We start from the raw sequence: 53,731 nt of genomic DNA, 5'->3' as shown, positions 1-53,731 counted from the left end.
ATGCCAGCGGTGCCGCTTCGTTGATCGCAAACCAGCGTTTCGTCTTCCGGGGTTGGGTATCTTCCCATTCGCAGAACATTGTCCACGGCACCACGCATCTGTTCTCAGGCCGAAGCCAGCGCCGCCAGTGAGGCGACGTCACATTACGGATGTTTGTGACACCCGTATCCGGCTTCCCCTGCGTGACGAACTGCGGCGAGGGCATCCCCCAAGTCAGGCCGGCGAGTTCCCGGCCATTGTCGCCGTTTCGCACTACTGGAGCCGATCGGTCCGGGTAGATCTCTATGTCAGGCTCGAGGTTAAGCCGCTCCTGCATGGTGCCCACGATGTCGCGGATCGATTCCTGATTGGTCTTCACACGGTATAGATTACACATGCTCACCTCGGCATCTTGGCTATGGTGATTTTGACGTCACCCTTGGTGTTGCACCTTTTGCACTTTAGCCGCTTGGCAATATCGTCGACGGTGGTATCGGTTTTAGCCACGCGGTTCAGTTGCCAATGCTGGATATTCGAAACGTGACCGCAGTAGTTGCACTTGGCAACGACAATCTCCCAGTTCCGTATTTCCTTGACCTTAACGGCCGTCGGCGGCGCTTGTTTCAATGTTTCGATGAGGCTGCGTGCGCGGGCGTGGTATCTAAGTCTGCATCGATCTGAAAATCCTTCGAAGGGACGGGGACACTTGATTATGTCTTTCGCTATCTTGTTGAGCAGGGATGGCATTGAGTGGTCGCCATATTCGATCATAAGCTCTCCCGAGCAGATGAACTTCAGAAGCTCGCAATCCTCGCACAACACGCCCACCGGCTCGCCGCCGTATTCGGACAGCACATAAGCTCCCTCAATTGGCATCTCGATCTGCTTCCGGCATCCATCCCCTAGTGAAGCCACGGCCCATCGCAGCCGTCGCCAAAGCCAACTGCATCCTCAGATGCAGAATGTCCTCCATAAGCGTCTCAATAGCTGCGCGGCTGTCGCCATCGTGCCATGCGATGATGTGGTCAATTGGGTCTGCTTTCGGCCTTTGTAATTCTGGGCGCACGTCCTCATTCTCCTTTTTCAGAGCCGCAAAAACTTCCCTTGTCATGAAAAAGGCGCGCGCCCCCGCGCCGGTAAATCAGTCTGGCATCAAGTCCGAAATCTGCCCATGTGAAACCAGCAGACGCGGGTTTGCCATAGCGCCACTTTCCTCGTCTACGGTGACAGCGTAGGCCGCTACGCCGATGTGGTGCGATGCCATTGCTCCTGCCATTTTCTCCGCGGATGCGGCGTTAGAGGCGGGTCGCATTTCGCCAGGCACAATGCCTGCGCGGCCTTTTTTAAACTGCACTACAATGATTTTTTCTTCATCGGCCATCTCGCGTACTCCTCGTTTGTTCTACAAATGTTCTCATTTTAGAGAGGAGTCAAGTAGAGGTTTCCGTGATATGAACGGAGACGAGAATCGGCGGGCCGGAGAGGACCATGGAAGATAAAGTCGCTCTTGAAATTGGGAAGGCTATAACAACTACTCTTGGGACTCCTCTTTCAGAGCTTAGCCAGTTGATCGCAGACAAAGTTCGATACTTGCGGTGGAAGAGCGCGATAAAAACACTCGAAAGAGCGCGGGAAATTGCAGCTAAACGAGGTGGAACGCTCTCGTGCCCACCGCTGAAGTTTTTCCTACCGTTCATGGAGGGGTGTTCTTTAGAACCAGATCACACTGAGGACGGCGGCTCCACCGACCTGACCAATGAGTGGGCCAATTTGCTTTCCTCTGCCGCCGAGGAGCTAAAATCGGACCACTTGATTTTCACAAGAATTTTACGGGAGATTACCGTACGAGAAGCTAAACTTTTGAATCGGATTGTTTTCGATGAATCCGATCAGAAAGCTGATATTTCCTTTGTTTACGAGAGCGTAGGAGTATTCAGGAAAGCCCCTATCGGGGAAGTTGTTTCGGCTTTGCGCGAAGTATTCAAGAATAACGTGACCGTTGGAGAATTCCTCAGGAGAAAGGAAGAGGTAGAAAGAAATGTAAAAGTAAATCTTTCCAATGCGGGCGTATCGACCTATGAGATTTATTTTTACAACGCGTTTGAGACAGACGCGGTCGGAACCAAGCCGATACTTTATTTCTCTGATGGAATATTTTCAGAGCTGGGAGAGTTTGAAGTATTGAGCGCGACGGACGTCCTCGTGTATCACGGCATCTTGGACTCTGGTAGTTTTTCTTTCGAGATATCTGGGATACTCAAAGCAACTCCTCTGACCGTAGCAATTGTCGGAGCTAGCGTCACGCGGCTAGGTGCTGAGTTTGCGGAAACATGTATCCTCCCAAGCTACGATATTGCTGGCCGTTGATGTCCGCTGGTCGTCATCAGGCGACCAGACAAGTTGTATGTACGCGGGCCACTATACTCCGACCGATGTGCGTTCCTTTGAGGGAGTACTATCTAACGGTGGCCTCAGTCACATTTCAGAGCCACCATCTTCCGCATAGCACTCGCTGCCAGCTCCGCTCGCCCTCCGAGATAGTGCATGTCGAGGATAGTCTCGACATCCTTCAAGCTATGACCGGTCACCGCGGCGATCTCCGGTACTGTGCAACCGGCCAGCGCCATCCGCGTGATCGCCGTACCGCGTAGGTCGTGGAAGGTGAGGCTGGTTATTCCGGCCCTTGCGCAACACTTTCTCCAAGAGGTGTTGAACCCATCGCTTGTCCAAGCTGCGCCGCGACTGTTTCGAAGGATGGTGCCACTGTCACTCTGGGAGCGAAGGACCTCGGCGAGGTATCCCATGGGCACCAAAACGCGCGCCTTCGTTTTCGACTGAGTGAAGCGGAGATTGGTGCCGTCGAAATCGCGCCAGGAGAGCCGCAGAAGGTCTCCTTTGCGCTGGCCGGTCCACAACGCCAACTGAATGGCTAAACGCATGTAGACAGGCGCCACGGCCTCGAAAGCCGCTACGTCGGCGTCAGCCCACGTCTGATCGCGTCTCGTCGAGCGGTACAGTCGGCCGCCTCGTTCTGCGATGTTGACCGAGATCATTCCTCGGTCTTTTGCAAATGACAGCACACGAACCAAAATCATCCACGCAAAGTCCGCCGTCCTTGGGGTGCTCGCGAAAGAATCCCGCCATTCCTTAAACGCGCCGCGCGTCGGCGGCTGGTGTAGCTCCTCAAGCGATAGGCCGCCGAACTGCATTCGGATTTTATCGAGATATCGATCGTATTCGTGACGCGTGCTGAGCTTGGTTCGCCGAAAATCAGAAGAGCCGCGATAGAACGTTATAAGCGCCGATAGGTTGGTAGGTGAGGGCGATCTGCGCTGCTCGTGGGCCTGCCTAAATGCACCAGAAAGAAGTGGATCGCCCGGCTGGATGGGCTCGCCCTTGTCGTTCTTGAGCAGCGGGCCGCCGCGCCAAGCGTAGCAATATGTGATGGTCTTGCCGCTGGCGAGCGACTTCTTGACCTTGGAAAGGCCTTTTAGGCTTGTTGACATCTTGCTCAGGTCCGCGCACCCGTGATCGACTGCACTCGCGACGCATGGAGCGGATCACGCCACCACCACAGATTTCTCCACGCTTCGGGCACAGGTAAGGTGTTGATCGCCTCTATCAGCGGACCCTGCGGAACACTCGTGTATCGCCGTGACATGCTATCGACCGCATGGCCCAGGATCTGGTCTTTGATGTGCGGATGAACGCCATTTATGACCAGCTGCGTCGAAACGGTGTGTCTGGCCGTGTACGCACTAACATCGATGATGCCAGTTTTGCGGCGCGCGCTCTTGATCGTCGATGAGAATTGACCGCCACGGTTGCCTCCTGCCCGATAAGGGCGACCCCTGAAACTTCTGAACACCTGCTCCAGACCATCATTCCGATCCAGAAGCGAAGAGAACAGTGGCACAAGGAACTCGTGCATCGGCACGCCCCTAGGCTCACCGGTTTTTGACGATCGAACCACAATCCAGCGACGGTCGAGGAGAACGTCCTTCCTGCACAACGACAGCAATTCAATCGGTCGCATTCCTGTGTAGAATAAGGCCGTAAAAATCATTGCTGGAGATGGAGGGAAGGCGGCAACGAACGCCTCAGCACGTTCGTAACTCACGGCTACGCCGCCGGCACGCTGGATTGTTTCGGCGAGGATGGTGCCTTTACGGGCCGATGGCCGCCTCCATTTCCTCAACTCGGCCCAGTCGCACAAAGCGGCATGATTCCAAACGGCGATGAACGGCGTGTAGACCTGCCTGTTAAGTGTGGCCGCCACCGCGCGCGGATGGAGTTTTCGGGCAGCACTATCGATATCGATCTGCTTGATAGTGCGAATTTCGCGCTTTCCCAGAAGCTCGCGAACAGGCTTTAGAAAGCGTGTCGAGCCGCCAGCGGTGATGTAGGCTACCGCGGCATCTTCAAACGTGACGGTGAGGCGCTTTCCAAAGATTGATTCCTCAAGGAGTTCGCGCTCAAGAATGATCCTGATGGCGTCTGCTGCGTCTCTGTTATCTGTGCGCGATGACTTGTAGACCCGGGTACCGCGAACCGTGCCGCGAAGCCACCACGATGGGCTGTCATTGCGTTTGATGAGTTTGAGGGGCAATGCACCACTCCACAACGATAAACCGATTCCCGCCGGCACCAATGCCGAAAGCTTCGCTGTGTCTCCTCGATGTGGTGATGTGCGGTTGGTGATCGCGAAGGTAGGTTATGCGGGATCGTGTATGCGGGTCAAGTGCGCTCGCGAAGCCTCACGCCCGGTCCGTTGCCGTTAGACGGGATGAAGATAATGCCGAGATCAAGAAGGGCTTGAACAACGGCCGCCACATTGTTGGTCATGCCCGACACCCCGCCTTCGCTCGCCTCCATTCTGCGTAGGGTAGGCGCCGAAATGTTCGCCTTTCCAGCAAGCTCGACTTGACCAATGCCAAGCAACGCACGTGCCGCCGCAATTTGTTTGCCCGAAATTTGATTAAATTCGCTCATTGTGAATATTTCCGCTTGACGCATTAACCTTATTGATTAATAGTTATCTCAATGAGCTAAATTAATCAATAAGGGATCCAGAATATGGTAAACGACGCATTACCGGCGAACGCCGAAGGCATGTCAGAAAGCTTCATATCCCGCATGACCCGCCTTTATATCGAGCTCGACACGATTGGCAGTCGCGTTGGCAACATGCCTGACGACGCCATGGACCATATAACCGAAGCGGCGGGCATAGTGCGGCGGTCGGTTATTGAAGCACCGGTGAAGACCGAGGCTGACATTGCTGGGAAGTTTCGCTTTGCTGCCATGCTCATTGAGGATCCGCACGGGATCATCTGTGATGAGGAAGAAGCGGCAGCGATAGCGGTTCGCGAACTCTTCAAGTTCCGTGATGATGAGTGGGCTGCGATGCGCGCGGAGGCTCGGTCATGACCTATAACTTTGACCCCGGCCCACTCGCTTTAGATGACGCTGCTACTTTGCTCCGCGAAGTCCGCAAGGTTGTTCATCTGATATCAATCGCTGCGCAAGGCGCGGACCCTGCGAGCACTGTGGCACTAGGCGCCATATGCGCTACGGCAGATCTCGCCGGTGAAAGGATTGAGGAGATTGAGGCGCGTCTGGACGTCCTGAGGGAAGTGTGGGCGAAAGAGCGCAAGAAGCACTAAATATTTGCCCCTGTATCGGTCCGGGTCTTCTACCCCGCGAAGCCGTAGAGGATGACGCCCGTTCGAATCGGGCCAGGGGCTCCACTTTCCCAGCTGGCCTTATGACATGCAAGGCCAGCCACCTTGCCGCAGCGCGCCTTCGGGCTGCGCGCGGTCCTTTATTCCAGTTGCCTATACCCCCGGCCTAATGGCCTCACCAGCTGCACCACGCGCTCCACCACTGCGCGGGCCGGGGGTGGTAATCAATCAACCGAGGAGACCTTCATGAACCCGGAAATCGCGAACCTTATTGCTACCCGCCTCGCCGCTCCCAAGAAGTTTGAAGTCGTGACGCTTTTCGCCGACGGCACGAGCCGCAGCCACAAAACTGAAAAACGCGGTCAGGCCGAGAACTATGCTGTTGGAGAGAAGCGAAAGGTCGGTCGCTCGTTGATTAACGGAGAGACTGATGCGACTGTAGAAGTCATCGACGTTTACGTTGCCAGCCTTCTCTGACCGCCTGCCGACGCCTGCCGACGCCTGCCGACGCCTCGTGGCCCGCCAGAATCACCAACTGGCGGGTTTTTATGGAGTTAGTTTGCTGGTGGCGAGCGCTCGGAGGTAGTTGGCCGCTGGCTGCACCCACTCCGCACCGGGGATTTTTGATAAAGCCGGAACTAGGTTCACCGTCATCGTAGTTACAATCAGAATCGCCACGCCAGTGACTATTTGTTTTCTCACGTCCGTGGCCACGTCTTTCGCAAAGCGAAATGCGTACCGAACTACAGCTGCGAAAAAATTCTCAATCGTTCTGGCTAGGGAAAGTACGTCTCGCCTGTCGGGGTTTGGGCCATCTGCCCAATGCGAGACCGTCTTCAAGGCATCACCGACTTCTGGTGCTACCGCTTGGTTATCCCGAATTAACACAACGATTTCGCGGGCGCCATCGATCATGTCGTTGATGGTACCCTGGGTGACTTTTAGAGCAGCAGCATTCTCACAATAGATGCGCCAGTCCTCAAATTGTGAAAGAGCGTCAGTCACCATTTCGATATGGCCAATCAATAGCGCTGCCAAGGTGGACGAGAGCTCATCGATTTCTGAATTCACCATCCGTCCGCAAATTTGCGCTTTCTGGCCAATTTGCACGATGTTTTTGTGCGCCTCTAACGTTGCCTGAAGTGAGGTAAAAGCGGCCCGAAGTCTTGGTGAGACGTTTGTGCCCTCGAGATCGGCGAGTACGTAGGCGCCGTGCTCCACCGCCGATTCAATCGCCGCCTCAGCGAAATCTCGTTCCCGCTCACTAGACCTCAAGGGTTGATCAATTACCACCAAGGCATCGTTCTGATAGTCGAATTGGAACGCGGCAGTTTTTTGGCCTGGCGTCATTTCGAGGAGATTATCAGGCGTGATCTGATTGAGGCCAATTTTCATGCCAGACGTGAGCCGGGAAAGACCTGCGCCGTTGTGGACGATATCTCCGAGAACCCTGTGCAAAGGATGCGATGTCAGTAACGTCGATCTCGTGCGGGCTGCAGCATCTGCCAGTTGATCAATTTGGAGATCAAGCGCCTGAACCTCATCGAAGTTAATGGCATCCGGCTTAGACGATAATCTACGGATGTTTGATTTAAGGTGGGAAAAGCGCGTCAGCATTTCTCGAATGGACTCTGGGTTTGACGACGCCGATCGCATCTCTCCCTCTGAGCGCCGTAGTCGCACGTCCAAATCGCGTAGAATATTCTGGAGTTTGTCCGTTTTCATTCCACCATCGCGCTCACGAGACATGAGCCACTATACGCTAACGGAACAACACAAATCACAACTCGTTTAATTACGCGAGGTTATCCACAAAAGAGTGCACGCCAAAAGCGGGGAGGGAAAGCGGGGAAATTTTCAGCGGTATCAAAATCTTCAAGCAAATCAGATGCTTGAAAGAAAAAATGGCTCCCCGGGCCGGATTCGAACCGGCGACCTGTCGATTAACAGTCGAATGCTCTACCGCTGAGCTACCAGGGAACGTGCGCTGCTTGGCGCGGTGTGAGCGGGGTAATACAAATGCTTTTCCGATTTGCCAAGCGCTTTTTTCAAAAAAAACGCATTCATCTTGTTTTATCTCGCCGGAGTCCCGATTTTCCGGGCTTATCGACGGTGAAAAAATTATCCACAGGCCAGATCTTAAAGGGCAGTATGGAATGAAATTTGGAATGGACCACAGAACGGGTCGTCTCAATCTCGGAAAATGGAGCGTTGCCATGCCGCGTTCGCGCGTCGGCAGGATCGCCACCGGCTCGGCGCTGGTGGTGGGCGGAACGCTCGGGTTTTTGCCCATCCTCGGTTTCTGGATGGTCCCGCTTGGTCTTATCGTGCTTTCCCACGATTTGCCGGCGGTTCGCCGCAGGCGGCGGCGGCTGGCAGTCTGGTGGGCATCGCGACGCAATGGCCGCAACACCCGCAATAGAGGTGGACAATAAGGCTCAGCCGCCCATCGAGCTGCTGAGGCCCTGTCCGGCCCAGAAGGCGGCATAGGCGAGTGCTGCAAAATAAATTGCCGTCAGGACGAGAAACAGATACCCGCCGAGAACGGTCACGCCGTCCCTCTGGATCATACCCGCCGAAAAAAGCAGGATGGCGACGCCAGGCAGGGTGTTGGAGAAGGGAATGAAGCCGAGCGGCATCATCAGCAACACGCCAGCGGTCATCAGCGCAAGTCCGTTCACTCTATTGGCGACGATGCCCGCCGTCAGCGCCGGAAGGCGCGGGCGGATGAAGCGATCGAGCCTGGAGACTATGGCGACGCCTTTCTGCAGTGCCGGCACCAGCTTTGCCGTTTCCATCTGCCGGTCGAGAATCCTGGCCGGTAGCCATGGCAGACGGTTGAGGGTGATGGCCAGACTGACGAGAATGATAGCTGCGCCAAACACGGTGCTGACGCCGGGAATAGAGACCGGAATGAGGAAGGGCAGGGAAGCTATGGCACAGATGAGCAACAGGCCCTGTTCGCCGATTGCTTCCATCAGCTCGCGCAATGTGATCGTCTGACCTTGCAGTTTCCCAATCAGCTTTTCGAGCGTGGTGCTGAGCTTTTCAGACGTATCAGTGAATGCGAATTCGTTCGACATCAGGCTTCCCGGAAGTTGCTTTAACTCCGGGTTTGATAACATTCATCCGGCCGAATGCCTACCGCCGATGGAAAATCGGCGTCTTTTCGGACCGGTGCTGCTGCCCGCCTTTGTCAGTGGGAAACCCAGCTGCTGTAGGCGCCTGCGAGAAGAACAATCAGCAGGATGACCAGTATGACCGGATTGATCGACGTAATGAAGCTTACATAGTCCATGATAACTTCCTCCTCTTTCCGCCACACCTTATTCTACCGCGAAAAGGCCGGTTTATCTACCTGAGGATGAAATTTCGCATCGCAGCAACCATCCGCCGCTGCGGTCTGGAATTGTTTGTTTTTCTCGTTTGCCGCAACGCAAAAAATAAATCTTCCAACATTTGCCATTCTCTTGCGTTGTCTCTAATCCTGATTTGGCGGCGGTCGATAGTCAGACCGTCCGCCGCTGACAAACCGCCACTGAGATGCCTTGGCTCCCGCCTTGCCTTCGGTCTAAAACGATCTTCCCCGGGGACATGAAATGCTGAAAAACATCTATGCCTGGACGATGGCGCTTGCCGCGCGCAAAAGCGCCGTGTGGTGGCTGGCGATCGTGGCCTTCGTCGAAAGCTCCGTCTTCGTTGTGCCGGCGGATGTGCTTTTCCTGCCCATGGTGCTGGCAAAGCCAAAAAAGGCGATGTTTTATGCGCTCGTGGCAACGGTCGCTTCCGTTCTCGGTGGCATTGCCGGCTGGTTTCTCGGCCACTATGCTTTCGAGAGTATCGCGCGGCCAATTCTGGAATTTTACGGCAAGCTGGACAGCTTCGAGCAGCTCAAGAATTCGGTAAATTACGAGACCATCATTCTCCTGCTGGTGACATCGGGCTTTGCGCATCTGCCGCCGATCAAGGTTGTCACCATCCTCTCCGGTGCGGCCAATATCAGCCTCGGCCTGTTCATTCTCTCGGCTGTCGTCACGCGCGGCGCGCGCTTTTTCATCCTCGCCGGGTTGCTGCAAAGATACGGTGAACCGGTGCGCCACTTCATCGAAAAACGCCTTGGTGTTATCGCCGCCGCAGTGGCCGCAGCGCTCATCGCCATCTATGCGGTCTACGTTTTCGTGCGCTGACGAAACGCAGTTTTTCTACTCTTACAATACTGTCGCATAACTTTCAGCCTACTGTCAGAATCCAGCTGTATCGGTTGTCTCGTCCAATGAGAGAACCGATTTATTATGCGAAGATTATGGAAGTGCTCCTTGGGGGGCATGGGTATTGCTGTGCTTGCCGCAGGCGGTTATCTCCTTGCTATCCAGCTTCTCGGCAACTTTCACGAGGTGGTGGCGGGGCAGCTTTACCGCTCCAACCAGCCAAGCAGTGAGCAGCTGGTCCGCTATACCAGGGACCATGGCATCAAGACGGTCATCAATCTGCGCGGAGAGAATGAATCCGAGGACTGGTACAAGGATGAGATCAAAACCTCGCGCGAGCTTGGGTTGACCCATATCGATTTTGGCATGTCAGCCCGCCACGAACTCGACATGGCCAAGGTGAACCAGTTGGTCGCGATCATGCGTGATGCGCCGAAACCCATCCTCATCCATTGTAAGTCCGGTGCGGACAGGACAGGCCTTGCGACCGCGCTTTATCTCGGCCGCGTCGCGTATCTCGGTGAAAAGGCGGCTGAGAGCCAGCTTTCCGTCCGCTACGGCCATATCGGCATCCCCTATCTGTCTGAGACCTATGCCATGGACCAGACCTGGGAAAATGTCGAACACATGTCGATCGCCGACGACTTCACAATTGCTTCAAACGAGTTTTGAAAACGGTCGGGCATAACATCCGCAAAATTGCTGATCGATCTCCTGAAGCGGGATTTTGCGTTCTGTTCTGATCGCGCAACGGTCGGGACGGGGCCCAAACGCTTGGTTTCTTAACTGTTGAGTTCTCAACGACGCAGCCTGTCTTTACATCAGGCGACCCGATTTGTCCCTCTCAGGGTTCGTCGGGAATCACATTTTTTGTTTATATATTAGTAACTTATGCGATCCAACAATTAAGTTGACTCCTTTAATCATCTTTTGTAGAGCGACGTTGTTTCAACTTCTGGATCGCATCATGACACCAAAATCATTTATGAGCGGCCTTGCCGCATCGCTCTTGTCTATTCTCTTTACCGCCCCTTATGTAATGGCTGAACAAAAGACCATCACAGATGTCATCGGACGCGAAGTGAAGGTTGACCTTCCAGCAAAGCGCGTTGTTCTCGGTTTCTACTTCGAGGACTACATGGCGGTCGGCGGCGAGAAAGCCTATGATTCCGTCGTCGGCATTTCTCGCGAAGCCTGGGAAGGCTGGGTACCCGCCAACTGGAAGATGCATCTCGCGCATCGCGCCTCGCTTGCCGACATTGTCGATGTCGGTGAAGTGGAAGCGCAGACTTTCTCGGTCGAAAAAGTGTTGAGCCTCAATCCCGATCTGGTGATTCTGGCAGACTGGCAATACAAAGCGCTTGGTCTCGATGCCGATCGTCTGGAAGAGGAGGGCATTCCCGTCGTCGTCGTCGACTACAACGCCCAGACGGTCGAGCGGCACGTCGCCTCGACCCGGCTTTTTGGCGACCTGACCGGCCAGGAGAAGCGTGGCAAGGAAATTGCCGACTTCTATGCCGGTTCGCTGAAAGAGGTCGCTGACCGGGTCGCCAAGTCCGGAAAGCCGAAACCGAAGGTCTATGTCGAGTTCGGCAACAAGGGCCCGGCCGAATATTCTTTCACCTACGGCAAGAACATGTGGGGCGCCATGTCCACGGCGGCTGGCGGCGACAACATTGCCGCTCCCTTCGTCGAATGGTGGGGACCGATCAATCCAGAACAGGTTCTGGCGTCCAAGCCTGACGCCATCTTCATTTCCGGTCGCGAAAACAACAAAAACCCGGCAGCGCTGCCCATGGGACAGGCGGTGAAGGCGGCAGACGCAGGCGAGAAACTCAAGGCATTTGAGGCCCGTCAGGGCTGGAGCGAATTGCCCGCCATCAAGAACGGCCAGCTGTTCGGTGTTTACCAGGGTGCGTCGCGCACGCTCTCCGATTTCGCCATGGTTCAGTACATCGCAAAGCAGCTATATCCCGAGCAGTTCAAGGATGTCGATCCGATCGCCAACTATCTCGGCTATTACAAGAAGTACCTTCCGGTAACGCCTCAAGGCACTTTCGCCATCGCCGTCAAGGATTGATATCGCGCTTGCCTGTGGCGGCGCAGAAACGTGCTTTCTTCGCCGCCACAGTGGCGAAATCTCGCGCACGCCGCCGTTGCGGCGTCCGCTTTTCCAGACAGTCCTTTCAGGCAGGTTTTCATGACAATTGCTGCCCGCAACGCCGAGGCCATCGGTGCGCACCGGCTGCGCGAGCGCCGTCGCTGGCGTGTCGTCTCTATCTTCTTCGTATTGATGGCAGTGAGCCTCGTTCTCGATATCGCCACTGGTCCTTCGCTGCTGTCGCCCGCCGAAGTGGTGAAGTCGCTGACCGGCCTTGGCGAACGGGCCGCCATGACCGATTCCATCGTGCGCGGCCTTCGCCTACCCATGGCGTTGATGGCGCTTGCCGTCGGTGCGGCACTCGGGGCAGGCGGCGCGCAAATGCAGACCCTGCTCAATAATCCCATGGCGAGCCCCTATACGCTCGGTATGGCCGCAGCGGCCGGTTTCGGTGCGGCGCTGGTACTGGCGCTTGGCGGTCTTGGGCTGGATGCCATGATTGCCGTTCCGCTGGGCGCGTTCGTCTTTTCCATGCTCGCAGCACTTTTTCTCTTCACGCTGGCCTCCATGCGGCAGATGACGACCGAAACCATCATTCTCGGCGGCATCGCGCTTCTTTTCCTGTTTCAGTCGCTGCTGTCGCTCATCCAGTTCCTGTCCTCACCGGAGCTGTCCCAGCAGATCCTTTTCTGGCTGTTCGGCAGCCTGACCAAGGCGACCTGGCCGACGCTTGGCCTGACCGCTGCCGTGACCGCCCTCTGCTGCGCCCTGCTGATGGCGGATTGCTGGAAGCTGACCGCGCTCAGAATGGGGGAGATGCGGGCGGCAAGCCTCGGCATCAATGTCCGCTGGCTGCGCATGAAGGTTCTCGTCATCGTTGCCATCATGACCGCGACGGCCACCAGCTTCGTCGGCGTTATCGGTTTTATCGGGCTGGTCGCGCCGCATATCGCCCGCATGACTGTGGGCGAGGATCAGCGCTTCTTCCTGCCCATGTCGGTGCTGAGCGGCGCGCTGATGCTGTCAGCTGCCTCGATCCTCTCCAAATCGATCGTTCCCGGTGCGCTGTTCCCGGTTGGCATCGTCACGGCCATTGTCGGCGTGCCGTTTCTGATGTGGCTGATTTTCGCTCCGAAGAGGCGCGGCCGATGATGGTTCTCGATTCGATTTCCGCCGAGCGCGGCGGACAGACTGTTGTGAAAGGGCTGTCGGCGCGTCTGGAGGCGGGGCATATTCATGCCATCATCGGCCCAAACGGAACGGGCAAGACGACCCTTCTGAGAGCGATCTTCGGCGATCTGCCACTTGCTGCCGGTTCGATCAGCCTCGGCGACCGCCGTCTTCGGGCCGGGGAGCGGGCGGGGCGGTATATAAGGCAGTGGCGCGATGGCTTTGCCTACATGCCGCAGGACACCACGGCCGATATTGCGCTCAGCGTGCTGGAGGTGGTGGCACTCGGCCGGTTCGGGCGTCTGTCGTTGCATATTGACGACGAGACGCTCAACCTGGCCATGACACGCCTGCATCAGGCGGGCATAGCGCATCTGGCGGGCAGGGAGATCGCCTCCCTCAGCGGCGGGCAGCGGCAGATGGCGCTTTTCGCGCAGGTTCTGATGCGCGAGCCGCAGGCGATGCTGCTGGACGAGCCGGTCAGCGCGCTGGACCTCAAACACCAGGTGGCGCTTCTCGATCTGGTGCGGCAGGAAACCCGCGCCAATGGCTGGGTAACGCTGGTCGTGCTGCATGATCTCAACCTCGCCTGCCAATATGCCGATAACCTGCTGGTGATTTCCGATGGCGCATTGAAGGCGACCGGCGCGCCGGGAGATATCGTCACGCCGAAACTCATTTCCGAGACCTACGGGGTGACGGTGGAAGTTTTGCGGGACAGGCGCGGCAATCCCGTCATCCAGCCGGCTGGCGACCCGCTGCCCGAACATTTCAAAACCCTTGAAGGAATAATTGCATGAAACGATTTTTGATGACGTTTGCCGCGGCTCTGGCCGTAACCTTTTCTGTCGCGCCGTCCTTTGCTGCCGAACACAAGGTGCTGATGCTCAATTACGGCACGGACGGCAGCATGGTGTTTGAGCCTTCCTATGTAAAGGCAGAGCCCGGCGACACCATCACCTTCGTGCCGCAAAATTCCAGCCATTACGTGCAGTCCTATGCCGTTCCGGAAGGCGTAACGCCGTGGAAAGGCAAGCTCGATGAGGCCTTCACCGTTACCGTCGAGAAGGAAGGCGTCTATCTCTATTATTGCCCGCCGCATCTGATGATGGCGATGATCGGTGTGATCCAGGTCGGCAAGCCCGTCAATCTGGAAGCGGTCAGGCAAAAGGCGGAGAAGCTGCGCCCCAAACTGGTCATGAAGGGCGAAAGACTGGACGCGGCTCTGGCACAGCTAACGCCGGCGCAATGACGCCATCTCCGTGCTCGACCGGATGGGACGCTCGGTCCCTCTTATCTCGCTCGCCGGGTGTGTGTGAAGCAGCCCACACGAAAAAATTGGCTGCAATCACCATAACAAGGATAAACCAATGGCAAATAAACTAGTCGAAACGACATTGAACGACCTGCTCAACGGCGAATTGCGCGCCCACCACGCCTATCTTCAGGCAGCCGCCTGGGCGGCTGAGCGCAATCTCGATGGTTGCTACAAGTTTCTGCTTGGCCATGCTGCCGAAGAGCTGGAGCATATGCACCGCATCTTCAGCTTTCTGAACGATCTCGGAGCTCCAGTTATTTTCACCGAGCTGCCTGCCCCACAGGTCACCGCAAACGATATCAAGGGGTTGTTTGCAATTGTCGCGCAACACGAATCGCGTGTCACCGCCGCCATCAACGCGGCGGTTGATCTCGCGCGGTCTGAAAAAGACCATGCGACCACATCCTTCCTGCAATGGTTCGTGAACGAACAGCATGAGGAGGACAGCCTGTGCCGCACGATAATGGGCAAGATCGAGCTGATCGGTGACGGTCCCAATGCGCTTTATCTGATTGACCGCGAAATCGGCGAACTGGCTGAAAAGGCCTGAAGGCTGCGCAGCATTCACTGATATTCCACAAGCTGCATCAAACGCAGCTTGTGGCTGGTTCAGTCACTTCCCAAATCCGGCGTCCATCCACGCGTATAGCCTTTTCCCATGATGGCAACCGCAAGGGAAAGCTGTTCCTGCAAATGTTCAATTTCGCCCAGCAGCGTTTCAACAGCCGCCTTCGCATCGCCATCATGACACTGGATGACATATCCAGCTATGTCGTCAGGCCGTACAGGGGTGATTTTTTCCGCATCGGGCATATCGGTTGACCTCTCGTTTGTTCACTAAATGTTCTAATTTTAGCAGAGAGTCAACAAGGCAAATGCGTGCCGTCTCTGGACGGTCACAGGCTTTGCAATAAGAGTATATTTCTGGAATTATCGTTGAATGCACTCGCGCCCGCCACGGCCTCGCACCGCAGTGTCAAGCGTCAATGAACAGATGGATCTTCGCCGTCCAGGAAGCTGCGAATTCCATCTTTCTCACAGGTGGCCAGGAATTCTTCCCAGGCGTCCTTGTCTGTCGTGAAAGGTTCTTCCCAGGTGGTGACATCATCATGCTCGCTGATAACCTCGAGCGTCCAATCCTGCTGGGTGCCAGCCGGCCGGTAGATATCAACCAGAACCGTGATACCGTCGTCTTCAAATTCGCCTGAGAATTCCGAGTGTTCAATTTTTGTTTTTTTGACCATCACAGCACACCTCGTTCTCAGGCTTGGATAAACGCACACCCACACCGCATCTTGTCAATTCGCGCATGGCGCCGGCGAGAATGTGGCTGAAAAAATTATAGCCAGCTCTGGGGGAACTGGCTATCTATCTGTTTTTAATGGTCGGAGCGGCGGGATTCGAACCCACGACCCCTTGACCCCCAGTCAAGTGCGCTACCGGGCTGCGCTACGCTCCGAACCTGAAAGCCGTTTATATATAAGCCTGTTAGGGCGCAAGCGGAAAATAGCCTTTTCTTGAAAAAAGGAACAAAGGCTGTGGACGGTGGGCAGGGGACTTTCTTCCCGAAGATGTTGCCCGTCAAACGCGTGACACATCATCCTTCCATCATGGCGGGAACCTGCCGTGTTCTTTGGCGTTCCAATCTAAGCGAAACTGAAATTCAGGGAGATGAAACATGTCCGAACTCGTCGTTGTCGGTTTTGACGGAACGGAAGAGGCCGACCGGGTCCTTCTGAAACTTGCTGGAATGAAAAAGGAATATCTGGTCGATCTGGAAGATGCCGTCGTCGTCGTTCGCGATGAAAACGGCAAGGTGCACCTGAAGCAGAGCGTCAATCTGACGGCGATCGGTGCAAGCTCCGGTTTTCTCTCCGGTGGTCTCTGGGGCGGCCTCGTTGGCCTGCTGTTCCTCAATCCGCTCGCGGGATTTGCGATTGGCGGCGCGATCGGTGCGGGAACGGGTGCGCTTGCGGGGTCGCTGACGGATTACGGCATCGACGACGATTTCATCAAATCTCTGGGTGAAACCATCCCGAATGGCTCTTCGGCGTTGTTCGTGCTGATCCGCAAGGTGCAGCCGGAAAAGGTGATGGCGGAACTGGAGGGTCTTCGTGGGCGGGTCATCAAAACCTCGCTTTCGCCAGAGCAGGAAGCACAACTGCAAAAGGCGCTTTCCGGCGGAACGGAACAAGCCGCAGCACCTGCCGTCTGAACGATGCAGAGAGACAATGCTGCGGCATGATTCATGTCGCAGCAGATCTACGAAAGTGCGGCGGCGCTCTTTGCGACCCGCGCCGGAAACGTTGGCTTAAACCGTCAGGGTTCCGGTTTTCGCCTGCGGCCAGGTCAGATAATAATACCGACTGCCGACATTGCCAAAAAATGCATTGTCGCCGGAAATACTGTCGACATAGGCGCCACCGGTGGTCTTGGCATAAGCGGAACCGTCGCGCTTGAGGTGGTCCTTCAGAAAATCGCTCCAGCCGGTCGTGGTGATCTCGGTTGCCGGTTTTGAGGTGGTTGTCTTGTCGGCCTCCACGTCCCAGGCTTTTATCTTTGTGCCTTCGGTAGGATCGGAGACTGTCAGCGTTCCAGCGGCCAGCGCTTCCAGCATTGCCTTGGCTTGCGTAGCTTTGCTGGGGTCCTTGGAGAGTTCTTCCAGCGTCGCCTTCAGGCTTGTCATGAAACTGGCCTGTGTAATGTCGCCGGAGGGCGCCTGCGTGCTGGTGTCGTCGGTCTCCGCGTCAGTGCCGGAGACTTGCGCATATTGCGCCAGAAGCTGGGTCAGCCGCGTATTGGTGGAGGAGGGCGAGGTGTCGATCCCGTAGGAGTCGAGGATCGCAGTTCGTGGCGAGGAGGTCGAAGCGGAATTGTCCTCCTGCTCCTTGATGGCCTTGAGTGCGAGTTTGGTGGAGTTGATGCGTGTGGACAGGTCGACGGAGGAGACCATTGCGCTCACTGTTTCCATGATCAGGCCGATACACGTCATGCATACCGAACCGGCTCGGCGAAGATTCTCGATCCCGCCTTTCGTCTCCTCTCATAAGAAGACCGGGTGTATCCCCAGCCGTCTCAAGCTTGGGATGCACCCGGTCTAATAGCCGAACTTTGCGCGACGCTTGCGGACATATAGTGCGTCTCTAATGAAACGAAGCGTTGGACGCACTCAATGCCTTGGTTTCAGTCATGAAACCGCTACGCATTTTTTACTGGAAGTGCTCAGTTTTCCTGCACGGAAACACCGTTCGGGCCGATATTCATCTCGATCCCCTTCGGTTTGCTTTCTTCGTGCCAGACATAGGCTCCAAGCCCGACAAGAACCACCAGAAGTGCGCCAATGATGAAATAGAGATTGTTCGTCTGCGTCATAGGATGTCTCCCCGTTTGACAATCATGATCGCGGGCTAAACGCATGAAATAATGTAAGGTTCCGTAAGGGTAAGGACTTTATGTGGCACTTCTGCTTTGGCGCAGGCTTTCGCGCTTTTCCAGAGCCATGCATCCCCACAATATGCCGAGCAGCAGGAAGAAATGCCGCCAGTGGTCGGTGTCAATGACGTTGCCGATCATCACATGCCCGACAAAGGTTACCCAGGAAATGATGAGAAACGGCTGCCAGGGCCGCTGGCGCAGCAGCAGTTTGAAGCAGGCGGCAATGGTCCAGCAGATCAGCGTGAGATAGATGACGAAGCCGAACCAGCCATGCGTGGTCAGGCTCTTCAGCCAGATATTATGTTCCGCGGCGGGAAAGATGTCGTCGAACACCATGGGGCCGATGCCGAGCGGATGTTCCATCGCCATCAGGAAACCGAGATAGTGGCGGGCAAAACGTCCGAGATGGCCGCCATCATAGGATTGCACCGCCGAGGCGCGGCTGGAGAACAGGTCTGCTACCTGCTTGAATTGCAGAGCGATGATGACGGCTGCCACCATCAATGCCACGGCGACGAGAAACAGAACGAGGATTTTCAGCCGGAATGCCGCCGTACGCTCTTTCAGCAGCATGACGAAAACCAGAAGCACTGCGGAAAACAGGAAAAGGCCCCATGCGGCGCGTGAAAACGACAGGAACACGGCAAGAGACAGAATGAGCAGGCCAAGGATCCGCCATGGCGCATGCATCGCCTTGCCGGAGAGCAGGCCGTAAATCAGGTACAGCGACGGCGTCACCAGGAAGGGGCCGAAGACGTTCGGGTCCTGAAAGGCGCCCTTGGCGCGATCGTAAAGGGTAAAGACCTCGAAACCGGGAATGGCGTGAAAATAACCGATGATGCCGAGCAGGGAGGTAATCAACGCTGCGGCGAGCCAGGCCCGGAAAATCAGCAGCAGCCGCTGGTGCTTGTCCTCGATGATGGCAGCATAAAAAACCGAGGTCAGCGCCAGAAAGGTCGATACGGCGAGATAAAGCGGCCCCTCGTCAAGATTGGCCATGGTGGTGAGCGAAAGATAACCGCCGACATTGAAGGCAAGCAGCAGGCACAGAAGCAGGACGACGGTGCGCGAAAGGCGCAAGCCCAGCAGGAACCAGATGGCCACTTGCCCTACCATCATCAGCTCATAGGGCGCCGGTTCGGAAATCACGAAGCCGGAAAGAAAGACGCCGAAGGCAATGAAGAACGCGCCGACCAGCCGCATGGCGGCAAGCGGTGCGTCAAAATCCGGTGCGTGCTGGTAACCGGTGTGGGTCAATAGGCATTTTCCGATTTGAGCAGCCGGATCGGCGTCAGGAACAGGATCTTGAGATCGAGAAGCAGCGACCAGTTCTCGATATAATAGAGATCGTATTCGGTGCGGAACTTGATCTTATCGCCGTGGTCGATCTCACCACGCCAGCCATTGATCTGCGCCCAGCCGGTAACACCGGGCTTGACCTTGTGCCGGGCAAAATAATGCTCCACCACCTCGGTATATTTCAGGTCGCCCGTCTGGGCGTGCACGGCGTGCGGACGCGGCCCGACCAAAGAAAGATCGCCGTAAAGAACGTTAAAGAGCTGTGGCAGCTCGTCCATCGAGGATTTTCGCAGGAATCGCCCGACCGGCGTGACGCGCGGATCGTTTTTCGTGACCGCCTTTTTCGCCGTGGGGTCGCTGAGTTCCGTATACATGGAACGGAACTTCCAGACATTGATCGTTTCATTGTTGAAGCCATGACGCTTCTGCTTGAAGAACACCGGGCCTTTGGATGTCGTCTTGACGGCAATCGCCGCGCCCAGCATCACCGGCCACAACAGAACGATACCGATAATGCTGAAAACGATGTCGAACACCCGTTTCCCGACCGAATCCCAGTCGCGTATCGGCTTGTCGAACACGTCGAGCATCGGCACCGCGCCGACATGGGAATAGGCGCGGGGGCGGAAACGCAATTTGTTGGCATGCGCCGCGATGCGGATATCGACGGGTAGCACCCAAAGCTTGCGCAGGAGCTGGAGGATACGCGCCTCGGCACTGAGCGGCAGGGCGATGATCAGCATGTCGAGCTTCGTCAGGCGGGCGAATTCCACCAGTTCCGCGAAGGTGCCGAGCTTGGGGTAGCCGGCAACCACATCGGGCGAACGCTCGCTTTTCCGGTCGTCGAAAATGCCGCAGATGCGGATATCATTGTCCGTTTGCTGTTCGAGCGAGCGGATGAGGTCCTTGGCGGCATCGCCGCCACCGACGATCACGGCGCGACGCTCCATCACGCCGTTGCGGCCCCAGTGGCGAATGGCGAAGCCGAGGATCAGCCGTCCGGTGAAAATGGCGATTGCGCCGGTGGCGTACCAGATGGCAAAAGTCTGCCAGGAATGCAGCGCTTCTGGCAAAAACAGGAGAAGGATGCCGGCGACGGTGACGAAGGACAGGCAGACGGCGCCCTGAATGCGGGCAAACATTTTCAGCGGCGCGCGCAGCGTCGGCAACTGGTAACAGTCGCCGGCCTGCAAAAGAAACACGCAAACCGCCGCGCCCAGCACCCCAATGCCGAAAACCGCAAGAAAGGTTTCAAGCCCCTGCCGGGCAGCGATGCCATTGACGATGGCCGCGGTGATCGCCAGCATCGAAAATTCGAGAAGACGCAATTGGCCGATGACCATGTTTGGCGAATGGTTGCCGGCGCGAAGCTGGTTGGCGATCTGCCGTGCAAGTGGATTGAGAACAACGCTTTCCGATGCGGAAGGCTCACCCGTATCGCGCTCGGAGATTTGCTGGCGCAACGTTGCCAGATCGAATTCAAGTCTTCCCTTGTCAGCCTTGGTCATTGCTTTGGTCCGCACCCTCCAGCCCATCGGCCCGAAAATCGGAATCGATTTTCGAAGGGAACGATGCGCAACTTCAAAGTGGTAGAGCACAGTTTTCGCATCCGTGCGGATACGTGCGCTCTACGAGCAGGAAACTAGCCGAAACATGCTAAGAAACGTTTATGATGAGTTTCTACAGGACGGCGGAATATACAATTAAAAATCGTGTTTTTGAAATGTTTCTAGAGCGAAAGCAGGTGACGATAGAGCTTCATCATGTCGTCGGCCATGACAGGCGTTGAAAATTTCGCCTTGAAGCTGTCGGGGCGGGGCATCACCCGTTTCCCCCAGTCCGGGCTCTCGGCATCCTTGACCATTATCTTTGCCAGCGCATCGGCGTCTCCAGCCGGAACGAGCGCCTCGCTGTCTTCTCCCAGAACCTCAGCTATGCCTCCAACATGCGAGGCGATGACGGTTTTCCCCGCAGCAAGCGCTTCCAGCACGATGTAAGGCATCGCCTCGGCGCGTGAGGGAACGACAACAGTCGTCGCCAGCGCAAATGCCTGTCTGGCGGGCATGGCGGCGTGCATGGAAATGCGCTGCGAAAGTCCGGCCTTGGCGATCATATCAGCATATTTGTCCCTGTCCGGCCCATCGCCCACAATGACGCCGGACATGGGCTGGCCGATGCTGCGTTCCATCTTGGCGAATGCCTTGATGAAGATGTCGGGCCCCTTCAGGTCACGCAACATGCCGATATAGAGAAAGCGCGCTGCCCCTTCGCGGGTGGGCACGGTTTCAAACTCGCTTTCCTGCACGCCGTTATAGATCATCGCCGTGCGGGTGCGTGGTTTGCCGACCTTGGTTTCGTAGGTTTCCTGTTCGAAATTGCAAACGAAACACAGGGCGTCCGTGAAATGCTCCTGAAACCGCTCGATACGCAGGAACAGCTGCCCTTTAAGGCTTTTGCGATCGTAATGCAGGCTGCCGCCGTGCGGCGAATAGAGGCGGGCTACGCGATACTTGTTCACCCGCAACAGTGAGCCGATCAGCCGGGCCAGAGCGCCACCCTTGGCGCTGTGCCCATGCAAAATATCCGGCCGCAAACTTTTGATATGGTTGTAGGACTTAACGAGTGCCCACAGGTCGCCGGGGCTTATCGACCGCTTGATCGGCAGGCGGGTCAACCCTAGCTCCAGCATCGGGGCGATCTGCGCGAAAAGCCGTTCCTCATGCGCGCCGCCGGTCGAGCTGTCACAGACGATGCCGACCTTGTGGCCCTGCTTGACGTGTTCTTCGATCAGGTCGCGGACATGGCGGAACACGCCACCGACGGGAGAGCGGAAACAGTGAATGATGCGCAGGGGAGGACCGTCATCCGCCATGTCAGCCGCTCCGTTTTTCAGAAGAAGCGTTCACGCACATAGACCGTATCGCCCGCAAGAATTGGTGCGGTGATCCCGATCCGGCCGGTCATCACCTCGGTATTGATCTTGCGGGTGATATCGACATCGGCCTGATTGGCGCGTGGCGTGAAGCCGCCGGCGATGGCGATGGCGTTCTGCGCCGTCATGCCCGGCACGTAGGAATATTGGCCAGGACGGCCGACTTCGCCCATGATGAAGACGGGGCGATAACGATCGATCTCGATCGTGACGTCGGGATCGCGCAGATAACCCTGACGCAACTTGGCGGCAATGGCGGCTTCGAGCTGCGGCAGCGTCTTGCCTCGGGCGGGAACCTGGCCGACAAGCGGGAAGGCGACATAGCCAGCCTGATCGACCGTATAGGTATTTGTCAGCCCGGTCTGTTCGAACACGTTGATGCGCAGCCTGTCACCGCTATCGACATGATAGGGCTGCAGGGCGCCCTCGTGAAACGCCTTGGGCGCAGGTTGATATGCCGCGCAACCGGAAAGGGCCGTTAGAACGGCAAGCGTCAGTGCGGTGACATGTCGTGATCCGGCGAGCGGCATCTCATCTGGCTCCGAGTCGAACTATGAGCATTCTTATCGTTCTGTTAGGGTTAATGGGCGGTAAACAGCCAGTCGCAAGGATGGTAATATCGGCTTTATTTCGTGGGCTTCGTCACAATTAACTGTTGTGTTACCGGAAAGACTTACACTTCGCGAAAATTGGCCTCTATATTTGAGCGCCCGAGGTGTATCTCGGTTACGGAGCCCGTATGAACGGCGATCGCATTGATGACAGAGATGTGGATATCGATCTCGCGCGGCTCGTCGCTGCCATATGGCAGCGCAAGGGCAGGATAGCGGCGATCACGCTGCTTGCCGGGGGCGCCGCCTTCGTTGTCGCAAGCATGATGTCGCCCGCTTACAAGGGCGAGGCGCGCGTCCTCATCGAATCGCGCGCGGCCTCCTTCGGTGCGTCGCAGCAGTCGAATGCGCCCGCCGAACCCGTGCTCGATGAATTGACCATCTCCAGCCAGGTGCAGATCCTGCAATCGGTCGACCTTATCAAGCAGGTCGCGAAAGATATGAAGCTTTATGAGCGGCAGGAGCTTGACCCGGCGGCGCGTCCTTCTCTTGTCTCGAAGCTGCTGGTTGCTGTCGGCGTCAAGAAAGATCCGCAGCAGGTGCCGCCAGAGGAACGGATACTGAAAGCGTTCCAGGAGAGGTTGCAGGTCTACCAGGTCGAAAGCTCGCGCGTCATCACGGTCGAGTTCTCGTCCGAGGACCCCATGCTTGCGGCAGCAGTCCCCAACGCGATGATGAAGGCCTATATCGCGCTGCAGAGCGGCGCGAAACTGGACACAAGCACGGAGGCGGCACGCTGGCTGGAGCCGGAAATCGCCAGTCTGCGTGAGAAGGTTCGCGATGCGGACAGGAAGGTCGCGGATTACCGCGCCTCGTCCGATATTCTGTCGGCAGGGCAGGGCGAAACGCTCGCCACCCGGCAACTCAGCGATATCTCGACCGAACTTGGCCGTATCCGCGGCGAGCGGGCGAATGCGGAGGCGCGGGCAGAAGGCGTGCGCAACGCGCTTTCGAGCGGCCGCCCGCTGGATACTTTCCCCGACGTCGTCGCCTCGCCGATGATCCAGAGACTGAAGGAAAGCGAGGCTGCCATGCGCAGCCAGATTTCCGATCTGTCTTCCTCGCTGCTGGAAGGCCATCCGCGTATCAAGGCGCTGCGAAGCCAAATTGACGGCATACAGCGGCAGATTCAGGAAGAGACCCGCAAGGTGCTCGCAAGTCTCGAAAACGAGGCCAATGTGTCCCGCCTGCGGGAGCGGCAACTGGTTCAGCAGTTGAATGTGCTGAAAACGGAAAGCGTACGCGCCGGTGAGCAGCAGGTTGGCCTCAACGACCTGGAGCGCGAGGCTTCGGCTCAGCGCCAGCTTCTTGAAACCTATCTCGCCCGTTACCGCGAGGCGACGTCGCGCGCCGGTTCAGCCGAATCCACGCCCGCCGATGCCCGCGTGATTTCAACTGCAGTGGAGCCGCGCGAACCCTACTTCCCGAAGACCGGCGCCATCACCATTGTCGTCACGCTGGCGGCCTTCCTTCTCTCCTGCATCGTCGTCATGCTCGTGGAACTGTTCACCGGGCGGGCGTTGAAGCCGGTTGGCAAGACCCATGTCCCGCCGCTGTCCGATCCGCCACCGCCCGCCAAAGCGCGTGCTGACACGAATGAGACACCGGATACGCCGGAGCAACCGCTTCCCGCACGTGAAGAGGATGCGACGCCTGCGGTTCGTTCCATGCCTGCCGCTGCCCGCCAGTCCATTGTCGAACAGGAAGCGCAGATACCGGTCGCAGCGGTTGCTGCCAAACCGGTCCTGCCGGCTGCAGACGCCATGGTTGCGAAAGCGGACGCTGCGGAAGAAGAGATCGACAACGCCGACAATTTCTCGATCGACGCCGTCGCGTCTTTCCTCGCCACCCGTCTTGCCAAATCCGTCGCAGCGGTCGTGTCTCCAGCTGGTGATAGTGGTTCGACCACCACCGTCATGCTGGCGCGCGCCCTGTCCGAAATGGGCCGTTCGGTCGTTCTCGTCGATATGACGGCGTCGGCCTGTCCAACGCGCCTGATGGCGCCTGAGACCGGACTGCCGGGCGTCATGGACCTTTTGGCGGGTGCCGCCGCCTTTGGCGAAACCATTCACGGCGACCGGCTTTCCGATGCCCATATCGTGCCGCGCGGCAATGCGCAGCCGCGTGAGGCCATGCGCGCCATCGACCGGCTGACGATGATCCTCAGCGCGCTTTCCGACGCCTATGACACGGTTCTGGTGGAATGCGGCGCGGTGCAGATATCGAGCCTTGAGAAAATGCTGCGCAATCTGCCGGCGGAAATCGTCGTGTCCGTTCCCGGTAATGATAGCGAATTGCTGGAAAAGACCCTCGGAGAACTGGTTGCCCACGGCTACGAGCAGGCATTGCCGATGACCGGCATGCGCAAACCGGACCGTCTGAGCGCCGCCTGAGATGCCGCGGCCGATAACTGGTCAGTCGGCAGCGGGCGTTGCGTCCATGCTCGGCCGACCGGCGCGGAAACGCTGAATGAACGCATAGAGTGCCGGATTGGATTTGATCAGGCTCTTTGTCCGGGCAATAGCAACGTAGGCAGAGGCTGCCGCGCGGCCCTTCAACGTCACCGGCAGGAAAATATCATGCTGCACGGTGAAAAGCGGACACCAGCTGCGCTTGTAGGGCTGGTCACCGACGCCGAAATCGAAGATCGCCGCATTTTCACTGCAAGCCCGTTCGATCATTAGCCAGAACAGCAGCTCACCGGGGCTGATTTCCGCGAAGGTCTCATCGATAGAACCGAACTGGCAGATGATGTGATCCTGCTTGCGCGAAAGGCCGGATATGGCAGCGATGAAACCTTCATTTTGACCATGCAGACGAATGGCGTGTATTTCCAGAAGACTGTCTGTGCCGATCTCCGGAAAATTTGCGAGGTCATAGAAAAAGTCTTTTACCGATTGGTCGCGAAAAACATCCGGAATGCCCTGCGATGCGAACCGGGCTGCCTTCTGCCGGAAAAACGTCTGCAATAATTCGCACTTTTCCCGTGGCGAACGGGCGATCACATGGCTGTAACCACCCATTTCCTCGGCTCTCCGGCTCTGGATGCGGAATTTCTTCCGGCGCCTCTTGGCGTTGATCTGCCGAAGCGTGCTCTCAAAATTTGCCAGTAAGGGAATCTGGAAAGCCGGGTTCTGGTTTTCGACGGATGCCAGATGCGAGAGCGGGTTGGTCCTGCCACGCCAGATCAGCGGTATGTTCTGCAAGGCCAGAATATCCGCCTGGCCACGCAGCAGCTTTCGCGCTTCGCGGGCAATGGCTGCCGCCGTTTTGTGGCTGGCTGCTTCGGCGAAGGACCGGTCGAAAAGCCCGGTATTGATATTGTTGAAACGGCCGCCGGGAAAACGTGCCTTGCGGATGCCGCCTTCCAGAACGATTTCGAGCGGCAGCAGGAACACGGTCTTTCCGCTTTGCCTGCCGCGAATGATGAGGAGGGGTCTGTCCTGCGTGTGCGCCCAGATGGAGCACCAGCCGTAACCCTGATGCAGCGAATTGAGCGGGTCGCTCTCCAGCTGTTCCCAGTCGGCGCGGATAGTGGAGGCATCGTCGACGAGATCGATAGCCAGTCGATCGGCGCCGCGCCGCTCGTTTTGCACGGCGGCTGGTCCTTCACCCTCGCTGACTATGACCGGCGCTTCAGCCGCCATCCACGCTCTCCGGTTGTTTCGGTGAGACTATATCGTTGAGCGGCAAACAAGAGGTTTATAAAATTGCGACCTCTGGATGTCCCGTAGAAGGCAGGTGCCTATTCCTGTTTTTTGGAGCCGGCCATCCATTTGATGACCAGCATGGCGGGCAGTATCCACAAAAGCCCACTCAGCACGAAGTAGGCAAGATGCACCCACCATGGAGATTGCGCCAGCGTCGCCGACGCGATGGCCGTCGCCGCTACGGCGTAGATGACGACGAGGCAGATGATGACGATGGTGCCGATGAGCGATCTGAGGCGAGGGTGCATGAAATCTTCCGTAACCGAGCATGTATCCCAAAAGTGTCATCGGTTTTGGGGAAAAGACATGCGTAAAACAAAAAATCTAGATCGTCGTGGTGATTCGAAGCAGAGACAGGGCGATCTAGTGTCTGGCGCAATTATACCGCCGCGACCGGATGCCGCAAACCCCGAGGCCTTGTTTTGTGGTGCCGGTTGGGGCTAATCAACATGACTGTATGATGGAGACCTCAAAGATGCGTTCGAGCGGCATGACGATGGCAAATGGTTCTGCGGAAATGGTGGTGGAGGCTGCCCTGCAGAAACAGGAGAAGGATCGCCGCCTGCTGCGCATCTGGCTGCGCGTCGTTCTCTTCACGCTTTTCTGTCTCGTGCTTGTCGGCGGCGCCACGCGGCTGACCGAGTCTGGCCTGTCAATTACCGAATGGAAGCCCATCCACGGCGCCATCCCGCCGCTTTCCGTTGCCGAATGGGAAGAGGAATTCCAGCTCTACAAGCGTATTCCCCAATATCAGGAAATCAACCGGGGCATGTCGCTCGATGAGTTCAAGACGATCTTCTGGTGGGAGTGGGCGCATCGACTGCTTGCCCGCGCCATCGGCCTCATCTTCGCCCTGCCGCTCGCCTTCTTCTGGCTGACCGGCCGCATCGAAAGGCGCTTGCGCCTGCCGCTCATCGGCCTTCTGGGGCTTGGCGGCTTTCAGGGCTTCGTCGGCTGGTGGATGGTGTCTTCCGGCCTCGTCAACCGTACGGATGTCTCGCAATATCGCCTGGCAACGCATCTGACGATCGCGTGCCTGATCTTTGCGGGGTGCATGTGGATATTGCGCGGCCTGTCGCACCATTCGGCCGATGCTGCCAATGAAACGACCGGCCGCCGTTTTGCCGCGCTGCTGACATTCCTCTGTCTGTTCCAGATTTATCTCGGCGCGCTGGTGGCGGGGCTGAATGCCGGCCTGTCCTACAACACGTGGCCGCTGATGGACGGCTCCCTGCTGCCCGGCGATCTTTTCCTGCAACAGCCCTGGTGGATCAACTTGTTCGAAAACCCGAAGACGGTGCAGTTCGTCCACCGCCTCGGCGCCTATACGCTGTTTGCCGCCACGCTGTGGCATATGGTGTCCTTGGCTCGCGCCTTGCCCGGCACGCCGCATGCCCGCCGCGCCGTACTGTTCTTCGTGTTGATCTCCATTCAGGCGGCGCTCGGCATTACCACGCTTCTGATGCATGTGGACATTCATGTGGCGCTCGCCCATCAGGGCATGGCGCTGCTGGTACTTGGTTTTGCAGTCGCCCATTGGCGAGGCTTCCTCGGCGAATACCCGGCACCTGTCGCGGTTGAGATCAGGGACTGAAAACCCTTAAAATTGCTTCAGGACAGACTTGATGGTTGTCGCGACGGCCAGTTCGTCGTCGCGTTCGCGCATGTTGCCATCTTCCTCGTGCCATGCCGCCGAAAGGCAGCCGTAGGCGAACGCATATTGCAGAAGCACCCGTTCGTCCCGTTTGAGCGCTTTCGCAAAAATCGACGCCATGGAGGCGATGCGTGCCTCGCTGCGTGTCAGATCGAAGCGGTCGAGCGGATTGGAGAACATGTTGGCGACGTCGAGTGCTGCATCGCCGATCAGGCCTGCCGGGTCGATGATGATCCAGCCACGCGCACTGCGCATGATGTTTTCGTGATGCAGATCGCCGTGCAGCGGTCGAATATTGCTTTGGTGTCCGATAAGCTCCTCGGCAAGTGAAGCGGCTTCGATATAGGGGCTGTCGGTGCCTTCGCTGCGATCGTGCTCGGCTTTACGGAACAGACTTTCGAAATATTGCGGCAGCGTCAGCAGGCTTGCTGGTGGCGTCTGCGTTGAAGGCTGGTGATAGTGAAGGAGAACATCGGCGGCGATTGCGGTCGTGGCATCATCGTCGCCGTCGCGAAAAAGCACGTCGCGCAATGTCTCATTGCCGGCATGTTCCATGAGCAATATGTCGTCGGAGCGATCGAGCAGCTTCACGCAGCCGACACCTGCCCGCCATTCGATGAAATCCGCCCCGCGAAGGCTGTCTTTCAGAACCTTGTGTTTAAGTACCTTGGCGATGGCAAGGGAACCATTGCCAAGTCTGACTTCGTAAACCACCCCGGCCGGCGTATCGGCAATCTGTTTTGCGGCCTCGATATTCCACGAGGCCGGAAAAAGGGGGATAGTTAGGCTCACGCAGAAAGCCTCATGCCGAGAGCATCAGCTCCATGTTCTGGACAGCCGCACCCGATGCGCCCTTGCCGAGATTGTCGAGCAGCGCGACGAGATTGATGTGTTCGCCGCCCGGCGTGCCGAAGACGAACAGCTTCATCGTGTCCTTGCCCGCCAGTTCCTCGGCATCGATGCGGGACAGCCCCTTGCTTTCGGCAAGCGGAACGACGCTGACGATGTCCTGTCCGGCATAATGGGCGGTGAGCGCGGCATGCACGGTCTCGATGGTCGCGCCGTCCTTGAGGTCGGCGGCAAACAGCGGAACCTGCACGATCATGCCCTGCGGGAAGCGCCCGACGGAGGGTGCAAACAGCGGGGCGCGGTCCAACTGGCCGTGAATGGTCATTTCCGGCACGTGCTTGTGTGCAAGCGTCAGGCCATAGAGGAAGTTGTTGGCACTGATCGCATCGTCCCTGCTCTGATCTTCCATCTGCGCGATCATCTGCTTGCCGCCGCCGGTATATCCGGACACGGCGTTGACGCTGACGGGATAACCATCGGGCAGAATGCCGGCGGCGCGCAGCGGACGCAGAAGGCCGATCGCACCGGTCGGGTAGCAGCCCGGATTGGCGACGAAGCGGGCGGAACGAACCTTTTCGCCCTGTTCCTTGTCCATTTCGGCAAAACCGTAAGCCCAGTCCTTATGGATACGATAGGCGGTCGAGGTGTCGATGATGCGGACATTGTTGTTGCCTGCCACCATGGTGACAGCTTCTCTGGAAGCATCATCCGGCAGGCAGAGAATCGAAATGTCGGCGTTGTTGAGCATGTCCTCGCGGATAGCGGCGTTGCGGCGCTCTGCTTCGGGAATGGACAGCAACTCGATATCGCGGCGACCAGCAAGGCGCGTGCGGATCTGCAGACCCGTTGTGCCGTGTTCGCCATCGATGAAGATCTTCGCTGTCATGTCCTTGTCCTGACTTTTCAGAGGGTTGCGAGTGTAATCGGATTCAGTTTGCTAAGCGCCCGGGCGTCGGTTCAGCCGGCCTTCGCCAGCCGTTCGGCGCGCAGGCCAAGCATATACATTGCAACGGTCGCTCCGGCAATGGCAGTGATATCAGCATGGTCGTAAGCGGGCGCGACCTCCACCACGTCGGAGCCGCGAATATCGAGCTGGCCGAGTCCGCGAAGGACGGACAATATCTTGGCGCTTGTCGGCCCACCGGCCACAGGCGTACCGGTTCCGGGCGCAAAGGCTGGATCGAGGCAATCGATATCGAAGGTCAGATAAGTGGGCATGCCTGCCGTGTGCTTGATGATCAGCGAGGCCATATCGCTCGCCCGCATCTCCTCCACCTCGTAACCGTGGAGAATGCGGATGCCGAAATCCTCAGGCGCATGGGTGCGAATGCCGATCTGGATGGAACGATCGGCATCGATCAGACCATCGCGCACGGCGCGTGCCACGAAGGAACCATGGTCAATGCGTTTGCCGTCGTCGAACCAGGTATCCTGATGCGCATCGAAATGCACCAGCGCCAGCGGGCCGTGCTTTGCCACATGCGCCTTCAGCAGCGGCCAGGTGATGAAATGGTCGCCGCCGAGCGTTAGCAGATAATCCGTCTTGGAGATGATCTTGCGCGCTTCCTTTTCGATTGTATCAGGCGTTTTCCAGTGATTGCCGTAGTCGAGCAGGCAGTCGCCATAATCGATGGTCGGCATATGGGCGAAAAGATCGCGGGCGAAGGGATATTGCGGGTCGTTGTCGAAAATCGCGGAGGCGCGGCGGATCGCCTGCGGCCCGAAGCGTGCACCCGGCCTGTTGGATGTCGCTGCATCGAAGGGGACACCCCAGACGGCCGTCGATACGCCCTTGAGGATTTTGGTATATTTGCGCCGCATGAAGGAGAGGACGCCCGCATGGGTCGGGTCGGTCGCAGCCGATGTCAGCGTTGCTGCGGTGAAGGCATGGTCGATGGTTTTTGATGGCATTGATCACCCCATTGCGGTTTGCGCTGAGGGTGCTGTCTTCTCGCCGAAAAAACAAGGAGGATGGCAATGAAAAAAGGCGGAGCCGAAGCCCCGCCTTTTCGAAGTTTTGAACGAACGGTTCCGAGAAGCGATTAGCGCTTGGAGAACTGGAACGAACGGCGGGCCTTGGCCTTACCGTACTTCTTACGTTCGACAACGCGGCTGTCGCGGGTCAGGAAGCCACCCTTCTTCAGAACGGCGCGCAGGCCAGGTTCGAAGTAGGTGAGGGCCTTGGACAGACCGTGACGAACGGCACCGGCCTGACCGGACAGACCACCACCGGCAACGGTAGCGATGATGTCGAACTGGCCCGTGCGTGCAACGGCAACGATCGGCTGCTGAAGGATCATCTGCAGAACCGGACGTGCGAAATACGTGGTGAAATCGCGGCCGTTGATGATGATCTTGCCAGAACCCGGCTTTACCCATACGCGGGCAACGGCGTTCTTGCGCTTGCCGGTCGCGTAGGAGCGGCCGAGAGTGTCAACCTTGCGGACGTGCACGGGAGCAGAAGCTTCCGATGCAGGGGCGAGGTCTTTCAGAGAGGAAAGATCGGCCATTATCAGGCGCTCCTTACGTTCTTCTTGTTGAGCACGGCTACGTCGAGAACGACGGGCTGCTGTGCTTCGTGCGGGTGGTTCGAGCCGGCGTAAACGCGCAGGTTCTTCATCTGACGACGGCCGAGCGGGCCGCGCGGGATCATGCGCTCGACGGCCTTTTCAACGACGCGCTCCGGGAAGCGACCTTCGATGATCTGGCGAGCCGTACGCTCCTTGATGCCACCCGGGTGACCGGTGTGCCAGTAGTACTTCTTGTCGGCGTACTTGTTGCCGGTGAAGGCAATCTTTTCCGCGTTGATGACGATGACGTTGTCGCCATCATCGACGTGGGGGGTGTAGGTGGCCTTGTGCTTGCCGCGCAGGCGGGTTGCAATGATGGTGGCGAGGCGACCAACAACGAGGCCTTCGGCGTCGATGATGACCCACTTCTTCTCCACCTCAGCAGGCTTCTGAACGAAAGTAGACATGGATTTCACTTTCTAACGTGGACCCGTCATGCTCTTTAAGTAAGAGCATACGGGCGTTTCTTGTTGCTTGGTTTGGTCACCCGAAGGCGACCACAAATGACCATATTCCCTTTGGAATCCGATCTGGCGCGCTTATACGGTGTGCTGGATGAAGCGTCAATATGACGGATTTTGCTGACCGTAAAAATAAATCAATAAAAACAACGGTTTGTTTATGTGGTATTATTTTACCCCATAGATTTACCTGTTTCATCCCAGCCGCATGACCAGAACACCCGCTGCGATGATGCCGCCAGCGAGATAACGCCAGACGCTGGCGCGTTCTTTGAGGATGACGACGGAGATCACCAGCGCAAACAGAATTGAGGTTTCGCGCAGCGCCGCGACGACGGCGACGGGGGCCTTGGTCATGGCGTAGAGCGCCAGCCCGTAGGAGAGGATGGAGCCGCCGCCGCCGATCAGGCCGCGCCACCAGTTTCGCTGCACATGCTGCGTAACCGCGCTTACGCCGCGCTGGTAAAATGCGAAACCAAAGAGGAGTACGGGCGGCAGAAGCGACATCCACAGCGTATAGGAAATCGCATTGCCGGAAAGCCTTGCGCCGACACCATCAACGAAGGTGTAGGATGCAATTACGAAGGCGTTGATGAGCGCGACAATGATCGCCTTTCCGCCGCCGCGCCGCGCCTCGAAGGCAAGCGTCAGGATGCCGCCGGAAATGATGGCAATCCCGGCAAGCGCAAGCGGGCTTAAAATCTCGCTGAGAAAAAGGCTGCTCGTCGCTGCGACGATCAGCGGCGCCACGCCACGCATGACGGGATAGACGAGGCCGATATCGCCGATCGTATAGGCGGCGGCGACTAGCCGGAAATAGGCAAATTGCAGAACGGCCGAGGCGATGAGAAAGGGAATGGCCACCGGCGCAGGAAACGGCAGGAAGGGCAGGAAGGGTAAAGAACAAGCTGCGGCGCCCGCCGCGATCAGCGAGGCGTCCAGCGACTTGTCGGATCCGGATTTTACCAGCGCATTCCATCCGGCATGCAATATCGCGCCCAGAAGCACCAGAATTAGAATGTCAAATGTCACGATAGAGACTCGCTCATGGGCTATTCTAGGCAACCTACAGCATCGGCTTGAAAACCGGAATCCATTTTCCGTGGTGGCTGTGGGAGACGCAAATCCTCCTGTCGTAAGCGGTTGCTTCTTTGCGGATTATGACGCGTGTCAAGTTTCGGGTTTGTGCGTGTTGCGGGATGGAGTGGGTAACTGTGCGAGAGGCGATATACGGCCGTGCTCACGATTTCATCAGCAGGACATACGCGCCTATGCCGGATGCACAGCTTATGGTTTTGCTGTGGAACGTGTTTTTCGCAAAAATGCGACCGATTGCGGCGATTATTCCTGCTCGAAATTGCCCATATCCAGAAGATGAAACTGTATCAATCAAGCGAGCACATGCAGGCTAAAAATGAAAAGAAGTTTCAATTCATTACTGAATGGCCGGCTACAACGTTACAGTTTTACCTATAACTTGATTTACAGAATAACTTTCTGAAAATTAGATACGCCTAATGCATCGGTGAACGGAATGAAAACAAACAGGAGACGAAGGGCGCATAAGATGCACGCAAATGTTGTTTCAGCAAATGTTCATCGAAATGTATGCTTTTGAAAAACTGGATAAAAATACTCAGCACAACGCCGCTTAAGGTGTTTTTGTGAAATCATTTTGCGCGAACCTAGGTATACTTTCGTGACATCACGAGCCCGGCTTGTTCAATATTTTCATTCGAGCAGGGGTTCAAGAGAAGGATGAGGGTTCCTAGATCTAGGAAAGCGGCCGCAAAAAAGCGGTGCGAAAAGCTCGTCCGCGGATTTATGCGGGAGAGGCAATTCTCGCTGGGCCATTGAGCGTCGAGCCGGCGCTTGAGGTCCTTGAACCGCGCGATATGGCAGAGGGAAAAGTTGACATGCAGCATGATACCTATGAACCGGATTACCTCAGAAAAATTCTGACGGATGTCAGGACCATCGCCCTGCTTGGCGCCTCTCCCAATCCGGATCGGCCGAGCCACGGCGTCATGCGCTTTCTGCTGTCCAAGGGTTACCGCGTGTTTCCGGTCAATCCCGGTCAGGCGGGCAAGGAGATATTGGGGCAAAAAGTGTATGCGCGGCTTGCCGACATTCCCGAGCCCGTTGATATGGTCGATGTGTTCCGGGCGCCGGAATATTTGTCGGCAATTGTCGAAGAGGCGATATTGCTGCCGCAGCGGCCATCGGTGATCTGGGGCCAGCTTTCGGTCAGAGACGACAATGCGGCGGCCAAGGCCGAGGCCTACGGCATGAACGTGGTGATGGACCGTTGCCCCGCAATTGAGTATCCGCGTCTCAATATTGTGCGATAGTTGGTACGGATTGGACTTATCATTTGGCGGCAAGGCATTATGATCCCTCCAAAATATCATTGGAGGAAACATCATGCCGAGCAGCAATCCCGGGTTCTCAACGTTGGCCGTGCACGCGGGCGCACAGCCCGATCCGACCACCGGTGCGCGCGCGACGCCGATCTACCAGACAACGGCCTATGCCTTCCGTGACGCCGATCACGCCGCCGCGCTGTTCGGATTAAAAGAGTTCGGCAATATCTACACGCGCATCATGAACCCAACCCAGGCGGTTCTGGAGGAGCGTGTCGCAGCGCTTGAAGGCGGCACGGCGGCACTTGCCGTTGCATCCGGTCACGCCGCGCAATTGCTGGTCTTCCACACATTGCTGCAACACGGCGACAATTTCGTCGCGGCACGCCAGCTTTATGGCGGCTCCATCAACCAGTTCGGCCACGCCTTCAAGGGTTTCGACTGGCAGGTGCGCTGGGCCGATGCGGCTGATCCGGCCACTTTCGAACGGCAGATCGACGACCGCACACGCGCGATCTTCATCGAAAGCCTGGCCAACCCGGGCGGCACATTCGTGGATATCGCCGCGATTGCCGATGTCGCTCATCGTCACGGCCTGCCGCTCATCGTCGACAACACCATGGCAAGCCCCTATTTGTTGCGGCCGCTGGAACATGGCGCGGATATCGTATTGCATTCGTTGACGAAATTCCTCGGCGGCCATGGCAATTCCATGGGTGGCATCATCGTCGATGGCGGCACTTTCGACTGGTCGGCCACGGATAAATATCCGTCGCTGTCGCAGCCCCGCCCAGAATATTCCGGCGTCGTGCTGCACCAGACCTTCGGCAATTTCGCCTTCGCGATTGCCTGCCGCGTTCTTGGCTTACGCGATCTCGGCCCTGCGATCTCACCCTTCAATGCCTTCCTCATCCTCACGGGCATAGAGACCCTGCCGCTGCGCGTTCAGCGCCACTCCGACAATGCGCTGGCCGTCGCCAAATGGCTGAAAGCGCACCCCAAGGTGGGCTGGGTGCATTATGCCGGGCTGGAGGACAGCGACAACTACGCAATCCAGCAGCATTATTCGCCAAAGGGCGCTGGTTCCGTCTTCACCTTCGGCATCAAGGGCGGTTATGCCGCCGGCAAGGCGCTGGTGGAAGGTCTGCAACTCTTCTCCCATCTCGCCAATATCGGCGATACACGCTCTCTCGTCATCCACCCGGCTTCCACGACACATGCGCAGCTGACACCGGAACAGCAGACGGCGGCGGGTGCCGGACCGGATGTGGTGCGCCTCTCGATCGGCATCGAGGATGTCAAGGACATCATCGCCGATCTCGAACAATCGCTTGCGAAGCTCTGAGAGACCGGGGTCGTCATGACGAATTTTCTCGCATTCGAAGATACACGAACCGCTACGGCCAGTGATGTCGAGGCGGAGGTGGAGCACAGTGCACCCGCACCGGAAAGGCTGATTTCCGGCGACCCCAAATTCACCACGTGGAATCTGGAGGAAGCGCCCGGTGGCATCTATGCCGGCATCTGGCAGTCGACGCCCGGCAAATGGCGGGTGGTCTATGACGAATGGGAATATTTTAACATTCTCGAGGGTCACTCGATCCTGACGGAGGATGGCGGATCCCCGCGCGACCTGAAACCGGGCGACAGGCTGGTCCTGCGGCCGGGCTTCAAGGGAACCTGGGAGGTCGTCGAAACGACCCGCAAGGATTATGTCATCCGGTTGTAGGAGCCGGATGATTTCTATTGGTCCACCGCCGGGATAAAGGTTGTTCCCGGCGTGGCTGTCACCAGCTGAGATCGAGCCGTTCCAGACCATGGAAGTGATAGACGTCCTTGACCTTGGGTGGCTCGGCAATCTTCAGGCCCGGCAGTCGCTTGAAAAGCAGAGGCAAGGCTAGGTTCAGCTCCAGTCTTGCCAGCGGCGCGCCAATGCAGAAATGGATGCCGGCTCCGAAGGAGACGTTGGCGCCTTCGTTTCGGTCCGGCCTGAATGCCAGGGGATCGGAAAACTTGGCCGGATCGAGATTGGCGGCCGCCAGAATGAGGCTGACCTTGTCGCCGCGTTTGAATTCCACGCCGTCGATCTCGACCGGCTCCAGAACCCAGCGCTGGAAAATATGGACGGGCGCGCAGATACGCAGCGTTTCTTCCACCGTGCGTTCCGTTACCGTCTCGTCGTGGAAAAGTGTGTCGGGCGAGATGCCGCTTTCCAGAATGATGCGCACGGAATTGCCGATCTGGTGCACCGTCGCCTCGTGCCCGGCGTTCAACAGAACGATGGTGGTCGAGATCAGCTCGTCGTCGGTCAGATACTGGCCCTTGTGCTCCGTATGGATCATGTGGCTCAGCAGATCGTCTTTCGGCTCTGCCCGGCGCTCCGCGATCACACTGCGCACATAGTCTGAAAACTCATGTGCGGCCCTGTCGGCCAGAAGCTCGTCCTCGGGCGTGCGCTTGAACATGTACATGCCGACATAGGCATGTGACCATTTCAGAAGCTGCGGCCCCATTTCCTCGGGAATGCCGATCATGCGCGCGATCATCGTGACCGGGATGATATCGGCATAGGAAGAGAGCAGTTCCGTCTCGCCGTTTCCTTCAAAGGCGTCGATCAGCCGGTTGGCGAGTTCCTCGATTTCCGGCTTCATCTTGTCGACATGCCGCGAAACGAAAGCGCGGTTGATGAGGGTGCGCAGCCGTGTGTGTTCCGGCGGCTCCAGCTCCAGAAGCGAGTGCTGCTCTGCGGCGTCGAAATGCTTCACATGCTCGAGCGGCTCTGCCAGACCGATCTCCTCGCGGCTCGCAACATGCAGGATCTGCCGTCCGAACCGGCGGTCGCGCAGGAGGGCGCTGACATGGTCGTATTCGGTGAAAAACCACTGCCGCTGCTCTTCCCAATAGAAAGTGGGACATTGGGCATGCAGGGCAGCGTAGACCGGGTTCGGGTCGTTGTAGAAAGCCGGATTGCGTGCATCGAGTGAAACACGACGCGTGGCGGGATCGATTTTGAGAAAGGGAAATGTCGCTGTCATGTCCATGGTTTATTCCGCGCGCCGCACTTTGGGAAGGGCGTGAAAATGCCGTTCCATGTGTTTATCCGCATGTCACTGTGTGGTTACTTTGTCACCGGTTGGCGATGGCCGCTATCCGGTTCAGCGCCGCAACCTGCCGGTTGGCATTGTTGTCCATCGGGTTTTCGTTCCGGTCCGGAGAGGGGACGACAACATTGGCTGAATTGACGTGGATCACGGTCCGGTTGCGGCCGGCCTTCTTGGCCGCGTAAAGCGCGCGGTCGGCCTCCGTCATCATCACGCTCAGATCCGCATCCTTGATCATGGCTTCGGATATGCCGACGCTGGTCGTGACCTCGATGTTTTCGCCGCGTGCGCTGATCTTCGAAAGGCGCAGGTTGCTGCGGATGGCTTCCGCAAGCGTCACGGTGCTGGAGGGGCTTTCCACTTCGGCGACGAGCGCGAATTCTTCTCCGCCCATCCTGACGAACAGGCCGCGCTCACCGATGATCCGCTGCGCCATATTGCAAAAATGCACAAGCACCGCGTCTCCCGACTGATGGCCGTATTTGTCGTTGATCTTCTTGAAATGGTCGATGTCGAACAGCGCCAGCGCCACGTAACGGCTGGAGCCGGGCGACCTTTTTTTGATGTGTTCGAACTCTTCAAGCAGCCCTCGCCGGTTGAGGACGCCGGTCAGGTGGTCGGTCATGGCCAGCCGGTGCAGGCGGGTTTCCGTGTCTTCCATGATAATCTTGGCGCTCATCATGACGATGATGGTAAAGCCGAGAATGCCTGAAAAGGCGAGCGCTGCCGTCAGCGGAATGGCGTTGGGGGCGGCGGCGTTGACGGGAATGACGATGGACGCCACGAGCGCGCCGCAAAATGCCTGCAAGATGAAGGTGGCCGCCAGCACTTTGCGGCTGAATGACGAGCGTGCCTTGCTGGCCAGAAGAATGCCGGCCAGCATGAAATAACCGGTGGCGGCACAGATGTGATAGAGCAGGATGCGCGGGACCATGTTTTCGCGTACGGGGCCGATCAGCATGCCCGCCACCCATAACAGCGGCGGAATGGCGATCCAGCCGGCGGTCTTGCGCCGTTCGAAGGACAGGAGACCGGCGAGCCAGAAACTGAAGGCCGAAAGGGCAAGCGTATTGCCGACTTCGATCGACAGGAAGTTGGGAATATCGCCGCGCAGCGCCACCATCACCGTGCCGGCGCTCGTGGCGGCAAAACCGGCGGCGAAATAGATATTGTGCCGGCGGGCAGGGCGGTGCAGCCACAGGGTTCCCAGCAGCAGGGCAAGGGTCAGCGTTTCCGACGCCCAAAGCAGCATGCCCGTCTTTGCATCCAGCATTGCAAAATCCTATCTGCGCTATCATGCCGTAAAAGCGGTTCGCGGCACGATGTGCGCAATGCCCGCCGAATTGGTGGAGATGCCATTTCGCCTCAAAAGAGGCTCCCGCCCCCTGACGGGAAACCGGAAATTCGCGGTCGTAGTATCAGCCGCAAATACCTAACGAGTTCTTGCCAGTGAGAAGTTATATCTGGGCAACACACCGGTTTTTGCGTTTGCGGTTTGCTCCTGTTAAAAAATAATGAGTGCGACAGAGAATGGTCCGGTTGGCATCGGCTTGTCCATAGCCGTTACCCCGCGGGTGGAAAACGCCCGTAAACGCTGTTGAGCCGTTAAGGATATGCGGCTTCGTGTCTTGAAGTACCGGGCAGGGACACTCTATGTAGGGAGAACGAAGGTTAGAAGTGATTCCGGAGCGGTTTTCCGCGAAGGGCAGAGTTTGACAAAGGACGGACATGAAAAATCCAGTTGATACCGCCATGGCTCTGGTGCCGATGGTCGTAGAGCAGACCAATCGCGGCGAACGCTCCTATGACATATTTTCCCGTCTTCTCAAGGAACGCATCATTTTCCTCACCGGACCGGTGGAAGACCAGATGGCCTCGCTCGTCTGCGCGCAGCTGCTTTTCCTCGAGGCTGAAAACCCGAAGAAGGAAATCGCGCTCTACATCAATTCGCCGGGTGGCGTGGTGACCGCCGGCATGGCGATCTACGATACGATGCAGTTCATCCGCCCTGCCGTTTCGACGCTTTGCGTCGGCCAGGCCGCATCCATGGGCTCGCTGCTTCTGGCCGCTGGCGAAAAGGGAATGCGTTTCGCAACTCCGAACGCCCGCATCATGGTGCATCAGCCCTCCGGCGGCTTCCAGGGGCAGGCTTCGGATATCGAGCGTCACGCCCGCGACATCATCAAAATGAAGCGTCGCCTTAATGAAGTCTACGTGAAGCACACCGGCCGTACGCTGGAAGAGGTTGAAAAAACCCTTGATCGCGACCACTTCATGGATGCCGACGAGGCCAAGGACTGGGGTGTGATCGACAAGATCCTCACCTCGCGCCAGGAAATGGAAGGCGCCGCCGCGAATTAAGGCGCGACGCTTTTTGACGGTTGTTTAACCCCGCAAAGTAATTTCGGGGCTTTCAACCGCAACAGAAAGCGATATTAGTATATATAAAGGCTGTGTTGAATTTTTATGACGTGGCCTTTGGTTTGATGGGGAATTCGTTGCAGCCGGTTGTCAGCTCATGTATCTGATACCGGTTAGTACCCCGGGAAACGAGGCGGATACGGCGATGCACCCAAGGGCGGCCGTATCGGCGGGCGGTAAGTTGACCGCGATCCGTTTAGCGGACCTGCGGCGTGCTGGAAGGAAAGTGATATGAGCAAAGTCAGCGGCAGCAACGGCGGCGACTCTAAGAATACACTCTATTGTTCATTCTGCGGCAAGAGCCAGCACGAAGTCCGGAAACTCATTGCCGGACCGACGGTATTCATCTGCGATGAATGCGTCGAATTGTGCATGGACATCATCCGCGAGGAGAACAAGACGTCGATGGTGAAGTCGCGCGAGGGTGTTCCCACCCCGCAGGACATCATCAAGATCCTCGACGAATACGTCATCGGCCAGAAGCAGGCGAAAAAGATCCTGTCGGTGGCCGTTCACAACCATTACAAGCGCCTCGCGCACGCCTCCAAGAATGGCGATGTCGAGCTTGCGAAGTCGAACATCATGCTCGTCGGTCCGACGGGTTGCGGCAAGACCTATCTTGCCCAGACGCTCGCCCGCATCATCGACGTTCCCTTCACAATGGCAGACGCAACGACGCTGACCGAAGCCGGTTATGTCGGCGAGGACGTGGAAAACATCATCCTGAAGCTGTTGCAGGCTGCGGATTACAATGTCGAGCGCGCCCAGCGCGGCATCGTCTATATCGACGAAGTCGACAAGATCTCCCGCAAGTCGGATAACCCGTCCATCACGCGTGACGTGTCGGGCGAGGGCGTTCAGCAGGCGCTTCTGAAGATCATGGAAGGCACGGTCGCTTCCGTTCCGCCGCAGGGCGGCCGTAAGCATCCGCAGCAGGAATTCCTGCAGGTGGATACGACCAACATCCTGTTCATCTGCGGCGGCGCGTTTGCCGGCCTGGACAAGATCATCTCGGCCAGGGGCGAAAAGACCTCGATTGGCTTCGGTGCGACCGTCAAGGCGGAAGACGATCGCCGCGTTGGCGAGGTGCTTCGCGAACTGGAGCCGGAAGATCTGGTGAAATTCGGTCTTATTCCGGAATTCATCGGCCGTCTGCCGGTTCTGGCTACGCTGGAGGACCTTGACGAGGATGCGCTGATCCAGATCCTGTCCGAGCCGAAGAACGCGCTGGTCAAGCAGTATCAGCGTCTGTTCGAGATGGAAGATGTGGAACTGACCTTCCACGAGGACGCGTTGCGCGAGATTGCCCGCCGGGCGATTACCCGCAAGACGGGTGCCCGCGGTTTGCGCTCGATCATGGAAAAGATCCTTCTGGATACCATGTTCGAACTGCCGACGTTGGAAGGCGTGCGCGAAGTGGTGATCTCCAACGATGTCGTCAGCGGCATCGCTCGCCCGCTCTACATCTATGCGGATCGTCAGGAAGAGAAGGCCAATGTTTCGGCTTGATTGACCGATCCGACGCTTTGATGAATTCAAAAGGCCCGCACTCGTGCGGGCCTTTTCTGTTGTGGCAGGTGCGAAACTTGCCGCTAACTTGGAGTAACCCGATTTTGCGTTTGGAGCGGATTGCGCTTTGCTGATAAAGTCTTAAAACTGATTTGCAGCGCGATATGACGGAAATGTGAATTACCGTCGGCGACCCGGTTCCTGATCCTGTGGGATAACCGGAAATGTCGGGAGTAATAGCCGGCGCTGTATTTGTTTGAATTTTACGGCCGTGCCGTTGCGCGGGGTCGTCTCTTCCGGTGACTTGAAATCGGCGTTCCGAAACTCCACTTTCAGTCTCGAGAAATGAATATGCCGGACGCCCCAAGACGTCAGGCAAAGTGTCCTGAAAGGGACCATGAAAGGAAATGATATGACGAACATCACGTCTGCGGCATCCGGCGGTATCTATCCGGTACTTCCCCTGCGCGACATTGTCGTTTTCCCGCATATGATCGTTCCCCTGTTCGTCGGGCGGGAAAAATCCATTCGCGCTCTCGAAGAGGTCATGGGCTCGGACAAGCAGATCATGCTTGTTACCCAGATCAACGCCAGCGATGACGATCCGTCCCCGGAAGCCATCCACAAGGTCGGCACGGTCGCTAACGTTCTCCAGCTTCTGAAGCTGCCCGACGGCACCGTGAAGGTGCTTGTGGAAGGCAAGGGCCGCGCCCAGATCGAGGCCTATACCGACCGCGAGGATTTCTACGAAGCGTCTGCGACGCCGCTGCAGGAGCCTGCGGAAGACCCGGTTGAGATCGAGGCGCTGTCGCGTTCCGTCGTTTCGGAGTTCGAGAGCTATGTGAAGCTCAACAAGAAGATTTCGCCCGAGGTTGTCGGCGCTGCCGGCCAGATCGACGATTATTCGAAGCTGGCCGACACGGTTGCTTCGCACCTGTCGATCAAGATCACCGAAAAGCAGGAAATGCTGGAAACCGTCAGCGTGAAGCAGCGGCTTGAAAAAGCGCTCGGCTTCATGGAAGGCGAAATTTCCGTGCTTCAGGTCGAGAAGCGTATCCGCTCGCGCGTCAAGCGCCAGATGGAGAAGACGCAGCGCGAATATTATCTGAACGAACAGATGAAGGCGATCCAGAAGGAGCTCGGCGACGGCGAGGACGGCCGTGACGAGATGGCCGAACTGGAAGAGCGCATTGCCAAGACCAAGCTTTCCAAGGAGGCCAAGGATAAGGCCGAGGCGGAAATGAAGAAGCTTCGCCAGATGAGCCCGATGTCTGCGGAAGCGACTGTCGTGCGCAACTATCTGGACTGGCTGCTCAGCCTGCCCTGGGGCAAGAAGTCGAAGGTCAAGGTTGATCTCAACAGCGCCGAGGCGGTCCTCGATCAGGATCATTTCGGTCTGGACAAGGTCAAGGAACGCATCGTTGAATATCTGGCCGTGCAGGCTCGCGCTTCGAAGATCCGTGGCCCGATCCTGTGCCTCGTCGGTCCTCCCGGCGTCGGCAAGACTTCGCTCGCCAAGTCGATCGCCAAGGCGACCGGCCGCGAATATGTGCGTATGGCGCTGGGTGGTGTGCGTGATGAGGCGGAAATCCGCGGTCACCGCCGTACCTATATCGGCTCCATGCCGGGCAAGATCGTTCAGTCGATGAAGAAGGCCAAGAAGTCCAATCCGCTCTTCCTGCTCGACGAGATCGACAAGATGGGCATGGATTTCCGTGGCGATCCGTCTTCCGCACTGCTGGAGGTGCTCGATCCGGAACAGAACTCCACCTTCATGGACCACTATCTTGAAGTGGAATACGACCTGTCCGACGTGATGTTCGTGACCACGGCCAACACGCTGAACATTCCAGGTCCCCTGATGGACCGTATGGAAGTGATCCGCATCGCCGGTTACACGGAGGACGAAAAGCGCGAAATCGCCAAGCGTCACCTGCTGCCGAAGGCGATCAAGGAACATGCCCTGCGTCCGGAAGAGTTCTCGGTCAGCGATGACGCTCTGATGATCGTGATCCAGCAGTACACCCGCGAGGCGGGCGTGCGCAGCTTCGAGCGCGAGCTGATGAAGCTTGCACGAAAGGCCGTGACCGAGATCATCAAGGGCAAGGTCAAGTCCGTGGAAGTCACCGCAGCCAATGTCCCGGATTATCTGGGCGTTCCGCGGTTCCGCCACGGCGAGGCAGAGCGTGAGGATCAGGTTGGTGTCGTCACCGGTCTGGCATGGACGGAAGTTGGCGGTGAGTTGCTCACCATCGAAGGCGTGATGATGCCGGGCAAGGGCCGCATGACGGTCACCGGCAACCTCAAGGAAGTGATGAAGGAATCCATTTCGGCAGCGGCATCTTATGTCCGCTCGCGCGCCGTGGACTTCGGCATCGAACCGCCGCGTTTCGACAAGAGCGACATTCACGTTCACGTTCCGGAAGGGGCTACCCCGAAGGATGGACCGTCTGCCGGTGTTGCCATGGCAACCGCCATCGTCTCCATCATGACCGGTATCCCGGTCTCCAAGGATGTGGCGATGACGGGCGAGATCACGCTTCGTGGTCGCGTGCTGCCAATCGGCGGCCTGAAGGAAAAGCTGCTTGCGGCGCTTCGCGGCGGCATCAAGAAGGTGCTCATCCCGGAAGAAAACGCCAAGGACCTGGCGGATATTCCTGATAATGTGAAGAACGAGATGGAGATCATCCCGGTTTCTCGCATGGGTGAGGTCATCAAGCACGCGCTGCTTCGCATGCCCGAGCCAATCGAGTGGGACGGCAGCATCGAAACGCCTGTTATCGCAACTGTCGACGGTGTCGACGAGGGCGGACAGACGATCGCACATTGATTGCCACATCGTTGTGAAAGCCAGAATCGGTTTTCGCGACACCTGTGCATAGATTCAATGTGTTAGATGCCGAAAGGCGCGATGCTTCTTTGATGCTCGCAGAACTGGTGCGAAATTGGCACGTTTAAGGGAAAGGCCGGCAGAAATGTCGGCCTTTTTTGTGAAAAACCCCGCAGACCCCTTGTTTTTCAGGCGATTCCAGCGCTTTTGAGTTGCTGCGCGCGGATACAGACGTATTCTGCGCCGGCTTAATTTGAGTCGTTTCAAACCATTGAAAGGGGTGGAAACATGAACAAGAACGAGCTCGTCTCTGCTGTTGCCGAAAAGGCTGGTCTCACGAAGGCAGATGCTGCTTCCGCTGTTGATGCCGTATTCGAAACCGTACAGAACGAACTGAAGAGCGGTGGCGACATCCGTCTCGCTGGCTTCGGCAGCTTCTCCGTAAGCCGTCGTGAAGCCTCCAAGGGTCGTAACCCTTCCACGGGTGCTGAAGTCGATATCCCGGCTCGCAACGTACCGAAGTTTTCCGCAGGCAAGGGCCTGAAGGACGCCGTCAACTCGTAAGGTTTCCGAAAGGCCGTGACGTCCGGCGGCGGGCGGGCGGCTTTTCAGGTTCACGAGGAAACATGTTTTGACGCCCTGACGCCATCATGCCGGCACGTAAACCGGGCGGCTTTTCGAATTGCTTTTTCGGATAGCCCTTTTTTCGAACCGGCAAGATGTACTTGAAAGTAGGAGAGCGCGCCTGTGTAGCCTCCATCCGGTCACACGGCGCTCTGATACGCGGAATGTGCGCACGAACAGGAAAGCCCGGCCTTCATGGTCGGGCTTTTTGATTCCTCCGACAGGAAATGTCATGCCGCTGTCATGTCTCTGACGCAGAAGCCATAGGGTGTTTTTTTGGATCCAAGGGGGATTTATAATGGCGTTCCGACTTTCTCAGATGGCTTTGACTGCTGCTCTGCTCACGTCCGCGGCCTTTCCGGCTGCTGCCGAGCCGGTTTTCAACCGCATCGCATCTTTCCCGGTCGTAAAGAACCTGCCAGCGGACAAGGACGCGAAGGCCGTCACTTCAGCTGAAATCGTAACCGCCAGCGAAGATGGCAAGACACTGATCTATTCGGACAGCCCGCTTGGCGGCATTGGATTCGTTGACATCACCGACGCCAAGGCACCCAAGGCTGGCGGCGCGTTGCTGCTGGAAGGCGAACCGACCTCGGTTGCCGTTGCTGGCGCCAAGGTTCTGGCCGGTGTCAACACGTCCGAAAACCGCGCCAAGCCGTCCGGCAAGCTGGTGACGGTCGATATCGCCACCAAGAAGATTGAAGCGAGCTGCGATCTCGGCGGCCAGCCAGATTCTGTCGCAATTTCCCCGGACAAGACCTTCGCCGCTATCGCGATCGAAAACGAACGCGATGAAGAGGTGAACGAAGGCGCCCTGCCACAGATGCCGGCCGGTTATTTGGTGACGGTCGGTCTGAAAAACGGCGTTGCCGACTGCGCGACGCTGAAGAAGATCGACGTGACCGGCCTTGCCGAAATCTCCCCGGAAGATCCGGAGCCGGAATTCGTCTCGATCAATGCCAATGGCGAGATCGCGCTCACGCTGCAGGAAAACAACCACATCGTCGTCATCGACGGCAAGACCGGTACGGTAAAGACGCATTTCTCCGCCGGCACGGTTGATCTGGAAGGCGTCGACACGAAGACGGACGGCCAGATCAAGTTCACCGACAAGCAGGAAGGCCGCAAGCGTGAGCCAGATGCCGTGAAGTGGCTGGACAATGACCGCATCGTCATCGCCAATGAGGGTGACTGGCAGGGCGGCGCGCGCGGCTTCACCATTTTCGACAAGACCGGCAAGCTTCTTTATGAAGCCGGTGCCACCCTTGAGCACGCTGCCGCCAGCATCGGCCACTATCCGGAAAAGCGCTCCAAGGCCAAGGGCATCGAGCCGGAAGGTCTGGAGGCGGCAACCTTCGATGGCCAGAAGTACTTCTTCGTTCTTGCCGAGCGCGCGTCTCTCGCTGCGGTCTACAAGGATACGGGCGGCACACCGGAACTGGTCCAGCTTCTGCCCTCGGGCATTTCGCCTGAAGGCGCCGTCGCCATTCCGTCGCGCAATCTTCTCGTCACTGCCAACGAAGCCGATCTCGTCGAAGATGGCGGCGCTCGCTCGCATGTCATGATCTATGAACGCGCAGAAGGCCAGATTGCCTACCCGCAGCTCGCTTCCGCCACCGTTGATGGCGCACCGATCGGCTGGGGCGCTCTCTCCGGTCTGGTGGGCGATGCTGAAAAGCCTGGCATCCTCTATGCCGTGTCCGACTCGGTCTATGGAAACCAGCCGTCGATCTACACCATCGACGCAACGAAGAAGCCCGCCACCATAACCAGCGCCCTGCGCATCAAGCGCGACGGTATCGCAGCTCAGAAACTCGACATCGAAGGCATTACGCTTGACGGTAAGGGCGGCTTCTGGCTGGCCTCGGAAGGTGACAGTGCCAAGCTCGTGCCCCACGCACTCTACAATGTCAGCGCCAAGGGCGAGATCAAGGCTGAGATCGCTCTGCCGAAGGAACTGCTGGCTGGCGAAACCCGCTTCGGTTTCGAAGGCGTGACCATGATCGGCAAGGGCGACGACGCGACGCTGTGGATGGCCGTACAGCGCGAGTGGGGCACGGACGAGAAGGGTTTCGTCAAGCTCGTCTCCTACAATCCGAAGTCCAAGGAATGGGGCGCCGTGCGTTACCCGCTCGACAAGACCGAGGCAGGCTGGGTCGGCCTTTCTGAAATCACCGCACAGGGCGACTATGTCTATATCGTCGAGCGCGACAATCAGGTCGGTGACAAGGCAAAGATCAAGAAGCTTTACCGCGTCGCGATCGCTGACCTGAAGCCGGGCAAGATCGGTGGCGAACTGCCGCTGGTGGCCAAGCAGGAAGCACATGATTTCCTGCCGGACCTCAAGGCCCAGACGAATGGCTATACCGTTGACAAGCTGGAAGGCTTCACCTTCGACAAGGCAGGAACGGCCTATGTCGTCACTGACAATGACGGCGTCGACGGATCTTCCGGCGAAACGCTGTTCTTTACCGTCGATCTAAAGGCGATCAACTGATCGGTCCGAATAGAATCGCAAATGAGAAAAGCCGGGCATAGCCCGGCTTTTTTGTGCGGCGGAAGAAACCCCGATCTGGGGAATGCCGATTCCCCACGATGAGTCGCATACCAGCCGTTAAAACCGGCATGGTCGCGTCGCTATCGCATAATCGAGGGTGTTATCCGGAGGACTTCCATGAATGTGCAGTGGACCAGATCGCTAGAGATCACCGCCCCATGGAATTCTTGCTTTTGGGAGTGCTGTCTTTTTCCGAGTCCTGCTGGACCCAGCGGAAAAAAATATAAACAGGCAGCGCAATAAGCGCGAGTGTTACAAACGCGTCGACCGACATGGTTTCATCCATCATTTATACCGTTCATCATGAAACGGCTCGAAAACAATGCATGAAATCTCTTTAAAAAGTCTGAATCTGCTTATTTTTCGGGATGTTGCGGGGTGGCACACCTATTGGAGCCGGCCTGTATGAATGTGAAACAGGAGTGCCGATCTGGCATAGACTCACGCCGGAAAAGCCGCTTCACCAGCCCAAGGCCGCGGCCGTCTACAGAATCGGGGGCAGGGCCCGTGATTCCCGATGCCGGAGGTTTACGGCGGAACGCACCGACATCCGAAAGAGCTTCGGCCTGGTAACGCACAAATTCTGAAGAAGCTGGAAAATGGTGGGCGATGAGAGACTCGAACTCCCGACATCCTCGGTGTAAACGAGGCGCTCTACCAACTGAGCTAATCGCCCTTCGCGTCTTGCAGATCGTGTCTGCCGCGTCGGTGGCCGTGATGTATTCGGATCGGAAAAAAACCGCAAGGGCTTTTGTGAAGTTTTTTTGTTTTTTTTCCGGACAGCTTTGCCCATTGGCAGAGGTGATCGGCAAAAAGCCGGGAACTGCGGGCTTTTCGATAAAAACAACGCCCGACCGTTACCTTTGGCGGTATGCTGGAATCGCGTTACGGACACCCCGGCTGTGGACAAGTTTTTTGTTTTTGTTGGGAAAAGCCCGGAAAACAAGGCATTCGCTGCAATGCCGGTCAAAGGCCTTTCAGTTTTTTCCGATCAAAATGAAGAAGCTTATTCTTTTGTCGTGAAACCTGCTTGACACCCCCGCACGAACGCCGTAGTTAGCCGCTCAACGAACAGCCGAGGCTGGTTCGTACGGCGAGACTAAGGTCTTGTCGGTCAGGATAAGCGGGTGTAGCTCAGTTGGTTAGAGTGCCGGCCTGTCACGCCGGAGGTCGCGGGTTCGAGCCCCGTCACTCGCGCCATCCTGTTCCTCGGAAAAAAACGCAGACGAATGTCTGTGGAGCGCGGGTGTAGCTCAGTCGGTTAGAGTGCCGGCCTGTCACGCCGGAGGTCGCGGGTTCGAGCCCCGTCACTCGCGCCATTTCTTTCACCGAAATGACACTCCCAAACGAAGCGAGCAGGCATCGTCCTGCCACATCGGCAATGGCGATTTCAGCGCCTGTTTCCGGCATTCGCGAGCGCGGTTTTTCCTGCTGTTTTTAGTCAAGTTTCGATATCGAGAGATCGTCACTTCGCTGCCATTTTGACGTAAAATTCGTGTGACTTTTTTGCGGTTGCGTCGTTCAATCGATTATTATTGTATTTGAGGGGCTTAGCCCGGAATTGTGGCCCAAATTTGCGTCAATTCCGGCAATATTGTTGCCAATCAATGCGGCAGGTGTCTTGAAATGGTGCCTAAACTCTTGCAGAGAGAGCGCGGCTGCGCTAACCACTTTGGCGTTGCAACATATTTGTGCGCCTTTAGACTTTCAGTCGCAAAGGCAGGTCCGGCACCCGGCCGGACAGGGAAGAGACCATGACTGAACTCCTCAGTTCCTATATTCCGATCGCAATCTTTATCGGTATCGCTCTTGTCATTGGCCTGGCGCTTCTCATCGCGCCTTTCGCTGTCGCTTATAAGGCGCCGGACCCGGAAAAGCTCTCCGCTTTCGAGTGCGGTTTCAATGCCTTCGACGACGCCCGCATGAAGTTCGATATCCGGTTTTATCTGGTGTCCATTCTCTTCATCATCTTCGACCTGGAAGTCGCCTTCCTGTTCCCCTGGGCTGTGTCCTTCGGTGACATGGGCTGGTTCGGTTTCTGGTCTATGATGGTGTTCCTCGCCGTTCTCACCATCGGCTTTATCTATGAGTGGAAGAAGGGAGCGCTGGAATGGGCATGAGCCAGAACAACAGCACGCTCGTTGCACCGCAGCCGAAGGGGATCATCGATCCCGCGACCGGCAAGCCTGTCGGCAGCAACGATGCCTACTTCACGGAAATCAACGACGAGCTGGCCGACAAGGGCTTTCTCGTCACCTCGACCGACGAGCTGATCACCTGGGCGCGTACCGGCTCCCTGATGTGGATGCAGTTCGGTCTTGCCTGCTGCGCCGTCGAGGGTCTGATGCAGGCTTCCGGCCCGCGTTACGACATGGAGCGCTTCGGTGTCGCCCCGCGCGCCTCGCCGCGCCAGTCGGACGTGATGATCGTCGCGGGAACGCTGACCAACAAGATGGCGCCGGCACTGCGCAAGGTCTATGACCAGATGCCCGAGCCGCGTTATGTCATCTCCATGGGCTCCTGCGCCAATGGCGGCGGCTATTACCATTATTCCTACGCCGTCGTGCGCGGCTGCGACCGAGTCGTCCCGGTGGATATCTACGTTCCGGGCTGTCCCCCCACGGCGGAGGCGCTGCTTTACGGCGTGCTTCTGCTGCAGAAGAAGATCCGGCGTACCGGTACGATCGAGCGCTAAGGGCAAAGGACGGATTAAGGAATGAGCGAAGCTCTAAACGATCTTGCTGCTTACGTTAAGGAAGCGCGTGGTTCCCTCGTGGTTTCGGCCGATATCGCCTATGGCGAGCTGACGCTGAACACGACGACGGAAAGCGTTATCGCGCTTTTGACGTTCCTGCGTGACGATGTGCAGTGCGGTTTCGTCAACATCATCGATATTTGCGGCGTCGACTGGCCGCAGCGCGAGAAGCGTTTCGACGTTGTCTATCACCTCTTGTCGCCGCGCCAGAATCTGCGCGTGCGCATCAAGCTGCAGGTGGCGGAAGACGAGGGCGTTCCCTCGGCAACCTCCGTTTACATGGGTGCAGACTGGTTCGAGCGCGAAGCCTGGGATATGTACGGCATTCCTTTCGAAGGCCATGCGGATCTTCGCCGAATCCTCACCGATTACGGTTTCGAAGGTCATCCGCTGCGCAAGGATTTTCCGGTTACCGGCTTTGTGGAAGTACGCTACGATGACGTTCTGAAGCGGGTTCTCTATGAACCGGTCGAACTGAAGCAGGAATTCCGCAATTTCGATTTCCTCTCTCCCTGGGAGGGGACTGACTATGTTCTCCCGGGTGATGAAAAGGCCAAGCAATGAGCGAAGCCCCCGCGACAGAGCACGGACAATGTCTTTGCGGCGCCGTTGGCTTCAATGCCAGCATCGGCGCCCGCGAATTCGGCGTTTGCCATTGCTCGATGTGCCGCCGCTGGTCCGGCGGAACATTTCTGGCTGTCGAATGCGCTGACGTGGCCATCGAGAACGAGGAACATTTCGGTGTTTATACCTCGTCGGAATGGGGCGAGCGCTGCTTCTGCAGGAATTGCGGCAGCACGCTGATGTGGCGCTCCAAGGATGGCAAGCATTTTGCCGTCTCGTTGCAGGCTTTCGACAACCCTTCCAGTTTCCATTTTGCGTCGCAGATTTTCACGGATGAGAAGCCCTCGAGCTATTCTTTCGCGCAAACCACGCAGAATATGACCGGCCCCGAATTCATCGCCATGATCACCTCGGCGGAGCACTAGAATGACTGAGCATAACGTCCGCAATTTCACGATCAACTTCGGTCCGGAACACCCTTCCGCGCACGGTGTGCTGCGCCTGGTTCTGGAACTGGACGGCGAAATCGTCGAGCGCGTCGATCCGCATATCGGTCTTCTGCATCGCGGCACCGAAAAGCTGATCGAGACCAAGACCTACCTTCAGGCGGTGCCTTATTTCGACCGTCTCGACTACGTCGCGCCGATGAACCAGGAACACGCTTTCGCGCTCGCCGTCGAAAAGCTGCTGGGTCTCGAAATCCCGATGCGCGGCCAGCTGATCCGCGTGCTTTATTCGGAAATCGGCCGCATCCTGTCGCACATCATGAACGTGACGACTCAGGCCATGGACGTCGGCGCAATGACGCCGCCGGTCTGGGGCTTCGAGGAACGTGAAAAGCTGATGGTGTTCTACGAGCGCGCCTGTGGCGCCCGCATGCACTCGGCCTATGTTCGTCCGGGCGGCGTGCATCAGGATCTGCCGCCGGAGCTGGTGGAAGACATCGGCAAATGGTGCGATCCCTTCATTACCGTTCTCGACAATATCGAAGGCCTGTTGACCGACAACCGCATCTACAAGCAGCGTAACGTCGATATCGGCGTCGTCTCGCTTGAAGACGCCTTCGCCTGGGGTTTCACGGGCGTCATGGTGCGCGGTTCGGGTGCTGCCTGGGATTTGCGTCGCGCGCAGCCCTACGAGTGCTATTCCGATCTGGAGTTCGATATCCCCGTCGGCAAGAACGGCGACTGCTATGACCGTTACCTGATCCGCATGCAGGAAATGCGCGAATCGGTGAAGATCATGAAGCAGTGCGTCGATCTTCTCTCCGGCAAGCACCGCATCGGTCCGGTCTCCTCGCTGGATGGCAAGGTGGTTCCGCCCAAGCGCGGCGAGATGAAGCGTTCGATGGAAGCTCTTATCCATCACTTCAAGCTCTATACCGAAGGCTATCACGTTCCCGCCGGCGAAGTTTACGCCGCCGTCGAAGCGCCAAAGGGCGAGTTCGGCGTCTACGTGGTCGCCGATGGTTCGAACAAGCCCTACCGCTGCAAGATCCGCGCGCCGGGTTATGCACATTTGCAGGCGATGGATTTCCTGTGCAAGGGCCATCAGCTTGCCGACGTTACAGCCGTGCTCGGCTCCCTCGACATCGTGTTCGGGGAGGTCGACCGCTGATGCGTCTGCCGCTGGCCATCTTGGCTTTTCTTGCTTCGATGTCGACCTCCGTTCTCGCCCAGACCGCGACGGACGAGGGGGGCGTATCGCTATCAAGCAGCGGCGGTTCCACCATCAAGCAGCTTCTGTCTTCGGGATATGAGATCAAGGCCTCGGTTCCCAATGGCAGCAAGTTCATCGTGTTCATGCAGAAAGACAAGGCGGCTTATGCCTGCGAATTCGTCACGGTGGCGAGATCGCGTTGTGAGACGTTAAACTGAAAAGGCGTGAGGAAGTATGTCCGTTCGTCGACTAGCCGAAGATCAGTTCCAGCCCGTGGCATTTGCCTTTAACGCGGATAATACCGCATGGGCGGAAAAGACGATCCAGAAATATCCGGAGGGACGCCAGCAATCGGCGGTTATCCCGCTGCTTATGCGTGCGCAGGAGCAGGACGGCTGGGTTACCCGCGCCGCCATCGAAAAAATCGCCGACATGCTGGATATGGCCTATATCCGCGTCATGGAAGTGGCGACCTTCTACACCCAGTTCCAGCTGAAGCCGGTCGGCACACGCGCCCATGTTCAGGTTTGCGGCACCACGCCCTGCATGCTGCGCGGCTCCGAAGCGCTGATGGATGTCTGCCGCAAGAAGATCCATCACGATCCGCTGCACACCAACGAGAGCGGCACGCTGTCCTGGGAAGAAGTGGAATGTCAGGGCGCCTGCGTCAATGCGCCGATGGTCATCATCTTCAAGGATGCCTATGAGGATCTGACGCCCGAGCGCCTGGAAGAGATCATCGACACGTTCGAGGCAGGCAAGGGCGACACGGTCAAGACCGGCCCCCAGATCGACCGTCACCAGTCGGTGCCCGTTGGCGGCCTGACGACGCTGACGGAAGAGATCAAGCCAGATCGCTCCAATCTCGACAAGCCTGCGGAAGCTCCGGCGGAAGCAGCCCCCGTTCTTCCTTCGAATGCCGCCAAGCCGAAGACGGACGCACCGGAAACCGACCCGAAGCTGAAGACGCCTGCGAACGAGCCCAAGGCTGCTGCGGAAAATGCAAAGGCAGGGGAACAGCAATCGGCGGGCAAGGAAGCGACAGCATCCAGACCGTCGCTTGAGTCGGCCGACCGTCCGGCAGGCATTGAAAAGCCCGCTGCGCCCGATGACCTGAAACTCATTTCAGGCGTTGGCCCGAAGATCGAAGGCACGCTTAACGAGCTCGGTATCTTCACCTATGCGCAGATTGCCGGCTGGAAGAAGGCCGAGTGCGACTGGGTGGATGGTTATCTGAATTTCAAGGGCCGCATCGAACGCGATGAGTGGATCAAGCAGGCCGAGGCGCTCGCCAAGGGTGGCGAAGCCGAGTATATCAAGGTCTTCGGCAAGAAGCCGCGGTAAAGGGTGAAGCATGTTAAAAGATC

The 53,731-nt window shown here is 57.5% G+C and carries 60 protein-coding genes and 6 tRNA genes (2 of these 66 only partly in view); 35 read left to right on the top strand and 31 right to left on the bottom strand.

All coding sequences use genetic code 11. From position 1 onward, the window contains the following. The 4 genes in view from ACQZ45_RS03080 to ACQZ45_RS03065 are tightly spaced (at most 30 nt apart) and all read right to left on the bottom strand, a layout consistent with a single transcriptional unit that may run on beyond the window. Positions 1–376, bottom strand: partial view of an SOS response-associated peptidase gene (locus ACQZ45_RS03080; protein WP_448742229.1) — the 5' portion only. Its footprint begins 287 nt before the window's first position; the window shows 376 of its 663 coding nt (coding positions 1–376); it begins with the start codon at positions 374–376; the stop codon falls past the left edge of the window. Between the two features lie 2 nt (positions 377–378). Further along, positions 379–855 (bottom strand): hypothetical protein, encoded by a 477-nt coding sequence (locus ACQZ45_RS03075; RefSeq protein WP_448742144.1) that lies wholly within the window; start codon positions 853–855, stop codon positions 379–381. Next, complete coding sequence (locus ACQZ45_RS03070; RefSeq protein WP_448742143.1) at positions 845–1,090, bottom strand: dehydrogenase; 246 nt, start codon at positions 1,088–1,090, stop codon at positions 845–847. Before ACQZ45_RS03070 ends, ACQZ45_RS03075 begins: the two co-directional genes overlap by 11 nt. Positions 1,091–1,120: 30 nt before the next feature. Further along, complete coding sequence (locus ACQZ45_RS03065) at positions 1,121–1,360, bottom strand: hypothetical protein (RefSeq protein ID WP_448742142.1); 240 nt, start codon at positions 1,358–1,360, stop codon at positions 1,121–1,123. Between the two features lie 107 nt (positions 1,361–1,467). On the opposite strand from ACQZ45_RS03065, the gene ACQZ45_RS03060 reads away from it, so the two are divergent. After that, complete coding sequence (locus ACQZ45_RS03060; protein WP_448742141.1) at positions 1,468–2,346, top strand: Abi-alpha family protein; 879 nt, start codon at positions 1,468–1,470, stop codon at positions 2,344–2,346. Positions 2,347–2,450: 104 nt separating this feature from the next. On the opposite strand, the gene ACQZ45_RS03055 is transcribed toward ACQZ45_RS03060, so the two are convergent. From ACQZ45_RS03055 to ACQZ45_RS03045, 3 genes are all read right to left on the bottom strand, one after another. Next, on the bottom strand, positions 2,451–3,485 hold the full coding sequence (locus tag ACQZ45_RS03055) for a tyrosine-type recombinase/integrase (protein WP_448742140.1): 1,035 nt from the start codon (positions 3,483–3,485) through the stop codon (positions 2,451–2,453). A gap of 5 nt (positions 3,486–3,490) precedes the next feature. Further along, complete coding sequence (locus ACQZ45_RS03050) at positions 3,491–4,588, bottom strand: tyrosine-type recombinase/integrase (protein ID WP_448742139.1); 1,098 nt, start codon at positions 4,586–4,588, stop codon at positions 3,491–3,493. A 128-nt stretch (positions 4,589–4,716) separates the two neighbouring features. Continuing rightward, entirely contained in the window at positions 4,717–4,971 is a 255-nt protein-coding gene (locus ACQZ45_RS03045) for a helix-turn-helix domain-containing protein (protein ID WP_448742138.1), read from the bottom strand. A gap of 84 nt (positions 4,972–5,055) precedes the next feature. Here ACQZ45_RS03045 and ACQZ45_RS03040 point away from each other — a divergent pair, with 84 nt between their 5' ends. The 4 genes from ACQZ45_RS03040 to ACQZ45_RS03025 all read left to right on the top strand — a co-directional run bounded on the left by ACQZ45_RS03040 (position 5,056) and on the right by ACQZ45_RS03025 (position 6,140). Continuing rightward, on the top strand, positions 5,056–5,409 hold the full coding sequence (locus tag ACQZ45_RS03040; protein ID WP_448742137.1) for a hypothetical protein: 354 nt from the start codon (positions 5,056–5,058) through the stop codon (positions 5,407–5,409). Then, the gene (locus ACQZ45_RS03035) at positions 5,406–5,645 is read left to right on the top strand and encodes a hypothetical protein (protein ID WP_448742136.1); all 240 of its coding nucleotides are present in this window, start codon (positions 5,406–5,408) and stop codon (positions 5,643–5,645) included. The genes ACQZ45_RS03040 and ACQZ45_RS03035 overlap by 4 nt, the downstream gene beginning before the upstream one ends. A gap of 6 nt (positions 5,646–5,651) precedes the next feature. After that, positions 5,652–5,729 (top strand) — tRNA-OTHER (locus ACQZ45_RS03030). Positions 5,730–5,909: 180 nt separating this feature from the next. After that, the gene (locus tag ACQZ45_RS03025; RefSeq protein WP_448742135.1) at positions 5,910–6,140 is read left to right on the top strand and encodes a hypothetical protein; all 231 of its coding nucleotides are present in this window, start codon (positions 5,910–5,912) and stop codon (positions 6,138–6,140) included. A gap of 69 nt (positions 6,141–6,209) precedes the next feature. Here the strand turns inward: ACQZ45_RS03025 and ACQZ45_RS03020 are convergent, their stop codons facing one another. After that, complete coding sequence (locus ACQZ45_RS03020) at positions 6,210–7,388, bottom strand: hypothetical protein (protein ID WP_448742134.1); 1,179 nt, start codon at positions 7,386–7,388, stop codon at positions 6,210–6,212. Positions 7,389–7,568: 180 nt separating this feature from the next. After that, positions 7,569–7,643, bottom strand: a tRNA-Asn gene (locus ACQZ45_RS03015). A gap of 176 nt (positions 7,644–7,819) precedes the next feature. Here ACQZ45_RS03015 and ACQZ45_RS03010 point away from each other — a divergent pair. Continuing rightward, the gene (locus tag ACQZ45_RS03010; RefSeq protein WP_013635921.1) at positions 7,820–8,098 is read left to right on the top strand and encodes a hypothetical protein; all 279 of its coding nucleotides are present in this window, start codon (positions 7,820–7,822) and stop codon (positions 8,096–8,098) included. A gap of 3 nt (positions 8,099–8,101) precedes the next feature. On the opposite strand, the gene ACQZ45_RS03005 is transcribed toward ACQZ45_RS03010, so the two are convergent. Continuing rightward, complete coding sequence (locus tag ACQZ45_RS03005; protein WP_025593222.1) at positions 8,102–8,746, bottom strand: exopolysaccharide biosynthesis protein; 645 nt, start codon at positions 8,744–8,746, stop codon at positions 8,102–8,104. 516 nt (positions 8,747–9,262) lie between these two features. On the opposite strand from ACQZ45_RS03005, the gene ACQZ45_RS03000 reads away from it, so the two are divergent. The 7 genes from ACQZ45_RS03000 (at position 9,263) to ACQZ45_RS02970 (ending at position 15,010) form a co-directional block, all read left to right on the top strand. After that, positions 9,263–9,850, top strand: a complete 588-nt coding sequence (locus tag ACQZ45_RS03000; protein ID WP_003512594.1) for a YqaA family protein — start codon at positions 9,263–9,265, stop codon at positions 9,848–9,850. A 138-nt stretch (positions 9,851–9,988) separates the two neighbouring features. Beyond that, complete coding sequence (locus ACQZ45_RS02995; RefSeq protein ID WP_162701218.1) at positions 9,989–10,543, top strand: dual specificity protein phosphatase family protein; 555 nt, start codon at positions 9,989–9,991, stop codon at positions 10,541–10,543. 313 nt (positions 10,544–10,856) lie between these two features. Beyond that, positions 10,857–11,951, top strand: a complete 1,095-nt coding sequence (locus tag ACQZ45_RS02990) for an ABC transporter substrate-binding protein (RefSeq protein ID WP_113291474.1) — start codon at positions 10,857–10,859, stop codon at positions 11,949–11,951. 120 nt (positions 11,952–12,071) lie between these two features. Beyond that, positions 12,072–13,124 (top strand): FecCD family ABC transporter permease, encoded by a 1,053-nt coding sequence (locus ACQZ45_RS02985; protein WP_065704973.1) that lies wholly within the window; start codon positions 12,072–12,074, stop codon positions 13,122–13,124. Further along, on the top strand, positions 13,121–13,942 hold the full coding sequence (locus ACQZ45_RS02980) for an ABC transporter ATP-binding protein (RefSeq protein ID WP_113291475.1): 822 nt from the start codon (positions 13,121–13,123) through the stop codon (positions 13,940–13,942). The genes ACQZ45_RS02985 and ACQZ45_RS02980 overlap by 4 nt, the downstream gene beginning before the upstream one ends. Next, positions 13,939–14,394 carry a pseudoazurin gene (locus ACQZ45_RS02975; RefSeq protein WP_065658036.1) on the top strand — a complete coding sequence of 152 codons (456 nt, stop codon included), beginning with the start codon at positions 13,939–13,941 and terminating at the stop codon, positions 14,392–14,394. The genes ACQZ45_RS02980 and ACQZ45_RS02975 overlap by 4 nt, the downstream gene beginning before the upstream one ends. A gap of 118 nt (positions 14,395–14,512) precedes the next feature. Continuing rightward, positions 14,513–15,010, top strand: a complete 498-nt coding sequence (locus ACQZ45_RS02970) for a ferritin (RefSeq protein WP_003512602.1) — start codon at positions 14,513–14,515, stop codon at positions 15,008–15,010. Positions 15,011–15,069: 59 nt separating this feature from the next. Here the strand turns inward: ACQZ45_RS02970 and ACQZ45_RS02965 are convergent, their stop codons facing one another. From ACQZ45_RS02965 to ACQZ45_RS02955, 3 genes are all read right to left on the bottom strand, one after another. After that, positions 15,070–15,273 carry a hypothetical protein gene (locus ACQZ45_RS02965; RefSeq protein ID WP_013635930.1) on the bottom strand — a complete coding sequence of 68 codons (204 nt, stop codon included), beginning with the start codon at positions 15,271–15,273 and terminating at the stop codon, positions 15,070–15,072. A gap of 170 nt (positions 15,274–15,443) precedes the next feature. Next, on the bottom strand, positions 15,444–15,704 hold the full coding sequence (locus ACQZ45_RS02960; RefSeq protein WP_003512603.1) for a hypothetical protein: 261 nt from the start codon (positions 15,702–15,704) through the stop codon (positions 15,444–15,446). A gap of 138 nt (positions 15,705–15,842) precedes the next feature. Further along, positions 15,843–15,919: transfer RNA gene (locus ACQZ45_RS02955), tRNA-Pro, on the bottom strand. A gap of 219 nt (positions 15,920–16,138) precedes the next feature. On the opposite strand from ACQZ45_RS02955, the gene ACQZ45_RS02950 reads away from it, so the two are divergent. Further along, positions 16,139–16,675 carry a DUF1269 domain-containing protein gene (locus tag ACQZ45_RS02950; protein ID WP_003512604.1) on the top strand — a complete coding sequence of 179 codons (537 nt, stop codon included), beginning with the start codon at positions 16,139–16,141 and terminating at the stop codon, positions 16,673–16,675. Positions 16,676–16,771: 96 nt separating this feature from the next. On the opposite strand, the gene ACQZ45_RS02945 is transcribed toward ACQZ45_RS02950, so the two are convergent. From ACQZ45_RS02945 to uppC, 6 genes are all read right to left on the bottom strand, one after another. Beyond that, on the bottom strand, positions 16,772–17,452 hold the full coding sequence (locus ACQZ45_RS02945) for a hypothetical protein (RefSeq protein ID WP_113291476.1): 681 nt from the start codon (positions 17,450–17,452) through the stop codon (positions 16,772–16,774). 230 nt (positions 17,453–17,682) lie between these two features. After that, positions 17,683–17,832, bottom strand: coding sequence for a hypothetical protein (locus tag ACQZ45_RS02940; protein ID WP_003512607.1), 150 nt, complete (start codon positions 17,830–17,832; stop codon positions 17,683–17,685). A 78-nt stretch (positions 17,833–17,910) separates the two neighbouring features. After that, positions 17,911–19,152, bottom strand: coding sequence for a polysaccharide biosynthesis O-antigen ligase family protein UppF (gene uppF / locus ACQZ45_RS02935; RefSeq protein ID WP_065661100.1), 1,242 nt, complete (start codon positions 19,150–19,152; stop codon positions 17,911–17,913). After that, positions 19,149–20,702, bottom strand: coding sequence for a polysaccharide biosynthesis glycosyltransferase UppE (gene uppE / locus ACQZ45_RS02930; protein ID WP_065661099.1), 1,554 nt, complete (start codon positions 20,700–20,702; stop codon positions 19,149–19,151). Before uppE ends, uppF begins: the two co-directional genes overlap by 4 nt. Positions 20,703–20,923: 221 nt before the next feature. Next, positions 20,924–22,066 (bottom strand): polysaccharide biosynthesis type 4 glycosyltransferase UppD, encoded by a 1,143-nt coding sequence (gene uppD / locus ACQZ45_RS02925; RefSeq protein ID WP_038490701.1) that lies wholly within the window; start codon positions 22,064–22,066, stop codon positions 20,924–20,926. A gap of 17 nt (positions 22,067–22,083) precedes the next feature. Next, a complete protein-coding gene (gene uppC / locus ACQZ45_RS02920) occupies positions 22,084–22,656 on the bottom strand; it encodes a polysaccharide export protein UppC (RefSeq protein ID WP_003512614.1) in 573 nt (190 codons plus the stop codon). Positions 22,657–22,865: 209 nt separating this feature from the next. Between uppC and uppB the strand changes: the two genes are divergently transcribed. Continuing rightward, a complete protein-coding gene (uppB, locus tag ACQZ45_RS02915) occupies positions 22,866–25,130 on the top strand; it encodes a polysaccharide biosynthesis protein UppB (RefSeq protein WP_113291477.1) in 2,265 nt (754 codons plus the stop codon). Positions 25,131–25,151: 21 nt separating this feature from the next. Here uppB and uppA read toward each other — a convergent pair whose 3' ends face one another. Both uppA and ACQZ45_RS02905 read right to left on the bottom strand, forming a co-directional pair. Further along, the gene (uppA, locus tag ACQZ45_RS02910) at positions 25,152–26,384 is read right to left on the bottom strand and encodes a polysaccharide biosynthesis GNAT family N-acetyltransferase UppA (protein ID WP_113291478.1); all 1,233 of its coding nucleotides are present in this window, start codon (positions 26,382–26,384) and stop codon (positions 25,152–25,154) included. A 98-nt stretch (positions 26,385–26,482) separates the two neighbouring features. Further along, on the bottom strand, positions 26,483–26,695 hold the full coding sequence (locus tag ACQZ45_RS02905) for a DUF2842 domain-containing protein (RefSeq protein WP_003512618.1): 213 nt from the start codon (positions 26,693–26,695) through the stop codon (positions 26,483–26,485). Between the two features lie 227 nt (positions 26,696–26,922). Between ACQZ45_RS02905 and ACQZ45_RS02900 the strand changes: the two genes are divergently transcribed. After that, positions 26,923–28,041, top strand: coding sequence for a COX15/CtaA family protein (locus tag ACQZ45_RS02900; RefSeq protein WP_113291479.1), 1,119 nt, complete (start codon positions 26,923–26,925; stop codon positions 28,039–28,041). 6 nt (positions 28,042–28,047) lie between these two features. Here ACQZ45_RS02900 and ACQZ45_RS02895 read toward each other — a convergent pair whose 3' ends face one another. The 6 genes from ACQZ45_RS02895 to ACQZ45_RS02870 form a co-directional block, all read right to left on the bottom strand. Next, the gene (locus tag ACQZ45_RS02895) at positions 28,048–28,893 is read right to left on the bottom strand and encodes an aminoglycoside phosphotransferase family protein (RefSeq protein ID WP_448742133.1); all 846 of its coding nucleotides are present in this window, start codon (positions 28,891–28,893) and stop codon (positions 28,048–28,050) included. A 10-nt stretch (positions 28,894–28,903) separates the two neighbouring features. After that, positions 28,904–29,836, bottom strand: a complete 933-nt coding sequence (gene argC, locus ACQZ45_RS02890; RefSeq protein ID WP_019565461.1) for an N-acetyl-gamma-glutamyl-phosphate reductase — start codon at positions 29,834–29,836, stop codon at positions 28,904–28,906. A 71-nt stretch (positions 29,837–29,907) separates the two neighbouring features. Further along, complete coding sequence (speB, locus tag ACQZ45_RS02885; RefSeq protein ID WP_113291481.1) at positions 29,908–30,861, bottom strand: agmatinase; 954 nt, start codon at positions 30,859–30,861, stop codon at positions 29,908–29,910. Between the two features lie 131 nt (positions 30,862–30,992). Next, positions 30,993–31,460: a 30S ribosomal protein S9 gene (gene rpsI / locus ACQZ45_RS02880; protein WP_003512631.1), complete on the bottom strand. Its 468-nt coding sequence runs from the start codon at positions 31,458–31,460 to the stop codon at positions 30,993–30,995. Positions 31,461–31,462: 2 nt separating this feature from the next. Then, entirely contained in the window at positions 31,463–31,927 is a 465-nt protein-coding gene (gene rplM, locus ACQZ45_RS02875) for a 50S ribosomal protein L13 (RefSeq protein ID WP_003512633.1), read from the bottom strand. A gap of 249 nt (positions 31,928–32,176) precedes the next feature. Further along, on the bottom strand, positions 32,177–33,013 hold the full coding sequence (locus ACQZ45_RS02870; protein WP_003512635.1) for an EamA family transporter: 837 nt from the start codon (positions 33,011–33,013) through the stop codon (positions 32,177–32,179). An 884-nt stretch (positions 33,014–33,897) separates the two neighbouring features. Between ACQZ45_RS02870 and ACQZ45_RS02865 the strand changes: the two genes are divergently transcribed. From ACQZ45_RS02865 to ACQZ45_RS02855, 3 genes are all read left to right on the top strand, one after another. Continuing rightward, positions 33,898–34,332, top strand: a complete 435-nt coding sequence (locus ACQZ45_RS02865) for a CoA-binding protein (protein WP_025593243.1) — start codon at positions 33,898–33,900, stop codon at positions 34,330–34,332. Positions 34,333–34,405: 73 nt separating this feature from the next. Then, on the top strand, positions 34,406–35,689 hold the full coding sequence (locus ACQZ45_RS02860) for an O-acetylhomoserine aminocarboxypropyltransferase (RefSeq protein ID WP_003512640.1): 1,284 nt from the start codon (positions 34,406–34,408) through the stop codon (positions 35,687–35,689). A gap of 15 nt (positions 35,690–35,704) precedes the next feature. Beyond that, positions 35,705–36,073, top strand: a complete 369-nt coding sequence (locus ACQZ45_RS02855; protein ID WP_003512641.1) for a cupin domain-containing protein — start codon at positions 35,705–35,707, stop codon at positions 36,071–36,073. A 58-nt stretch (positions 36,074–36,131) separates the two neighbouring features. Here ACQZ45_RS02855 and ACQZ45_RS02850 read toward each other — a convergent pair whose 3' ends face one another. Both ACQZ45_RS02850 and ACQZ45_RS02845 read right to left on the bottom strand, forming a co-directional pair. Continuing rightward, the gene (locus ACQZ45_RS02850) at positions 36,132–37,385 is read right to left on the bottom strand and encodes a cytochrome P450 (RefSeq protein WP_003512642.1); all 1,254 of its coding nucleotides are present in this window, start codon (positions 37,383–37,385) and stop codon (positions 36,132–36,134) included. An 85-nt stretch (positions 37,386–37,470) separates the two neighbouring features. Next, positions 37,471–38,718, bottom strand: a complete 1,248-nt coding sequence (locus ACQZ45_RS02845) for a GGDEF domain-containing protein (protein ID WP_113291482.1) — start codon at positions 38,716–38,718, stop codon at positions 37,471–37,473. A gap of 455 nt (positions 38,719–39,173) precedes the next feature. Between ACQZ45_RS02845 and clpP the strand changes: the two genes are divergently transcribed. The 5 genes from clpP (at position 39,174) to ACQZ45_RS02820 (ending at position 47,326) form a co-directional block, all read left to right on the top strand. Then, complete coding sequence (clpP, locus tag ACQZ45_RS02840; RefSeq protein WP_003496491.1) at positions 39,174–39,806, top strand: ATP-dependent Clp endopeptidase proteolytic subunit ClpP; 633 nt, start codon at positions 39,174–39,176, stop codon at positions 39,804–39,806. Between the two features lie 291 nt (positions 39,807–40,097). Beyond that, positions 40,098–41,375, top strand: coding sequence for an ATP-dependent Clp protease ATP-binding subunit ClpX (gene clpX / locus ACQZ45_RS02835; protein WP_003512644.1), 1,278 nt, complete (start codon positions 40,098–40,100; stop codon positions 41,373–41,375). A 412-nt stretch (positions 41,376–41,787) separates the two neighbouring features. Beyond that, a complete protein-coding gene (gene lon / locus ACQZ45_RS02830) occupies positions 41,788–44,205 on the top strand; it encodes an endopeptidase La (RefSeq protein ID WP_003512645.1) in 2,418 nt (805 codons plus the stop codon). A 288-nt stretch (positions 44,206–44,493) separates the two neighbouring features. Continuing rightward, positions 44,494–44,769, top strand: coding sequence for a DNA-binding protein HupB (gene hupB, locus ACQZ45_RS02825; RefSeq protein WP_003496481.1), 276 nt, complete (start codon positions 44,494–44,496; stop codon positions 44,767–44,769). Between the two features lie 358 nt (positions 44,770–45,127). After that, positions 45,128–47,326 carry an esterase-like activity of phytase family protein gene (locus ACQZ45_RS02820; RefSeq protein WP_113291483.1) on the top strand — a complete coding sequence of 733 codons (2,199 nt, stop codon included), beginning with the start codon at positions 45,128–45,130 and terminating at the stop codon, positions 47,324–47,326. A gap of 208 nt (positions 47,327–47,534) precedes the next feature. Here the strand turns inward: ACQZ45_RS02820 and ACQZ45_RS02815 are convergent, their stop codons facing one another. After that, positions 47,535–47,675: a hypothetical protein gene (locus tag ACQZ45_RS02815; protein ID WP_003512649.1), complete on the bottom strand. Its 141-nt coding sequence runs from the start codon at positions 47,673–47,675 to the stop codon at positions 47,535–47,537. 311 nt (positions 47,676–47,986) lie between these two features. Next, positions 47,987–48,062: transfer RNA gene (locus ACQZ45_RS02810), tRNA-Val, on the bottom strand. 226 nt (positions 48,063–48,288) lie between these two features. Between ACQZ45_RS02810 and ACQZ45_RS02805 the strand changes: the two genes are divergently transcribed. From ACQZ45_RS02805 to nuoF, 11 genes are all read left to right on the top strand, one after another. Further along, positions 48,289–48,420 carry a hypothetical protein gene (locus ACQZ45_RS02805; protein WP_003512651.1) on the top strand — a complete coding sequence of 44 codons (132 nt, stop codon included), beginning with the start codon at positions 48,289–48,291 and terminating at the stop codon, positions 48,418–48,420. Between the two features lie 89 nt (positions 48,421–48,509). Next, a tRNA-Asp gene (locus ACQZ45_RS02800) sits at positions 48,510–48,586 on the top strand. Positions 48,587–48,628: 42 nt separating this feature from the next. Further along, positions 48,629–48,705, top strand: a tRNA-Asp gene (locus ACQZ45_RS02795). A 435-nt stretch (positions 48,706–49,140) separates the two neighbouring features. Beyond that, positions 49,141–49,506, top strand: a complete 366-nt coding sequence (locus ACQZ45_RS02790) for an NADH-quinone oxidoreductase subunit A (protein WP_003512653.1) — start codon at positions 49,141–49,143, stop codon at positions 49,504–49,506. Then, entirely contained in the window at positions 49,497–50,081 is a 585-nt protein-coding gene (locus ACQZ45_RS02785) for a NuoB/complex I 20 kDa subunit family protein (RefSeq protein WP_003512655.1), read from the top strand. The genes ACQZ45_RS02790 and ACQZ45_RS02785 overlap by 10 nt, the downstream gene beginning before the upstream one ends. A gap of 21 nt (positions 50,082–50,102) precedes the next feature. Next, a complete protein-coding gene (locus tag ACQZ45_RS02780) occupies positions 50,103–50,705 on the top strand; it encodes an NADH-quinone oxidoreductase subunit C (protein WP_003512657.1) in 603 nt (200 codons plus the stop codon). Further along, complete coding sequence (locus tag ACQZ45_RS02775; protein ID WP_003512658.1) at positions 50,702–51,130, top strand: GFA family protein; 429 nt, start codon at positions 50,702–50,704, stop codon at positions 51,128–51,130. Before ACQZ45_RS02780 ends, ACQZ45_RS02775 begins: the two co-directional genes overlap by 4 nt. Position 51,131: 1 nt before the next feature. Continuing rightward, on the top strand, positions 51,132–52,322 hold the full coding sequence (locus ACQZ45_RS02770; protein ID WP_003512668.1) for an NADH-quinone oxidoreductase subunit D: 1,191 nt from the start codon (positions 51,132–51,134) through the stop codon (positions 52,320–52,322). After that, positions 52,322–52,582, top strand: coding sequence for a hypothetical protein (locus tag ACQZ45_RS02765; protein WP_003512670.1), 261 nt, complete (start codon positions 52,322–52,324; stop codon positions 52,580–52,582). The genes ACQZ45_RS02770 and ACQZ45_RS02765 overlap by 1 nt, the downstream gene beginning before the upstream one ends. A gap of 16 nt (positions 52,583–52,598) precedes the next feature. Beyond that, positions 52,599–53,708 (top strand): NADH-quinone oxidoreductase subunit E, encoded by a 1,110-nt coding sequence (locus ACQZ45_RS02760; RefSeq protein WP_003512671.1) that lies wholly within the window; start codon positions 52,599–52,601, stop codon positions 53,706–53,708. A gap of 10 nt (positions 53,709–53,718) precedes the next feature. Then, positions 53,719–53,731, top strand: the 5' end (the start) of a protein-coding gene (gene nuoF / locus ACQZ45_RS02755) for an NADH-quinone oxidoreductase subunit NuoF (protein WP_003512673.1). 1,292 nt of this gene lie beyond the right edge of the window; 13 of the gene's 1,305 nt are visible here — the first part of the coding sequence; its start codon is at positions 53,719–53,721; its stop codon lies off the right edge, out of view.

The organism is Agrobacterium sp. 16-2014-1-2a, assembly GCF_053522705.1.
The sequence above is the reverse complement of the archived record's forward strand: the minus strand, read 5'-3'. Positions and strand labels throughout refer to the sequence as shown.

Bases quoted from the DNA above. Each gene is read 5' to 3' on its own strand.
- ACQZ45_RS02785 (WP_003512655.1), top strand. From the start codon at position 49,497: ATGGGCATGAGCCAGAACAACAGCACGCTCGTTGCACCGCAGCCGAAG.
- ACQZ45_RS02995 (WP_162701218.1), top strand. From the start codon at position 9,989: ATGGGTATTGCTGTGCTTGCCGCAGGCGGTTATCTCCTTGCTATCCAG.
- lon (WP_003512645.1), top strand. From the start codon at position 41,788: ATGACGAACATCACGTCTGCGGCATCCGGCGGTATCTATCCGGTACTT.
- uppC (WP_003512614.1), bottom strand. From the start codon at position 22,656: ATGCCGCTCGCCGGATCACGACATGTCACCGCACTGACGCTTGCCGTT.
- uppD (WP_038490701.1), bottom strand. From the start codon at position 22,066: ATGGCGGATGACGGTCCTCCCCTGCGCATCATTCACTGTTTCCGCTCT.
- clpP (WP_003496491.1), top strand. From the start codon at position 39,174: ATGAAAAATCCAGTTGATACCGCCATGGCTCTGGTGCCGATGGTCGTA.
- argC (WP_019565461.1), bottom strand. From the start codon at position 29,836: ATGACAGCGAAGATCTTCATCGATGGCGAACACGGCACAACGGGTCTG.
- ACQZ45_RS02790 (WP_003512653.1), top strand. From the start codon at position 49,141: ATGACTGAACTCCTCAGTTCCTATATTCCGATCGCAATCTTTATCGGT.
- ACQZ45_RS02900 (WP_113291479.1), top strand. From the start codon at position 26,923: ATGCGTTCGAGCGGCATGACGATGGCAAATGGTTCTGCGGAAATGGTG.
- ACQZ45_RS02760 (WP_003512671.1), top strand. From the start codon at position 52,599: ATGTCCGTTCGTCGACTAGCCGAAGATCAGTTCCAGCCCGTGGCATTT.
- ACQZ45_RS02975 (WP_065658036.1), top strand. From the start codon at position 13,939: ATGAAACGATTTTTGATGACGTTTGCCGCGGCTCTGGCCGTAACCTTT.
- uppE (WP_065661099.1), bottom strand. From the start codon at position 20,702: ATGACCAAGGCTGACAAGGGAAGACTTGAATTCGATCTGGCAACGTTG.
- ACQZ45_RS02960 (WP_003512603.1), bottom strand. From the start codon at position 15,704: ATGGTCAAAAAAACAAAAATTGAACACTCGGAATTCTCAGGCGAATTT.
- rplM (WP_003512633.1), bottom strand. From the start codon at position 31,927: ATGTCTACTTTCGTTCAGAAGCCTGCTGAGGTGGAGAAGAAGTGGGTC.
- ACQZ45_RS02985 (WP_065704973.1), top strand. From the start codon at position 12,072: ATGACAATTGCTGCCCGCAACGCCGAGGCCATCGGTGCGCACCGGCTG.
- ACQZ45_RS02820 (WP_113291483.1), top strand. From the start codon at position 45,128: ATGGCGTTCCGACTTTCTCAGATGGCTTTGACTGCTGCTCTGCTCACG.
- ACQZ45_RS02965 (WP_013635930.1), bottom strand. From the start codon at position 15,273: ATGCCCGATGCGGAAAAAATCACCCCTGTACGGCCTGACGACATAGCT.
- ACQZ45_RS03055 (WP_448742140.1), bottom strand. From the start codon at position 3,485: ATGTCAACAAGCCTAAAAGGCCTTTCCAAGGTCAAGAAGTCGCTCGCC.
- ACQZ45_RS03000 (WP_003512594.1), top strand. From the start codon at position 9,263: ATGCTGAAAAACATCTATGCCTGGACGATGGCGCTTGCCGCGCGCAAA.
- ACQZ45_RS03005 (WP_025593222.1), bottom strand. From the start codon at position 8,746: ATGTCGAACGAATTCGCATTCACTGATACGTCTGAAAAGCTCAGCACC.
- ACQZ45_RS02940 (WP_003512607.1), bottom strand. From the start codon at position 17,832: ATGACGCAGACGAACAATCTCTATTTCATCATTGGCGCACTTCTGGTG.
- ACQZ45_RS02775 (WP_003512658.1), top strand. From the start codon at position 50,702: ATGAGCGAAGCCCCCGCGACAGAGCACGGACAATGTCTTTGCGGCGCC.
- ACQZ45_RS02865 (WP_025593243.1), top strand. From the start codon at position 33,898: ATGCAGCATGATACCTATGAACCGGATTACCTCAGAAAAATTCTGACG.
- ACQZ45_RS02815 (WP_003512649.1), bottom strand. From the start codon at position 47,675: ATGATGGATGAAACCATGTCGGTCGACGCGTTTGTAACACTCGCGCTT.
- uppB (WP_113291477.1), top strand. From the start codon at position 22,866: ATGAACGGCGATCGCATTGATGACAGAGATGTGGATATCGATCTCGCG.
- ACQZ45_RS03020 (WP_448742134.1), bottom strand. From the start codon at position 7,388: ATGAAAACGGACAAACTCCAGAATATTCTACGCGATTTGGACGTGCGA.
- ACQZ45_RS03070 (WP_448742143.1), bottom strand. From the start codon at position 1,090: ATGACAAGGGAAGTTTTTGCGGCTCTGAAAAAGGAGAATGAGGACGTG.
- ACQZ45_RS02945 (WP_113291476.1), bottom strand. From the start codon at position 17,452: ATGACGTGTATCGGCCTGATCATGGAAACAGTGAGCGCAATGGTCTCC.
- ACQZ45_RS03060 (WP_448742141.1), top strand. From the start codon at position 1,468: ATGGAAGATAAAGTCGCTCTTGAAATTGGGAAGGCTATAACAACTACT.
- hupB (WP_003496481.1), top strand. From the start codon at position 44,494: ATGAACAAGAACGAGCTCGTCTCTGCTGTTGCCGAAAAGGCTGGTCTC.
- ACQZ45_RS02780 (WP_003512657.1), top strand. From the start codon at position 50,103: ATGAGCGAAGCTCTAAACGATCTTGCTGCTTACGTTAAGGAAGCGCGT.
- ACQZ45_RS02950 (WP_003512604.1), top strand. From the start codon at position 16,139: ATGTCCGAACTCGTCGTTGTCGGTTTTGACGGAACGGAAGAGGCCGAC.
- clpX (WP_003512644.1), top strand. From the start codon at position 40,098: ATGAGCAAAGTCAGCGGCAGCAACGGCGGCGACTCTAAGAATACACTC.
- ACQZ45_RS03010 (WP_013635921.1), top strand. From the start codon at position 7,820: ATGAAATTTGGAATGGACCACAGAACGGGTCGTCTCAATCTCGGAAAA.
- ACQZ45_RS02980 (WP_113291475.1), top strand. From the start codon at position 13,121: ATGATGGTTCTCGATTCGATTTCCGCCGAGCGCGGCGGACAGACTGTT.
- ACQZ45_RS02855 (WP_003512641.1), top strand. From the start codon at position 35,705: ATGACGAATTTTCTCGCATTCGAAGATACACGAACCGCTACGGCCAGT.
- ACQZ45_RS02905 (WP_003512618.1), bottom strand. From the start codon at position 26,695: ATGCACCCTCGCCTCAGATCGCTCATCGGCACCATCGTCATCATCTGC.
- ACQZ45_RS02765 (WP_003512670.1), top strand. From the start codon at position 52,322: ATGCGTCTGCCGCTGGCCATCTTGGCTTTTCTTGCTTCGATGTCGACC.
- ACQZ45_RS03040 (WP_448742137.1), top strand. From the start codon at position 5,056: ATGGTAAACGACGCATTACCGGCGAACGCCGAAGGCATGTCAGAAAGC.
- uppA (WP_113291478.1), bottom strand. From the start codon at position 26,384: ATGGCGGCTGAAGCGCCGGTCATAGTCAGCGAGGGTGAAGGACCAGCC.
- ACQZ45_RS03045 (WP_448742138.1), bottom strand. From the start codon at position 4,971: ATGAGCGAATTTAATCAAATTTCGGGCAAACAAATTGCGGCGGCACGT.
- ACQZ45_RS02970 (WP_003512602.1), top strand. From the start codon at position 14,513: ATGGCAAATAAACTAGTCGAAACGACATTGAACGACCTGCTCAACGGC.
- ACQZ45_RS03065 (WP_448742142.1), bottom strand. From the start codon at position 1,360: ATGGCCGATGAAGAAAAAATCATTGTAGTGCAGTTTAAAAAAGGCCGC.
- ACQZ45_RS03075 (WP_448742144.1), bottom strand. From the start codon at position 855: ATGCCAATTGAGGGAGCTTATGTGCTGTCCGAATACGGCGGCGAGCCG.
- ACQZ45_RS02860 (WP_003512640.1), top strand. From the start codon at position 34,406: ATGCCGAGCAGCAATCCCGGGTTCTCAACGTTGGCCGTGCACGCGGGC.
- rpsI (WP_003512631.1), bottom strand. From the start codon at position 31,460: ATGGCCGATCTTTCCTCTCTGAAAGACCTCGCCCCTGCATCGGAAGCT.
- ACQZ45_RS03035 (WP_448742136.1), top strand. From the start codon at position 5,406: ATGACCTATAACTTTGACCCCGGCCCACTCGCTTTAGATGACGCTGCT.
- speB (WP_113291481.1), bottom strand. From the start codon at position 30,861: ATGCCATCAAAAACCATCGACCATGCCTTCACCGCAGCAACGCTGACA.
- ACQZ45_RS02845 (WP_113291482.1), bottom strand. From the start codon at position 38,718: ATGCTGGATGCAAAGACGGGCATGCTGCTTTGGGCGTCGGAAACGCTG.
- ACQZ45_RS02990 (WP_113291474.1), top strand. From the start codon at position 10,857: ATGAGCGGCCTTGCCGCATCGCTCTTGTCTATTCTCTTTACCGCCCCT.
- ACQZ45_RS02850 (WP_003512642.1), bottom strand. From the start codon at position 37,385: ATGGACATGACAGCGACATTTCCCTTTCTCAAAATCGATCCCGCCACG.
- ACQZ45_RS03025 (WP_448742135.1), top strand. From the start codon at position 5,910: ATGAACCCGGAAATCGCGAACCTTATTGCTACCCGCCTCGCCGCTCCC.
- ACQZ45_RS02770 (WP_003512668.1), top strand. From the start codon at position 51,132: ATGACTGAGCATAACGTCCGCAATTTCACGATCAACTTCGGTCCGGAA.